This window comes from Bradyrhizobium sp. R2.2-H (genome assembly GCF_004346455.1).
GTDB classification, from domain to species: Bacteria; Pseudomonadota; Alphaproteobacteria; order Rhizobiales; family Xanthobacteraceae; genus Bradyrhizobium; species Bradyrhizobium diversitatis.
Genome location: NZ_SMBR01000027.1, coordinates 1 through 49717 on the forward strand (window position 1 = coordinate 1; position 49717 = coordinate 49717).

Below are 49717 nucleotides of genomic sequence, written 5' to 3' on the forward strand. Positions count from 1 at the left end.
TATCGGTCACCTCGTCCAAGACATCCAGCCTCGCGAATGCGCAAACTACTTCGCAAGCGCCGGTTATGCTTCAATCAAAATGTGAAACGCTCTAGACCTTTTGCTGGGCTACCCCTCTCCCCCGCCCTCCCCCACAAGGGGGGAGGGAGCGCAGCGCCGTTGCGGCGCGCACCCGGGCCCAAGCCAGCAACGGCTCAGCGTGCAAACACCAGCGTGAGATTGTTCGCGGGCATCTCGACGGTATCGACAAGGCGAAGGCCTGCGCCTTTCGCCAGTGTCTCGACATCGCTGATATCGCGTACGCCCCAATCGGGATTGCCCTCGCGCAAGGAGGTGTCGAACACCGCATTGCTGAGCGCGGTGTGCTTGCCGTCGCGCTTGAAGGGGCCGTAGAGGAACAGCTTGCCGTCGGCGCGCAAGTATCGACCGGCGCCGGCGAACAGGCCTTCGGCCACGGCCCAGGGCGCGATGTGAATGACATTGGCGCAGAACACGGCCGCAAGGCTTGTCGGCCCCAGCCCGCTCTTCATCTCCGGACACCAGTCGGGATCGGTGAGATCGATCCGCAGGGGCGAGCGGATGTTCGGCAGGCCCGCATGCACCCGCCAGGCTTCGATGCTCCTGAGATGGCGCTGATTGAGGTCGCTCGGCCACCAGATCAGGTCGGGCGCGTGGCGGGCGAAATGAACCACGTGCTGACCGGTTCCGCTGCCGAGTTCCACCACGTTGCCGGTGCAGCCCGCGAGATACTTTTCCAGCGCGGCCCAGATCGGCTCGTGATTGCGATGAAAGGCCGGCGCATCGAGCCGGCCATCCGGCTCGACCCGTCCGCCATCCCTGCCAAATTCGACGACATATTCAGCCAAGTGACGTCCCCAATAATGTGAAACAGAAAACACGGTTTCAGGGCCAAACGGCCCGAGAATAATTTGCTAATTCCAGTCGATCCGATGAACGAACTATCTCATCGGTTGCAATGTGCGCGGGATATTAACTCCATTTTGCCGCGTGCATAGTGTTGATTGTCAGGCTCTCGCCTTTGTGCTTTTGAACCATTCCGCAAACGACATCATCGACATACCGCTCCGGACGATGCCTTGACCGTCTTTCCTTGCAAGCCCGCCCTGCTGGTTGCGCTGGCCCTTATCGCGGGCGCGGCTGCGGCCCCGGCGCGGGCGCAGTCGACCGTGGCCGCGGGCCAGAAGCTCGCCTTCGACCGCGGCAAGGGCAACTGCCTGACCTGCCACGTCATCAAAGGCGGTGATCTGCCGGGAACGATCGGGCCGGAACTGAAGGACATCAAGGCCAAATACCCCGATCGCAACGAGCTGTTCGCCATCATCTTCGACGAGACCAAGCGCAATCCGCAAACCATGATGCCGCCGTTCGGCCGGAACCGGATTTTGACCGAACAGGAGATCAACGCGATCGTTGATTTCCTGCAGACCCTGTAACGGCCGGCTGCCCCGGAGACTTGATATGACCACGACCACCGGCGCTCATCCGACGCGGCGCCTGATCCTTCAGGGCGCAGCCTCCGTCGCGTTGCTCGGCCTCGGCAATCTGCCGTTCGGCGCCGCTCCCGCGCGCGCCGCGGCCAACGACAAGTATCCGGAAGAGGCGTTCAAGCAGAAGAACGAGGCCGACGCGATCAAGGCCCTCTATGGCAGGACCGCGGAGCCGTCCGACAAGGTCAAGCTCGACGCGCCGGAGATCGCCGAGAACGGCGGCGTGGTGCCGATTTCGGTGACGACGTCGCTCGACAAGGTGACCTCGATCTCGTTCTTCGTGGCCGAGAACCCGAACGCGCTCGCGGCAAGCTACAGGATTCCCGAGGGCACGATCCCTGCCGTCGCCAACCGGCTGAAGATGGCCAAGACCACCAGATTGACCGCGATCGTGGAAGCCGACGGCAAGCTCTACAGCGCGACCAAAGAGGTCAAGGTCACCGTCGGCGGCTGCGGCGGCTAAGCGAGGCATTTCGACATGGCATCCAGCATTCGCGTGCGCGCGACATCCAACGGCGACATCACCGAGGTGCAGACGCTGATCCAGCACCCCATGGACACCGGCCTGGTCAAGGATTCCAAGGGCGAGCCGATTCCGGCGCACTTCATCCAGGAGCTGAAGTTCGAATGGAACGGCAAGGACGTCTTCGTCGCCGATTGGGGCACTGCGGTCTCCAAGGACCCCTACGTCAAGTTCAGCTTCAGGGGCGCCAAGAAGGGCGACGAGCTCAAGATCTCCTGGACCGACAACAAGGGGGCGTCGGATACGACGACCGCGAAGATCGCGTGATGAAACAGCGCGCCACCGTTTTGCTCGGCTCAGCCTTCGTCGCGCTCGCGACGCTCGCTTTCGCCGCAACGCGTGTCGTCGCGGCCGACAAGGTCGATCCCGTCGCCGATGCCAGGGCGTTCCAGAATTTCTTCTTCCAGAAGTTTCCGAACGTGAAGCACGAGGACTTCGTCAACGGTCCTTATTCCATGAACGAGGACATGAAGCGGCAGTGGCAGGAGAAGGAGGAATTCCCGCCCTACGAGTTCGCGCTCGATGCCGGCAAGGAGATGTTCTCGACCCCCTTCAAGAACGGCAAGACCTACGCCGACTGCTTCCCGAACGGCGGCATCGGGATCCGACAGAATTATCCCTATTTCGACGAGAAGGAAGGCAAGGTCGTCACGCTGGAGCTCGCACTCAACCGCTGCCGCGAGACCAATGGCGAAGCGCCCTATTCCTACGTCAAGGACGAGATGGCCTCGCTCACCGCCTACATGGCCTATACCTCGCGCGGCAAGCCGATGGACATCAAGATTCCCGACGATCCCCGTGCGCTGGCGGCGTACGAGAACGGCAAGCGCTATTTCTACACCCGGCGCGGCCAGATGAATTTCTCCTGCGCCAGCTGCCATGTGCAGAGCCCGGGTGAGCGCATCCGTGCCGAGACCCTGGCACCGGCGCTCGGCATCCTCAATGCGATGCCGATCTACCGCTCCGAATGGAGCGGCATGGGCACCACCAGCCGCCGCTTCGTCACCTGCAACAGCCAGACCCGCGCGGTTCCGCTGGAGCCGCAATCGGACGAATATCGCGACGTCGAATATTTCCTGTCCTATGTCGCCAATGGCCTGCCGATCTCGGGACCGGGAGCGCGGCCATGAAGCGGTCACTTGCTCTCGCCATGCTGCTCACGTTGAGCCTTGCGCCGTCCGCGCGCGCGGCGAACGAGGCGGACTACAAGGCGGCCTATGCCGCCGCCGAAGCCGCCTCCAAGGAGGCCGCCGGCATGCGCAATCAATGGACCGTGACCGTATCTGCGCTGGCGGCCGCGAAGAAGGCTGCCGACGGCGGCGATTTCGACCGTGCTGCTGCCGCAGCCAGGGAGGCCGAGGCGCTGGCGAAGGCATCGATCTTCCAGGCCACGTCCGAAAAAGAAGCCTGGAAGGCGATGGAAATCCGCTAGACTGCGCCTGAGTGGAATAGTCCGACGATCACGAGAGGCGCGGAGAATTCTTGGATGGCGATCCGCCGCCGCGATTTCCTGAGAAGTGCAGGCCTTGCCGCCGCGACGCTCGGCCTGCCGCGGCTGGCCCGCGGCACCGAGACCGCTGGCATCTACGACCTCGAGCGGTTCGGCAACGCGCGGATCCTGCACATCACCGACACGCACGCGCAGCTCAATCCGGTCTATTTCCGCGAGCCCAGCGTCAATATCGGCATCGGTGAGATGGCGGGACGGCCGCCGCATCTGGTCGGCCGCGCCTTCCTGGAACGGTTCGGCATCCGGCCCGACAGCGCGGATGCCTATGCCTTCACCTGCTTCGAGTTCGAAAAGTCCGCAGGCCGCTTCGGCAAGCTCGGCGGCTTTGCCCACCTGAAGACGCTGGTCGACCGCTTGCGCGCCGATGTCGGCGAGAGGCGCTCGCTGCTCGTCGACGGCGGCGATCTCTGGCAGGGCACCGGGCTTGCCAACGTCATGAAGGGCCGCGACATGGTCGAAGTCGCCAATCTGCTCGGCATCGAGGCGATGACCGGGCATTGGGAATTCACCTATGGCGAGCAGGCGCTGCGCGACAATCTCGAGCGCTTCAAGGGCGAGTTCCTGGCGCAGAACGTGTTCCTGACCGAGGAAGCCGCGTTCAACGACGCCCCCGCCTTCGACAAGGCCACCGGCCGCGTGTTCAAGCCTTCGATGATCAAGGAGATCGGCGGGCATCGCGTCGCGATCGTCGGCCAAGCCTTCCCTTACGTTCCGATCGCGCATCCGAAACGATTCACACCGGACTGGAGCTTCGGCATCCGCGAGGAGGAGTTGCAGAAGCATGTCGATGCCTTGCGGGGCACCGACAAGGTCGATGCCGTCGTCCTGCTGTCGCACAACGGCATGGATGTGGACCTCAAGCTCGCAAGCCGGGTCACCGGCATCGACGTCATCCTCGGCGGCCACACCCACGATGCCGTACCGCAGCCGATTGCCGTGAAGAATGCGGGCGGCACGACGCTCGTCACCAATGCCGGCTCCAACGGGAAATTCCTGGCCGTGCTCGATCTTGCACTCGACAAGGGCAAGGTCAGCGACGTCCACTATCATCTGCTGCCGGTCTATTCCGAGCTGCTGAAGCCCGACCCTGCCATGGCCGAGCTGATCGGCCGGCTGCGCGCGCCGCATGTGAGCGACTGGTCGGAGAAGATCGCAACGCCGGATCGCCTGCTCTACCGCCGCGACAATTTCTCCGGGCCCGTCGACGAATTGATCTGTACCGCGCTGCGTGCCGAGCTCGACGCCGAGATCGCGCTGTCGCCGGGCTTCCGCTGGGGCGTCACCGCGCTGCCCGGCCAGGCGCTGACCATGGAGGATCTGCTCGCGGAAACCGCGATCACCTATCCCGAGACCTATGTGCAGGACATGACGGGAGCCCAGATCAAGGACGTGCTGGAAGACGTCTGCGACAATCTCTTCAACGCCGATCCCTATTACCAGCAGGGCGGTGACATGGTGCGCGTCGGCGGGCTCAGCTACACCTGCACGCCGACAGCCGCGATCGGCAGCCGCATTTCGGAGCTGAGGCTTGGCAGCGGCAAGACGCTCAGCGCCAGACACCGCTACAAGGTCGCGGGCTGGGCTTCGGTCAACGGCCAGCAGGGCGCGCCGGTGTGGGAGGTCGTCGGCAAATATCTGCGTTCGGGCCGGATGTTGCCGGAGCGGCTAGGCTCCGGCGTGACGCTGAAGGGAGTCGAGGGCAATCCAGGCATTGCAGGACAGGGATGATGCGATCGCAGCTCTTGGCCGCGATGATGCCGGCACTGCTCGTCTGGGCGGCGGCCCCGCCCGCTCTGGCACAACAGGTGCCGCTCCAGGACAAGCCGTTCGCCGAGCACAAAATCGTGCTGCAACTCTCCGACGGCGATGCGAGGAAGCAGGCGCTGGTGCTGAGCGTCGCCAACAACCTGCTGAAGGCCTACGATCCCGACAAGATCGCGATCGAAGTGGTGGTGTTCGGTCCCGGCATCGACCTGCTTCTTGCCGGCAGCGAGCGCCGCAAGCAGGTCGAGAGCCTGATCGCGCAGGGCGTGCGCTTCGACATCTGCCTCAACACCGTCGATACGATCGAGCGGGAAGCCGGCAGGCGGCCGGAGTTCATCCCCGCTGCAACGCCGGTGCAGGTGGGGGTCGGGCAGATCCTGTTCCTGGCGGAGAACGGCTACACATTGGTGCGGCCGTAGGGGCTGCCGCGCGCTCCCCGTCGTCCTGGATAACCGAAGCACCGAACGCGGAATTTCGCGGCACGGCCCCGCAACGCACTTGCTGTCATTCCCCGCCACCGGGTCTCGCCTTCGGCGAGCCCGATGACAGGCTCCAGCGGGGAATCCAGTACGCCGCGGCTTCTCCGCCCCGCTGTCTCTGGAATACTGGATCGCCCGCCTGCGCGGGCGATGACAGCTGAACTTGTAGCCCGGATGAGCGAAGCGACATCCGGGAATGCCGCGGGCGCTGGCCCCGCATATCGCTTCGCTGATGCGGGCTGCGGCAGTAATGCAAGCCGTCATGGCCGGGCTGTCCCGGCCATCCACGTTCTTGACGTGCTTCAAAAACGTGGATGCCCCGGACAGGCCCGGGCATGACGATTGAGAGCGTGGCGCGAGCCCTGGCTCAAGCTCGCGATGACGGCGGAGAGACCGTCTTACCGCATTGGCGGTGCGTACTGCACGCCGCCGGCATTCCACAGCTGGTTCATGCCGCGCGGGATCTTCAGCTTGGACTTCTCGCCGATGTTTCGGTCATACATCTCGCCGTAATTGCCGACGTGGCGGATGATGCGCGCCGCCCAGTCCTTGGTGAGGCCGAGCTGCTCGCCGTAACGGCCTTCGGTGCCGACGAGGCGCATCACTTCCGGCTTCTTCGACTTCAGGGCTTCGTCGATGTTCTCAGAGGTGACGCCGAGCTCTTCGGCGTTGATCATGGCGTACAGCGTCCATTTCACGATCATCATCCAATCGTCGTCGCGCTGACGCACGACGGGGGCGAGCGGCTCCTTGGAGATCATGTCCGGCAGGATCATGTGGTCGCCGGGTTTCGTGAGGTTCAGCCGCAGCGCGTAAAGCTGGGAGACGTCGGCCGAGAGCGTGTCGCACCTGCCGGTGTCGTAGGCCTTCACGACATCGTTGAGGTTATCGAACTTCACCTCTTCATACTTCATGTTGTTGATGCGGAAGTAATCGGCGACGTTGAGTGTGGTCGTGGTTCCGCTCTGCACGCAGACCTTGCTGCCGGTCAGGTCCAGCGAGGTCTCCTTGTTGCGCGTGCGCGGCACCATGAAGCCGACGCCGTCGTAATAGGCCACGGCCGGAAAATACAGGTCGTAGTCGAGCTCGCGCGCCATGCTCCAGGTCGTATTGCGCGAGAGGATGTCGACCTTGCGGCTCTGCAGCTCCTTGAAACGCTCATTGGCGTCGAGCGGAACGAACTTCGCCTTGCCTGGATCGTCGAAGATCGCTGCGGCGACCGCGCGGCAGAAATCGACGTCGAAGCCGGTCCAGTTGCCCTTGTCGTCGGGGATCGAGAAGCCCGGCAGGCCCTTGTTGACGCCGCACAGCACTTCGCCCCGGCGAACGGTGCGCTTCAAGGTGCGGGTGTCGTAGAATTCATAGATGATGGCCAGGACGGCGACCAGCACGGCGACGGCAAGCCCGATCAGCAGGCCGCCACGAAAAGTGCGCATCATGTTGTTCTCTCGAAATACCGGGAAAAGGAATCAGGCGAGGACGGAGAGCATGATCCGGATCCGGAGGGCCGCGTGAGCGCGAAGCGCGAAGCGGCCGTCCGAAAGATCATGCTCGAACCATAAGCTCTAAAGCTCGGGCTTCTGCCGGATGACCACCTTGGTGCCAACAGGAACGCGATCATAGAGATCGGCAACGTCATTGTTGACGAGGCGGAAGCAGCCGGACGACACCTTGGTGCCGATCGTGTCCGGGCGGTTGGTGCCGTGGATGCGGTAGACGGTGGTGCCGAGATACATGGCGCGGGCTCCCAACGGATTGCCGGGGCCGCCGGCCATGAAGCGTGGCAGATAGGGCTGGCGCTGGATCATCTCCGGCGGCGGCGTCCAGTCCGGCCATTCCTTCTTGTTGGTGATGGTCACCAGTCCTTGCCACTGGAAACCGTCGCGGCCGACGCCGATGCCATAGCGGATCGCGCGCCCGCCGGGCTGCACCAGATAGAGGTGCCGCTCTGCGGTCGAGACGATGATCGTTCCCGGCGGCTCGGTGGTGCGGAAGTAGACCACCTGCTTCTGCCATTCCGGATCGAGCTGGTAGCCGTCATCCGCGATCAGGCCCGGCTCGTCACCGCGGTCCGGCTGCTGGGCGAAGGCCTGCGGCGCGGACAGAATCAGGCCCATCGCAGCCACAAACATCCCGGTCAGGCGACGAAAATCCGTCATGTAAAGCTCTCCCCGCTGCCACAGCGCAAATCAATCATGAACCATCAAACCTGAGGGGCAAGTTCATGGCAAGTTGATGGCGCGCCGCCCTGGTATGTCACGAGAATACTTTGGCTTTTTGACGGGCCGGAGCAATGCCACGAACAGGGGATGGCGCGAAAAGCAGTGATCGTCGCGGCGAGGCGGTACCGCGCTCCGCTCCCGCTTGCCTGCGGGAGAGGCTCCGAGAGAGCTTGCGGGGAGATCGACTTCGATAATCGGCGCCGGGTGCAGCTAAATCTTGTTGCTTTCCGCCGCAATTCCGAGGCGCCGAACGATCTCGACCGCCACGGCGCGCGCCTCGGCTCGCGATCCGATGCGGGGGCTGCGAAATCGCCGCCCCGAGTGCAACCGGATCACGACGATGCAGTGCTCGTCCTCGGACCGGCCGCGGCGCTCGACCGTGATCGTCTTCACGTCGCGTCCCTCGATCTGGTCCGCGCGCAGGCTGCCATCGCCCCACAGGCGCTCGATGCGAATGTCGGCCGGCCGGATGATCCAGAAGGCACCGGTGACGAGGTTGGCGTATCTGTAGACGACGAACGCCGCGATCGCGCCGGCGGGCAACAGCGCGATGTCGATCGGGCCCGGCGGCAGGCCTCGCCAGAGCTTGTAGGCATAGGGAACGGCGCTCACAACGACCGCGATCAGTGCAACGATGTAGATGTCCCGCGCCGGAAACGGCTCGATCGGTTCGCCGAGATGCATCTCGGGATTGCTGGCATCGAGCGGATTGCGAGGTGCCTCGACATTGGGAACGCCGAATTGCGTGGCGATCCGGGTCACGGTGTCACGCACATGCGTGACGTCCGAGATCGGCGGGGACGTCAGACGTTCCCCCGAGGCCAGCGTGAAGGCAAGCTGGAAACGCGCTTTCACCCTCTTGTCGCCGGGAACCTGCAATTCCCTGATGTCGTCCTTGGGCACGACCCGCGTGCGGAGCTTTCCGAACGGGCGCTGCTGCCCGATCAGGATCTCGCTCGGTGTGATGATCCACACCACCGCCGGCGCCATCATGATGCCGACGACGAAGCCCGCCCCCACGAGCAGCGCGACCACGGAGATCACGATTTCCAGGATGTCGCGCGTGAACAGGCCCGGCGTGAAGCACAGCGCAACCGCGGCCGCAAAGCCGGACATCACCAGCCGCTGGGCGATCGAGGCGCCTTCACGAAGGCGAATGTCGCTATGGCTGGTCGTGTCGTCCATTGCGGCGGCTGATTGCATCGCCTGCGAAACTCCACGGACGGGTCCGTGGAGTCAAGCAACAAGGGCGACAACCGAGACCTGCCGCGTGCTCGCCGTGCGGCATCAGCTGTCGAGGTTCAGCAGCCTCGCCACCGTGCGGTCGATCTGGTCGTAGCTGCCTTCGCCGGCGTGCTGGAACACGATCTTGCCGCTCCGGTCGATGATGTACTGCGCCGGCCAATATTGGTTGCGATAGGCGTTCCAGGTCTTGGAATCATTGTCCTGCGCCACCGGATAGGTAATGCCGTGGCGCTTCAGCGCGGCCTGCACGTTCGCGGCCGACCGTTCGAACGGGAATTCCGGCGTGTGTACGCCGACCACGACGAGGCCCTTGTCCTTGTACTTGGCATAGAGGCTGGTGACGTGCGGCAGCGTGTTGACGCAGTTGACGCAGCCATAGGTCCAGAAGTCGACCAGCACGACCTTGCCGCGGAGGTCGGCGATGCTGAGCGGTTTCGAGTTGAACCAGTTGTTGATGCCGGTGAAGTCGGGCGCGGTCTGTTGGCTTGCGGCGGCGACGCGGACGGGGCTTGCGCGGGAAACCTCGTCGCAGACGCCGGGGATGACGGCGCCGGTGACGGTGAAGCCGATCAGTGCGGCGGAAGCGGCGAGCAGTTTGAGAGTCATGGAAGCGTCCTCCGGGTGAAATCTTCGACGGTCAGAGGCCGATCTGGCCGGTGGGATAGAAGCGGGTGAGCCACGCCACGATCAGCGTGTCGTATTGGAAATACGCCGCGACGGCGAAGCCGATCACGACGACGCCAAAGCCCTGTTGCAGCCGCGGCGAGATGCGCGCGAGGCTGCGCACGCGCGTGGTGGCGGCCTGTCCGCCATAGGCGATCGCCAGCATCGGAATCGCCGCGCCGATGGCGTAGGCGACCAGCAGCGTGCCGGCCCAGGCAACATCCTTCGAGGTCGCGACCAGCGTCAGGATCGAGCCGAGCACCGGGCCGGCGCAGGGCGTCCAGACCAGGCCCAGCGTGGTGCCGAGCACGAGGCCACCCAGTGCGCCCTCGCGCTGCGCGCCGTTCGAATTGCCGAGATCGAGCCAGCCATTGAGTCGTGCCGACAGCCACTCGAACGGCGCCGGCCACAGCATCAGCAGGCCGAATCCGAGCAGCAGGATCGATGCGGCTTCGCGCAGCACGTTCGGGTCGAAATCGAGCAGCCGCGTGATCGCACCGAGCAGCAGGGCGACTGCGGAGAACGAGACGACGAAGCCGAGCGCGATCATCGCCGGCCGCAGATGTCCGACGCGCCCGATCGAGGCGCCGAGCAGGATCGGCAGCATCGGCAGCGTGCAGGGCGCGGCAATGGTGAGGAGGCCGGCAAGGACGGCGAAGAGGAGGTCGAGCATTGGCCCTCGTGGATGGGGTCACGAAGGCAGTTCGCGCCTGACACGTCGCCCGTTACGCAACGTCACGGGGTCGTGACGGCGCGGCAGTCGCGGAGGTCGTCATGGCCCTCTCAAGGCCGTTTCACCCCCAAATACAAAACGACCCGGACGGGGGCATCGTCCGGGTCGCTGGAGGTCTTGGGAGGTTTAACGAAAACCGTATGTGGGCTTTATAGGAGGGAAGTTTTTCCGCCTGATGTTGCGCGTTGTTTCAATTGTTTCGTCGGCGGTAACACTTCCGTGTCCGGGGGCAGGGCCTGCGATGCGGTCCTACCCCGTTGAATTGATTGGAGTTAGGCGGCGAAACGATCGACGCCGGCACCCTTAAGCAAATCGGCCAGTTGCTTGCGGGCGTAGAACATCCGCGTCTTCACCGTGCTCTGGGGGATGCCGATGATCTGCCCGACCTCCTCCACCGATTTCTCGTGATAGTAGACGAGGTTGATGATCTCCCGATGCGCGGGCGACAGCTTCTGCACGCAGGCGCGCAGGATGGCGCTGGTGTCGCTGCGGTCGAGCGAAGTCTCCGGCGTGTCGGCACCATCGGCAATCTGGCGCACATCTTCCTGGTCGATGTCCTCGAAGCGGCGCTGGCGCATCGCGGTCAGCGCCTTGAAGCGGGCGATCGAAAGCAGCCAGGTCGAGACCTGCGAGCGGCCCTGGAATTGGCCGGCGGTCCGCCACACGTCCAGAAACACCTGGCTGACCAGGTCTTCCGCAGTGGTGGCATCGCGCACGATGCGCAGGATGAAGCGGTACACCCGCACATTGTGCCGGCAATAGAGAATGTGCATGGCCGTCCGGTTGCCGTCGGCAATGCTCTCGAGGAGCATGTCGTCCGAGGTCGCCTGAGCGGCGATGATGCTCTGGCTGGCTTGGGCGTTGATGGCGATGACGTTCGGCATTGACTTTGCTCCCCGTAGCGCCGCAACCGAGCGGCGTTTCCTTGGGTCGAAGTGTTAATCAGCCAACGTTTCGGGATGTCTGCACGAAAAGGCGAAAATGGTTTCGTGCGCCGTCAAATTGTTTCGTCGCAGCGGCCGCGACGAAACAATCGGGACAAAAAGGCGTGGAATTTCAATGTACGGGAAATACGGGGAGGGAGATTTCGAGGCGGACCGGGACGCGGCGGAACGAATCCCGGCGATTTGCGTTCGGTCGCGCCACACGCACCCCTGTCGTCCCGGGGCGCGAAGCGAACCCGGGACCCATAACCCCAGGAAGAAGTCGTGGCGGGAGCTGCCAACTCCGAGTCTTCGCCAAACCGCGCCCTGTGGCTATGGGTCCCGGATCGGCGCGCGCTTGAGGCGCGCTTGTCCGGGACGACAGCTGTGGGTGCCGCGTGCCCTACGCCTTTTCGCCGGCCGGCGAAAACAGATAGCCGCCGCCGCGGATGGTGCGGATCACGGCCGGCTTGGCCGGGTCGGGCTCGATCTTGCGGCGGATGCGCATGATGCGGAGATCGACCGCGCGATCGAAGGCCTCGGCGTCGCGCGCATTGGCCAATTCCAGCAGGCGCTCGCGCGACAGCACGCGTTTCGGATTGGCCGCGAACACCTTGAGGAGCCCGAACTCGGAGGCCGTCAGCGGATGCTCGTTGCCCTCGTCGTCGCGCAACGCCTGCGCCTCGAGATCGAGCCATTTGGTGCCGAAGCGCACCAGCTGCTCCTTGTCCGATTTCGCCGCCGCCTCGGGCACTGCGGCCCTGGCCGGCACGCTCCGCCGCAGCACCGAGCGGATGCGCGCCATCAGCTCGCGCAGCTCGCAGGGCTTGGCCACGTAATCGTCGGCGCCGAGCTCGAGTCCGACGACGCGATCGATCGGGCTCGCGGTCGCCGTGAGCATGATCACCGGTACGTTGATGCGGCTCTTGAGGTCGCGAATGATCGAGAGCCCGTCTTCCTCGGGCATGTTGAGATCGAGCACGACGAGGTCGGGCATGCTGCCCTGGATCGCGGCGCGCAGGCTCTTGCCGCCGTCGCACAGCGTCACGGTGAAGCCGTGCATCTTGAGGTAGTCGCCGACCATCTCCCGGGCCGGGGCCTCGTCGTCGACGATCATGATGTGCTGGCTTTGGGTCATGGGCTCTGCATCACGGCGTTTCAGTCGCGGGGAGGGTGATGGTGAAGGTCGATCCCTTGCCGGGGCCGTCGCTGTCGGCGGTTACCTCGCCGCCATGCATGTCGATGATACGCTTGACGATGGAGAGCCCAAGCCCCGTCGAGCTCTCGCCGGCGGTCGGCTTTGCCGACAGCCGCTGGAACCGGCCGAACAGGCGGCCGAGATCCTCCGGCGACAGGCCGGCGCCCTCGTCGCTGACGCGGACGATGGTGTCGCTGCCCTCATGGCTGACGGCCACGTCGATCTTGCCGCCGATCGGAGAATATTTGATGGCGTTGCTGATGAGATTGTCGATCGCCTCTCGGATGCGGTCGGTGTCGCACATGGTGACGATGTTGGGCGGCGCGGTGACGCTGATCGCCTGCTGCTTGTTGACCGCGAGCGGCTGGTTGGCGTCGGCAACCTCCTTGGCCAGCGCGGCGACGTCGACCGGCTCGCGGCGGATGGTGATGTCGAAGGCATCGGCCATCGCATCCGAGATCAGGTGATCGACCATCGTGGTCAGGCGCTTGGTGGCGTCGCGAATGTGGTCGACCTGGGCGGCCACGCCGCTTTCCGAGGCGCCGGTCGAGATCAGCTCCTTCAGCATCTCGGTGCGGCCGAGAATGACCCCGAGCGGATTCTTCAGGTCGTGCGCGACGGTGCCCAGAATCTCGTTCTTGAAGCCGTTGGCGCGCTGCAGCCGCAGCCATTGCGCCGAGAGCCGGCGATTGGCCTGCATCAGCGCGCGGGTGCGCTGGGCGACGCGGTCCTCGAGCTGGGTGTTGGCGTCCTGCAGCTGCTGGTAGAGGATCACGTTGTCGAAGGCGATCGAGAGCCTGGAGGAGAAGATCTCGACCAGCGAGCGGTCGGTCTCCGACAGCTCGCGCTCGGCCTGGAGCAGCACCACGACCTCGCGGCCGCTTCCGGTGCGCAGATAGATCACGCTGCGGTGGTCGGCGAATTCGTTCTTGCGGCGCTGGAACGCGGCCTCGACCATCTCGCGCAGGTCGGGATCGAGCGCCTTCGACGTGGTGGTGCCGATGAAGCGGCTGTAGCAGCCGCTGCCGGCGAGCACCGAGAGCTCGGGGTCGACGCCGCCATTGTCGCGCAGGACCAGGATGCCGGCGCAATCGACGTTGAGCAGCGAGGCGAGCTGGGTCAGCACGCCCTCGGCGAGCCGCTGCATCGACTTGAAGTCGTACAGCGTCGAGGCGGCGTCGATGATGATCTCCAGCCCGCGCCGCGTCTGCACCATGCGCTCGAGCTGCTGATAGGAGCGCAGCGCCGCGGTCAGGGAGGTGAACAGCTTGTCGGCGGTGAGCTCGGTCTTGGCCTTGTAGTCGTTGATGTCGTACTGCACGATCACGCGCCGCTCCGGCGCCTGGCCGGGCTGGCCGGTGCGCAGGATGATGCGCACGGTCTCGTTCCGGATCTCGTTGCGGATGAACTCGACCAGTTCGAGGCCGGCGACGTCGGTCTCCATGATGACGTCGAGCAGTACGGCGGCGATGTCATTGTGCTCGGCCATCAGCTTGCGGCCTTCCGCTGCGGAATAGGCCGAGAGGATCTCCAGGCTCTGGCCGTTGAGGCTGTAGTCGGACAGCGCGAAACGGGTGCCGTCATGCACGGCCGGATCGTCGTCGATGACGGCGATCTTCCACTTCCGGGCGTTGCTATCCTCCGACGTGGTACCGGTATCGTCGATCAGGTGGAGGACATCGTCCTGTTCGGCCATTGCGAAGATCCGTCACTTTCTGTGCTTTGCGTGCCGCCCTTGGCGACCCGGGGCATGATAATGCGAAAAGTAGTGCCTTGTCCCAGCTTGGATTCCAGCACCATGCGGCCGCCGAGCTGCTGGGTGACGAGGTTATAGACGATATGCAGGCCAAGTCCCGTGCCGCCTTCATTGCGCCGGGTGGTAAAGAAAGGGTCAAAGGCCTGGCGCTGCACGTCGGGGGTCATGCCGGCGCCGTCGTCGGCGAAGCTGATTTCGATGTCGTCGCTCCCGCGCGGCCGCGCCGAGATCGCGATCGTGCCGGCGCGCCCGTCGGCGAAGGCATGGTTGGCGGCGTTGAGAAACAGGTTGGTCAGGATCTGGCCGTAGGAGCCGGGATAGCCGTCGAGCAGCAGCCCCTCGGGCACGTCGACCTGAAGCGTTATCGGCGACCGCTTCAACACCGGGCGCAGGCTGGCGATGATCTGCTCGGTGGCTTCGCTGAGCGAGAATTGCCGCCGCTCGATATGCGAGCGATCCACCGCAACCTGCTTGAAAGACTGGATCAGCTCGCCGGCGCGCTGGAGGTTGGCGACGAGCTGCTGCGAGGCGTCGCGTGAGGACTGCACGAATTCCTCCAGCTGTGACCGGCGCAGGCCGCCCTCGCCCTTGAGCTGGGCCTCGAAGATCTCGGTGCGCCGGGCCAGGCTGGAGGCCACCGTGAGGCTGATGCCGATCGGGTTGTTGACCTCGTGCGCGACGCCGGCAACCAGGCCGCCGAGCGCCGCCAGCCGTTCGGCATCGATCAAATTCTGCTGCGCGGTATTGAGCTCGAGCAGCGCGCTCTCGGCCTTCTCCTTGGACGCGCGCAGCTCGTCCTCGGTCTCGCGCTTGGCGATCGCGTTCTCGCGGAACACCTCCACCGCGCGTGCCATGGCGCCGACCTCGTCGCGCGCCTTGGTGCCCTGCACCTCGCGATCGAGGTCGCCGAGCGTGATCGCACGCATCGCGGTCATGATCTGCTGCAGCGGCAGGCGGATCGACAGTGCGATCAGCACGCCGGCGCTGAGGATGATGCCGAGGAAGATGACTGCGATGGACAGCACCCGGCGGGAAATGTCGGCGAGCGTGCGGTCGAAGGTCTCCTGCGCCTTCTGCTCGCGTTGGCGCATCTTGCTCGAGAGGTCGTCGATGGCGCCGATCGCCTCGGCCTGGCTGGCGTCGATGGTGCTGCGGAGCAGCTCGGTGCGGCTCGCGAGCCGCTCGGAGAGCTTGGCAAAGCCCTCGCGCAGCGCCATCGTGCGGGCCGCAAGCCGCCGCAGAGCCATCTTCTGGAGGTCGTTGTCGGCGAGATCGATCATGACCGGGATGGTCTTCTCGATCGTCTCGGTGTTGCGGCGCGCGTCGTCGGCGGCGCCCGATGATTGCGACAGGTAGTAGGAATTGGCCGCCACCAGCATCGCGGTGAAGGCCTCGCGGGACTTGCCGAGCGAGGGCCAGATCAGCGCGTCGCGATGGCCAGTGGCGCCCTCGATGATGGAGTAGAGGCCGGCCATGTCCCTGGCCGGGCCCTGCACCTGCTCCTCGTAGGTCTTGGCGATCGTCGCCTGCACGCTGCGCAGTTCGCCGAAGCCGTTGAGGAAGCGATCGGTGGTGCGCTCCAGCTCCTCGACCGAGCCCGACAGCATCGGGTCCTTGGCAGCGCGGTTGGTCAGCGTGCCCAGCACCGCCTCGCGCAGCAGGAGGATCTCGGCGAACAGGTCGGGGCTCGGCTGGTTGATATAGCGGTGGATCAGGTTCTGGAGGCGTCCGGTCTCGCTTTCGAGCAGCGCCAGGATCCGGTCGGACTCGCGCACCTGGCGCACGTCGTGCCAGGCCGAGCCCAGCACCTGCGCGCCGTTCCAAATCATCGCCACCAGCACCACGACCACGGCGGAGTTCAGCGCGGCGATCGACAGGATGCGCCAGCGGATCGGCACCGCCCGCAGCACCCCGACGAGCCGCGCGCGCAGCTGCCCGATCGGGCCGGGCGGCCTGTCCGCGTGTTCGTGATGTCCAAGTGCAGCCAACAGGCCTCACTCCACCTTGCGAATGCGTTCGATCAGCGCGGCCGCCGCAGGATCGCGTCCGGCCTTGGCGTAGATTGCGGCCATCGCCTCCTCGAACGGCTTGCGGTCGATGTCCTTGATGATGGTCACGCCCGCGTCCTGCGCCTTGCGCTGCGACTGCTCCTCGAGGTCGCGCCACTTCTCGCGCATGAAGCGGCTCGAGCGCTGCGCGGCCTCCCTGAAGATGATCCGGTCGTCCGGCGACAGGCTCTGCCAGGCCTTCAGCGAGATCACCAGCACCTCCGGGCTCATCGTGTGCTCGGTGAGCGTGTAGTGGCCGGCATGCTTGTAATGGTCCGTCGTCACGAAGGATGGCCAGTTGTTCTCGGCGCCGTCGATCAGGTGGTTGGCAAGCCCGGTGAGCACCTGCCCGTAGGGCAGCTCGACCGGTTCGGCGCCGAGCGCGCGCATCATCTGGTTCATCAACTCCGACTGCTGCACCCGGATCCGCAATCCCCGGAGATCTGCGACGCTTCGGACCGGGCGGACGCCATTGTAGATCGACCGCGCGCCCGAATCGTAGAAGCAGAGTCCCACGAAGCCGTAGGGCTCGAAACTGTTCAAGATCTCGCTGCCGATCGGCCCGTCCAGCACGTTCTGCATGTGCTCGATGGACCGGAACAGGAACGGCATCGCGAGCACGTTCATCGCCGGGACGAAATTGCCGATCAGCGCCACGTTGGTCCGGTTGAGGTCGATCGCGCCGGCCCGGGTTTGCTCGATGGTCTCCTTTTCCTCGCCGAGCTGACGGGAGTGGAACACCTTGATCTCGTGCCGGCCGCCGCTGCGCTCGGCGATCAGGGCGCCCATGTAGCGCAGCGCCTGGACGGTCGGGTAATTCTCGGCCTGAGTGTCGGCGGCGCGAAATTCGCGCGCAACGGCGCCCGTCGTCCAGACGGTAAGCAGAAGCGCGACGAAGATCACCCCGGTCCGCGAAGATTCGGCACGGTTCAGCACTGGCACACTCGACCCCTCAGTGGTGGAGTCTATGGTAGAAGGAAAAGGTTCAATGCAATCTAACAGATGGTCATGGGAAAGCCATTCCGCCGGTTCCGCAGGGCAGAATTGTGCGGCGCGGCCGGCGCTCATTCCCGGTTGAAACCGCCAATGCCGCGCCTTAAGCAAGGCAGCCGTCTTCCGGCGTGCGGCAAGGGAAGAGCCACCGTGATGTCAGCACTGCGCCTTTTGCAGCTCGTCGCCGCCCTTGCGGCGCTCTCATTGGCCGCGCCTGCGCGTGCCGCCACGGACATCGCGCTGTGGCACGCCATGTCCGGCGAGCTCGGCCGGCAGCTCGACAAGCTCGCCTCCGACTTCAACGCCTCGCAGTCCGACTACCGGATCGTGCCCGCTTACAAGGGCAGCTACACCGAGACGGTGACGGCCGCGATCTTCGCCTTCCGCTCCCGCAGCCAGCCGGCGATCGTCCAGGTCAACGAGGTCGCCACCGCCACCATGACTGCGGCCAAGGGCGCGATCTATCCGGTGTTCAGCCTGATGCGGGACCAGGGCGAGCCGTTCTCGCTGGGCAATTACCTGCCCGCGGTCTCCGGCTACTACACCGATGCGGCCGGCAATCTGCTGTCCTTCCCGTTCAATTCCTCGACCCCGATCCTCTATTACAACAAGACCATGTTCCGTGAGGCGGGCCTCGATCCGGAGGCGGCGCCGAAGTCCTGGCCGGAATTGGGGGCGGCCGCAAAGCGCCTGCGCGACCGCGGTGCTCCTTGCGGCTTCACCACGTCCTGGCCGTCCTGGATCCATGTCGAGAATTTCTCCGCCTTCCACAATCTGGCCCTGGCGACACGGGCGAACGGCTTTGCCGGGCTTGATGCCGAATTGACCATCAACAATCCGCTCCTCGTCAAGCACATTGCCCAGCTCGCGGAGTGGCAGAAGACCGGGCTGTTCGACTACAGCGGCCGCGGGCAATCAGCCGAGCCGCGCTTCCAGAAAGGCGAATGCGGCATCTTCATTGGCTCCTCGGCGACGCGCGCCGACATCAAGGCGAATTCGAAATTCGAGATCGGCTACGGCATGATGCCGTACTGGCCCGACGTGAAGGACGCGCCGCAGAACTCGATCATCGGCGGCGCCACGCTCTGGGTGCTGCGCGACCGTCCCCGCCAGGAATACAAGGGCGTCGCGCGGTTCTTTGCCTATCTGTCGCAACCCGCCGTGCAGGCTGCTTGGCACCAGAACACCGGCTATCTGCCTGTGACCCGCGCCGCCTTCGAGCTGACGCGGTCGCAGGGCTTCTACGAGCGCAATCCGGGCTCGGCGATCTCGTTCGAGCAGATCACGCTGCATCCGCCGACGGAGAACTCCAAGGGCATCCGGCTCGGCTCCTTCATCCTGATCCGCGGCGCCATCGAGGACGAGCTGGAGCAGGCCTTTGCCGGCCAGAAGAGCGCGCAAGCCGCACTGGATTCCGCCGTCGAGCGCGGCAACAAGCTGCTGCGCCAGTTCGAGCGCGCAAGCCCGGACAGGTAGAAGCAGGATAGAAGCTTGGCGTTGACCGGCGCGCGAGACCTTTCCACAGCGTCATGGCCGGGCTTGTCCCGGCCATCCACGACTTGCCACGCAGCACGAAGAACGTGGATGCCCGGGACAAGCCCGGGCATGACGAGCGCAAACCTACTGTGCGCGTGATGTCGATGACGCTTCCTCACCTCACCGATGCGGAAAGCTTTCGCGCCTTCCGCTCGGCGTCCTCGCAATGGCTGCCGATCGCGCTCGACATCGCGCGCGGACACGGTCTCGATGTCGGCGCGCCGCTTGTGTTTGCGACAGGTACCAATCTCGTCGTCGGCCTCGGTGACAATCTGATCCTGAAGATCTTCCCGCTGCTTTTGCGCGCGCAATTCGTCTCCGAGCGCGCCTCGCTGTCGCAGCTTGCCGGCCGCTTGCATTTGCCGATTCCCGAGATCGTTGCAGAAGGTGAGCGCGACGGCTGGCCTTATCTGATCATCACGCGCCTTGCCGGCACGCTCGGCTCGGAGGTCTGGCCGCATCTGCCGGAAGACCAGAAGGAGCGCGTGCTGCGCCAGATCGGCGAGACCATCGCGATGGTTCAGCGCGTCCCGCTTGGCCCGCTCTCTGCGATTGAGCCGCGCTGGGACGAATTCATGCGCCGGCAGATGCAGGGCTGCCGCGCGCGGCACACACGTCTGGGCCTTGCGCCGAAATTCCTCGCCGGTCTCGACGATCTCCTGCGCGATGCGGCTCAGCTGATTCCGATGGATGCGCCGCCGGTGATCCTGATCGGCGAATACATTCCGGAAAACTTCCTGCTCGCCTCCGATGACGGCCAATGGTCGCTCAAGGGCCTGTTCGACTTTGGCGACGTGCTCGCGGGATGGCGCGACTACGATTTGCTCGGCCCCAGCGCCTTCATGGCGGCGGGCCGGCCGGGCCGGGTGAAGAGCCTGCTCGAAGGCTTTGGCTATACGAAGCTCGATTTCGCGCTCAAGCGCCGCTTGATGGCCTTGATGCTGCTGCACCGCGCCAGCGACCTCAACGGCCACATCTGCATCGAAGGCTGGCAGGAGAGGGCGGCGGACCTGGTCGAACTTCAGGATCTGATCTGGCCCGGCTGAGTACGCCACGCCTCCCTGTGATTCCGGGGCGCCGCGGCGCGGCGAGCCCGGAATCCATGCGCCGCGCGTTCTGCCGCCCGATGGATTCCGGGCTCGATGCTGCGCATCGCCCCGGAATGACGGCGGAGATCGTACCGTTACGCCGTGGCTTGAAGGATTTTCGCCGCCGCCTTCCGAATGGGCTCCTCCATTTGTTGGCCTATATTTTAAGCAATTGCCTCTCTTTGTATGCAATACGAGGCGTGATCGCCCTCTCCAACTTCCGCCAGAAATGGCAGAATATGATTGGAATCAGCATGTTAATCCGCGGGTAATGCCTCGTTAAGCTCTGGCACAAACCTTGCGAAGTCAGTTCCAACCAAAACGTTGTGTTGGAGCCATTTCATGAAACGCCGCGATTTCCTCAAATCCGTTTCCGGGTTGGCCGCCGGAGCGGCGCTTCCGGCCATGCCGTCCGTGATCTCCTCCGCCAAGGCCGATGCCCGCTCGGAGACGCTGCTGATCGTCTCGGAGGGCGGCCCCAACAATCTCGACATCCATGGCGTCGGCACCAACGTGCCCGGCTACGAGGTGTCCTGGAATTGCTACGACCGCCTGATCAGCCACGAGATGAAGAGCGGCCCCGGTGGCGTGCCCTATTACGATCGCGACAAGTTCAAGGGCGAGCTCGCCGAGGACTTCAAGATCGACGACATGTCGGTGACCTTCAAGCTCAAGAAGAATGCCAAATTCCACGACGGCGCGCCTGTTACCGCCAAGGACGTCAAGTGGTCGCTGGACCGCGCCGTCAGCGTCGGCGGCTTCCCGACCTTCCAGATGAGCGCGGGTTCGCTGACCAAGCCGGAGCAGTTCGTCGTGATCGACGATCATACGGTACGCGTCGACTTCCTGAAGAAGGACAGGCTCACGATCCCCGATCTTGCCGTCATCGTGCCCTGCATCGTCAATTCCGAGCTGGTGAAGAAGAACGCCAGCGAGAAGGATCCCTGGGGTCTCGAGTTCACCAAGCAGCAGACCGCCGGCTCCGGCGCCTACAAGGTGGTGAAATGGACCGCCGGCACCGAAGTGGTGATGGAGCGCAACGACGACTGGGTCGGCGGTCCCCTGCCGAAGATCAAGCGGGTGATCTGGCGCATGGTGCCGCAGGCCGGCAACCGCCGCGCGCTGCTCGAGCGCGGCGACGCCGACATCTCCTATGAGCTGCCGTTCAAGGATTTCCAGGAGATGAAGGCGAACGGCAAGCTCAACGTGGTGTCGCTGCCGTTCTCGAACGGCATCCAGTATATCGGCATGAACGTGACCAAGCCGCCGTTCGACAATCCGAAGGTGCGGCAGGCGATCGCCTATGCGATGCCGTACCAGAAGATCATGGACGCTGTGCTGTTCGGCCTTGGCAATCCCATGTTCGGCGCGCCCAAGGACAAGCCGACCGAAGTCGCCTGGCCGCAGCCGCACAAGTTCAACACCGACATGGAGAAGGCGAAAGCGCTGCTCGCCGAGGCCGGCTACGCCAACGGCTTCGAGACCACGATCTCGTTCGACCTCAACTTCGCGGGCGTCAACGAGCCGCTCTGCGTGCTGGTGCAGGAATCGCTCGCCCAGCTCGGCATCAAGACCACCATCAACAAGGTGCCCGGCGCCAACTGGCGCACCGAGTTGAACAAGAAGGAGATGCCGCTCTTCACCAACGTGTTCTCGGGCTGGCTCGATTATCCCGAATACTTCTTCTATTGGTGCTATCACGGCAACAATTCCGTCTTCAACACCATGAGCTACAAGTCGGCGGAGATGGACAAGCTGATCGATGGCGCGCGCACCGCTGCTTCAATCGGCGACACGGCGACCTACGACAAGGACGTGAAGGGCTTCGTCGATCTCGCCTTCACCGACATGCCGCGCATCCCGCTGTACCAGCCCTTCGTCAACGTCGCGATGCAGAAGAACATCAGCGGCTATCAATACTGGTTCCACCGCAGGCTCGATTACCGCGCGATGGCGAAGGGGTGAGAGGATATGCTGATCGTCGGCGACGCATCGGCATCGATTGATCGTTTCGGCTGGAGTGAGGTGGGCACTGCTCTCTCATTCCCTCCCCCCTTGTGGGGGAGGGGAAGGGAGGGGGGTAGCCACGAACTCCGACCTCTCCCGGGGCCACCCCCCTCCCTGGCCCTCCCCCACAAGGGGGGAGGGAACGCAGCGGAGCGCGCGACAAGCAGCGTACGCAACACGCGCAGGAGCTCCCCATGCTGACCATGATCGGCAAGCGCCTGATGTTCGCGATTCCCTCGCTGATCGGCGTCGTCATCGTCACCTTCCTGCTGACGCGCGCATTGCCGGGCGACCCTGCGGCGTACTTCGCCGGCCCTGCCGCTTCGAAAGAAGCCGTCGAGCAGATCCGCAAGAAGCTCGGCCTCGACAAACCGCTGATCGAGCAGTTCTTCCGCTACACCAACGATCTCGCCCATGGCGATTTCGGCAACTCGCTCACGACCGGCCAGCCCGTCGCCGCCGAAATCCGCAATCGCCTGCCGGCCTCGGCCGAGCTGACGCTGCTCGGCCTCATCGTCTCGGTCGTGATCGCCATCCCGCTTGGTGTGCTCGCGGCGACGCGCCCGGGCTCCTGGATCGACCATCTCTGCCGGCTGACGACGACGGCCGGCGTGTCGCTCCCCGTGTTCTTCACCGGCCTCGTGCTGGTCTACGTGTTCTATTTCCGGCTCGGCTGGTCGCCCGCGCCGCTCGGCCGTCTCGACGTGTTCTACAGCGCGCCGCCGACGGTGACCGGCTTTTACCTGATCGACACTCTGCTCGCGCGCGACGTCGAGGCATTCCGCTCGGCGCTGAGCCAGCTGATCCTGCCGGCGACGACGCTCGCGATCTTCTCGCTGGCGCCGATCGCGCGCATGACCCGCGCCTCGATGCTGGCGGTGCTGGCATCCGAATTCGTCCGCACCGCGCGCGCCAGCGGCCTGTCGCCGGCGACCGTGATCGTCACCTACGCCTTCCGCAATGCGATGCTGCCCGTCATCACCACGCTGAGCATGGTGTTCTCGTTCCTGCTGGGGGCCAACGTGCTGGTCGAGAAGGTGTTCGCCTGGCCCGGCATCGGCTCCTACGCGGTGGAGGCGCTGATCTCCTCGGACTTCGCGCCGGTGCAGGGCTTCGTGCTGACCATGGCGGTGATGTACGTGCTGCTCAACCTCGTGATCGACATCTTGTATGGCGTGATCGATCCGCGCGTCAGACTTGAAGGCTAGGGGGACCACATGAGCTCCGTTGCGCCTGCTGTCGAACCTGCCGGTCCCGCCCGCACCTCCGGCCTCGTCGCGATCCTCGAGCAGACCCGCTACGTGCTCGGCGAGAACAAGGTCACGGGCTTCGCCTTCGCGCTGCTGATCGTGATCCTCGTCGCGGCTATCTTCGGCCCTTACGTGGTGCCGTACGATCCGCTCGCCTCCGACACCGCCGCAGCGCTAAAACCTCCTTCCGCCGCGCACTGGTTCGGCACCGACCAGCTCGGGCGCGACATCTTCAGCCGCGTCATCGTCGCCACGCGCCTCGACGTCTTCATCGCGGTCGCCTCGGTTGCGCTGGTGTTCCTGATGGGTGGGCTCGCAGGCATCGCCGCCGGTTACTTCGGCGGCTGGACCGATCGCATCGTCGGCCGCATCGCCGACACCATCATGGCGTTCCCGCTGTTCGTGCTCGCTATGGGCATCGTCGCCGCGCTCGGCAACACCGTGCAGAACATTATCCTGGCCACCGCGATCGTGAACTTTCCGCTCTATGCCCGCGTTGCGCGCGCCGAGGCCAATGTCCGCCGCAATGCCGGCTTCGTGCAGGCCGCACGCCTGTCGGGCAACGGCGAATTCCGCATCCTGCTGGTGCACATCCTGCCGAACATCATGCCGATCATGATCGTGCAGATGTCGCTGACCATGGGCTACGCCATCCTCAACGCCGCGGGCCTGTCCTTCATCGGCCTCGGCGTCCGTCCGCCCACGGCTGAATGGGGCATCATGGTCGCGGAGGGCGCCGGCTTCATGGTGTCAGGCGAATGGTGGATCGCGCTATTCCCCGGCCTCGCCCTGATGATCGCCGTGTTCTGCTTCAACCTCCTCGGCGACGGCCTGCGCGACATCGTCGATCCCCAGCGGAGGACGTGATGGTTGGTCTTCAGTCGGTGGCGAGCGAAGCGAGACTCACAGGTGAGGAGGGCGCCGTCCTCTCGCTCCCTCCCCCCTTGTGGGGGAGGGTTGGGGAGGGGGGTAGCCCAGGAAAAGGTGTCTGTGGGACGGATGTTGCGGCGCTCGCATGCGGAGAGAGTCCCCTTGTGGCACCCCCCTCCCTGCCCCTCCCCCACAAGGGGGGAGGGAATGAGAGGGCGGCGGCCGCCTCACGCGCAAATTTCCGGCCGAAATTCTCCAATGATTTCAGTCGCCATTCTACTGTGCATGGGGTTGTTTTCGAATGTTTGAGTGACGGGAGCCGTCCATGACCGCCCAGCCGCTGCTCGACGTTCAGGACCTCACGGTCGAATTCACCACCCGCCGCGGCATCGTCAAAGCCGTGCAGCACGTCAACATCTCCGTCGCCAAGGGCGAGACGCTCGCCATCGTCGGCGAGTCCGGCTCCGGCAAGTCGGTGACGTCCTATGCGGTGATGCGCATCCTCGACCGCGCCGGGCGGATCGCCGAGGGTTCGGTGATGTTCTCCGGCATCGACGTGAAGGCCGCGACCGAAGACCAGATGCGCGACCTGCGTGGCCGCGAAGTCTCGATGATCTTCCAGAATCCGCGCGCGGCGCTCAACCCGATCCGCAAAGTCGGCGACCAGATCGAGGACGTGCTGCGCACCCATGTGCAGCAGGCCCAGGTGGCCGATCACGGCGAGAAGGCGATCGAGGCGCTGGAGCAGGTCAAGATCGCCCGCCCGCGCGAGCGCTACCACGCCTATCCGTTCGAGCTCTCCGGCGGCATGTGCCAGCGCGTCGTCATCGCACTCGCGCTCGCCTGTAATCCGCAGCTCCTGATCGCGGACGAGCCGACCACCGGCCTCGACGTCACCACGCAGAAGGCGGTGATGGACCTGATCGTCGAGCTGACCAGGCGCCGCGCGATGTCGACCATCCTGATCACGCACGATCTGGGCCTGGCTGCCGCCTATTGCGACCGCGTCGTCGTCATGGAGAAGGGCCGGGTCGTCGAGACCGCGAAAGCCGCCGACATCTTCGCCAATCCGCAGCACCCCTACACCAAGAAGCTGATGCGCGCGACGCCGCGGCTCGGCGTGAGCTTGCGGGATTTGCTGCCGGAAGAGGAGGGCGCCGCCTTCGCCTCTCCCCGCACGCGGGGAGAGGCCGACACGCTCGGGAGCGCAATTGCGCCCCAGAGCGTGGCGGGTGAGGGGGACTCTCCCAGCACCGTGCTCGCGGAAATAGCCCCTCACCCCAACCCTCTCCCCGTGAAGAACGGGGAGAGGGAGCAGAGCAGTGCAAGCGCGGAGAAGACCCCCCTCCTCCTCGTGGACAAGCTCGTCAAGGAATATCCCCGCCAGGGCGCGACCGCCACGCTCGGAAAACTGTTTCGCCGCAAGCCGCCGGTGGAGCCGGACGTGTTCCGCGCCGTCGACGGCATCAGCTTCTCGATCGGCCATGGCGAGAGCGTCGGCCTCGTCGGCGAATCCGGCTGCGGCAAATCGACGACCTCGATGATGGTCATGCGCCTGCTCGACCAGACCTCCGGCCTGATCCAGTTCGACGGCGAGGACATCGGCGCCATCCAGCCGGCGTCCTTTGCCCGCCTGCCGCAGCGCAGCCGTATCCAGATGGTGTTCCAGGATCCGACCGACAGCCTCAACCCCCGCTTCACCGCCGTGCGCGCCATCGCCGACCCGATCATGCAATTGGGTGACATCAAGGGGCGCGACGCGCTCCGCGCCCGCTGCGAGGAACTGGCCACCATGGTCGGCCTGCCGCACAACCTGCTCGACCGCTTCCCGCACCAATTGTCCGGCGGCCAGAAGGCCCGCGTCGGCATCGCCCGGGCGATTGCCCTCCATCCGAAGCTGGTCATCCTGGACGAGCCGACGGCGGCGCTGGACGTCTCGGTGCAGGCCGTGGTGCTCAATCTGCTGCAGGATCTCAAGGCGCGGCTAGGTATGAGTTATCTGTTCGTCTCGCATGATTTGAATGTGGTGCGCTTGCTGTGCGATCGTGTCATTGTGATGCGGACGGGACGGATCGTCGAGGAAGGCTTTTCCGAGCAGGTCCTCAGCGATCCCAAGGACGACTACACCAAGGAGCTGCTGACGGCGATCCCGCATCCGCCGCTGCAGGTGCACTGAGATCAGTTTGAGAGCGTGATGGCCGAACCCCTGGACGACTATATCGATGCCGTATCGAAGGCGCTGGCGCTGCCGATCGAGGAGGCCTGGCGGCCTGCCGTGCGCGCCAACCTCGAGGTCTCGCTGCGGCTCGGCCGTCTCGTCGACGAATTCGCGCTGCCGGACGAGACCGAGCCGGCGCCCGTCTTTACGGCCTGATGCTGTCATGACCGCCAAGCCAGAGATGACGGCCTCCGAGATCGCGAGTGCGGTTGCGGGCGGCAAGATGTCCGCGCTCGATGCCACCGAAGCCGCGCTCGCGCGCATCAAGCAGCATGACGGCATCCTCAACGCCTTTACCGACGTCACCGCCGAGCGTGCCCGCGCGAAAGCACGCGCGATCGACGCTGATATCGCGGCGGGAAAGAAAGTCGGCCCGCTCGCCGGCGTGCCGTTCGCGGTGAAGAACCTGTTCGACGTCGCGGGCCTGCCCACCCGCGCGGGCTCGAAGATCAACCGCGACCTCGCACCCGCCAAGCGCGATGCGGCGCTGATCGAGCGGATGGAAGCGTCCGGGGCGGTCCTCGTCGGCGCGCTCAACATGGGCGAATACGCCTACGACTTCACCGGCGAGAACGTCCACGACGGCCCCTCGCGCAATCCGCACGACACGACGCGGATGAGCGGCGGCTCGTCGGGCGGCTCGGGCAGCGCCGTCGGCGGCGCGCTGGTTCCGATTGCGCTCGGCTCGGACACCAACGGCTCGATCCGCGTGCCGTCCTCGTTCTGCGGCATCTTCGGCCTCAAGCCGACCTATGGCCGGCTGTCGCGCGCGCGCTCGTTTCCGTTCGTCGCGAGCCTCGATCATCTCGGCCCATTCGCGCGCTCCGTCGCCGACCTCACGCTCGCCTATGACGTGATGCAGGGGCCGGATGCGGACGACGCCGCCTGCACCACGCGTGGGCTGGAACCGACGCTGCCGCTGCTCGCCAATCCGGTCTCGGATCTGCGCATCGCCATCGCCGGCGGTCACTTCCAGAAGAACGTGTTTCCGGAAGCGGTCGAAGCCGTCAGCCGCGTTGCCAAGGCGCTTGGCGCAACGCGGGTGGTCGAGGTGCCCGAAGCTTCGCGCGCCCGCGCCGCAGCCTATGTCATCACCACCACCGAAGGCGCCTCGCTGCATCTCGATCGCCTGCGCAAGCGCCCGAACGACTTCGATCCGGCCGTGCGCGACCGGCTGATCGCGGGCGCCATGGTGCCGGCGCCGCTGGTCGATCGCGCGCAGAAATTCCGCCGCTGGTATCGCGCGCAGCTTGCCGAGATCTTCAAATCGGTCGACGTGCTGCTGGCGCCGGCGACGCCCTGCACCGCGCCGAAGCTCGGCCAGGTGAATTTCAACCTCGACGGCGTCGAGCTGCCGGTGCGCGCCAATATCGGCATCCACACCCAGCCGATCTCGTTCATCGGCCTGCCGGTCGTGGCAGTGCCGGTGCCGCTCGAACCGCTGCCGATCGGCGTGCAGATCATCTGTGCGCCCTGGCGCGAGGACATCGCGCTGCGCGTCGCGCACGCGTTGGAGAAGATGGGCGTCGTCGCTGCGCCCACGCCAAGAGGATTTTGAGATGGAGATCGATCTCCCCGAGGTGATCGCGGAAGTCAAAGCCGCGTTCGAGCGCTATGAGCAGGCCCTCGTCAGCAACGACGTCGCCGCGCTCGGCGAACTCTTTCGCGACGATCCCCGTACGCTGCGCTACGGCATCGGCGAGAACCTCTACGGCTATGAGGCCATCTCTGGCTTCCGCGCCGCCCGCTCGCCGGTCGGGCTTAACCGGCGTACCGCAAGGACGGTGATCACCAGCTACGGTCGCGACACGGCCGTGGCCTCCACCCTGTTCTATCGCGACACGGCGCCCGGCAAGGTCGGCCGGCAGATGCAGACGTGGATTCGCTTCCCGGAGGGCTGGCGCGTCGTCGCGGCTCATGTCAGCATCATCGACGAGCCGAAAGAGACCTGACCGAATGACGCTTGACGATCTTCCGCCCGGGACATTGCCGGCCGAGCCGGTAGTGCCTCGCGTCGACCGGGCACTTCCGTCGCTGCAGAAAGTCACGCGCGCCGAGGAACTGCGGCTTCAGCTTGCCGACGAGATCGTGCGCGGGATGCTGGCGCCGGGCGCGCCGCTGGACGAGACCGACATCGCGCGGCGCTTCAACGTCTCGCGTACCCCGGTCCGCGAGGCGCTGCGCCAGCTGGTGGCGAGCGGGCTGGTCGAAGCGCGGCCTCATCGCGGCGCGGTGGTGGCGCGGCCATCCGTCGAGCGGCTGAAAGGCATGTTCGAGGCGATGGCGGAGCTCGAGGCGTTGTGCGCAGGCCTTGCCGCCGAACGCATGTCGGCGGCCGAGCGTCACGGCCTGGAAGCCATCCACGAGGAGCTGCGGGTGCTGAGCTACACCGGCAATCCCGAGCGCTTCCACGAGGTCAACGAGCGCTTCCACAACGCGATCTATACCGGTTCGCAGAACGGCTACATCGCCGAGATCACGCTCGCCACCCGCGTCCGCGTGCAGCCGTTCCGCCGCGCCCAGTTCCGCAATCTCGGCCGCCTCGCCAAGTCGCACGCCGAGCACGACCGCGTCGTCGTCGCCATCATGCGCGGCGACAAGCAAGGTGCCGCAGCGGCGATGCGCGCGCATATCGAATTGGTGCGCGGCGAGTACGAGATCTACGCGGTGTCGGTGTAGCCGCACACGCGGTGCCGTAGGGTGGGCAAAGGCGCAAAGCGCCGTGCCCACGTGTTTCCTCATTGATGAAGATGGTGGGCACGCTTCGCTTTGCCCACCCTACGGCTGCGCCCGGGACACGAGGCCGATCACCCCGTCGCGGCTTCTGCCATGAACTTCCGCCAGCCGCCATACGCCGTGATGTCTCGCGCTTCGCCCAGCACCTCCGGCTCGACGAGAAACCCCTTCACGCTGCGGCCATCCGCAAGCCTGATCGTGCCGATCGCCATGGGTGCGGGGATCGCGTTGACGAACCTGCCGAAGGCGGATGACGACAGCGACCAGATCTCGAGCTCGATCGCGGCGCCCTTGCCGGCTGCGACACGCAGCATGCCCGGCTTGGCCGGCGTGGTCGGCAGCGCGTAGAGCTTGTAGTCCGGCGCGGTTTTGGTGACCTCGATCAGGCGCCCGTCGAGCGCCGTCAGTTCGCCGTTCAGCGCCATGCCGGACAGGTGCGCGCCGACGACCGCGATGGGGATCTCGTCGCTGCTGCCGGTGGCGAGCGCTGCGAGCGGCGGCTGCGCCACCCCTCTCGCGCCGACGGTCAGCTTCGTATCGGCATGAAACACCCGCCCGATGCTGGCGAGCAGCGCATCGCGTCCTGCGGGCGCGAGCAGCGTGATGCCGAACGGAATGCCGTCGTTGCGCATCGATGCGGGTACGGCGAGGCCGCAGAGGTCGAGCAGGTTGACGAAATTGGTGTAGGTGCCGAGACGGCTGTTGAGCTCGATCGGGTTGGCGAGCACCTGTGCGGTCGTGTAGGCGGTCGGTGCGGTCGGCAGCACCAGCGCGTCGATATTGGCGAACGTGCGCTCGGCGGTCTTGCGCAGCCCTTGCAGGCGATAGAGCGCCGAGAAGGTCTCTGACGCGGTCAGCCGCGCGCCGGCGGTGGTGATCTCGCGCGTCACGGGATGGATCGTGTCGGGCGCGGAGGCGAGCAGGTCCTTGATCACGAGATAACGCTCGGCGACCCAGGGACCCTCATAGAGCAGGCGCGCCGTCTCGTAGAACGGCTCGAGGTCGAACTCAACCAATGTGGCGCCAAGCGCAGTCCATCGCTTCAGTGCATCGCCGTAAGTGGCTTCCGCGTTCTTGTCGCCGAAGAAGATCAGCTGCCCCTTGCGCGGCACGCCCAGGCGCAGGTTTGGCGGCATCGGCGTGATCGCGCCGAGCGGCCGGTCGCGCGAGAACGGATCGGCCTGGTCCGGCCCCGCCATCACCGATAGCGCGAGGGCGGCGTCGTCCACCGTCAGCGCAAACACCGAGATACAGTCGAGCGTGCGGCAGGCCGGCACGAGGCCTGCCGTCGAGATCATGCCGAGGCTCGGCTTCAGCCCGACGATGTTGTTGAGCATCGCCGGCACGCGGCCGGAGCCGGCGGTGTCGGTGCCGAGCGACAGCGGCACGAGCCCGGCGCCGACCGCGACCGCCGAGCCCGAGCTCGAGCCGCCGGGAATGAGATCCTCGCGGATCGAGTTTTTCGGAATGCCGTAGGGCGACCGGACGCCGACGAGGCCGGTTGCGAACTGGTCGAGATTGGTCTTGCCGATGATGATGGCGCCGGCGGCGCGCAGGCGCTCCACGGCGGTCGAATCGTGGGCCGGCGTGTACGAGAAGGCCGGGCAGGCGGCCGTGGTCGGAAAGCCCAGCGCGTCGATATTGTCCTTCACCGCGACCGGCACGCCATAGAGCGGCAGGCTGGCAGCATCCACGCGGGCGGCAAGCTTCTCGGCCTCCGCGATCGCGTCCGTCTCGTCGCGCAGGCTGATGAACACGGCGGGGTCATTGTGGTCGCGGATGCGCTGATAGGTCCGCGCGACCGTCTGCGCCGGCGAAAGCCGGCCCGCGCGGTGCGCGGCCACAATCGCGGCGATCGTTTCAGGCTGCTCAGCCCCCATGGCGACAAAACTCCGGCAACATGTCCTCACCAGGAGTGAAGCAAGCGATGTGCCATTGTGTACATTATCCGGGCAGGACGATGGCTCTGAATATTATCGTGTGATCAGTGGGTTGGGGGATGTTTCGGCAGGGGCATGAGCGGGCGCGTCGGCGACCCGTGACGTGCATCTGCTTAAATCATGGGCAGGTCGGGATCAGGTGAAGCCGGCGAGGATCCGGAGCAGCTGCGCCCTGTTCTCCCTGCCGATCTTCGCCTCGACGTGCCGCTCGTGCTCGGCCGCGAGCCGCTTGAACTTCGCCAGCGCGGTCTCGCCCTGCGCCGTGAGGTGCAAGGCATGGGAGCGCCGGTCCTCCTTCGACTTGATCCGCTTCACCAGCTTGCGCTGTTCGAGGCTGTCGAGCAGATGCACCAGCCGGGCGCGCTCGATGCCGAGGCGCTTGGCCACCGCCATCTGCGACAGGCCCGGATTGGCGCCGATCACCGTCAGCACCGAATATTGCGTCGGCCGGATGTCGACCTCGCCGAGCGTCTTGATGAAGTCCTGGAAGATCCAGATCTGGAAACGCCGCACCGCATAGCCGGCATGGCCGGCCAGTGCGTCGAGGCCGACATCGTCGGCGACATCGCGAGATGCGTCGCCGTTGCCGGCGCGCTTGCGTGGGGAGGGGCGGCCGTCGGCCCGGGCTGCGCTGGCTGTCACGTCGGTGTCTCCTGTCGCGCGACCCTAGCGCCTCGCGGCCTCGAGAGAAAGATTGTTGTTGACGACAACAATTGCCGTGCCCAACATTATGTCCAAGCGGCCCGGACGAGGCTGCGGCCGATCCCATATCCGGGCGGAGGAGGAAACACATGACAGTCGCCCCAGGTGGTGACGTTGCAGGCCTGTTCGCAACACCAAGGACGATCGCAGAGCAACGCGCCGACGGCAGCATCGTGCTGCGATCGCCCGATCCGTTGCGCGACGGCGCGCGTTGCGTCGGCGACTGGCTGGAGCAATGGGCGCGGCGAACGCCGGATGCGATCTTCCTGGCCAAACGGGGCAATGTCGAAGCGCCCTGGACCACCGTCACCTATGCCCAGGCGTTGCGGAAGGTGCGCGCCGCCGCGTCCTGGATCCTGGCGCAGGGCCTCTCCGCAGAGCACCCGCTCGCGATCCTCTCGGACAACAGTATCGATCACGCGCTGCTCGCGCTTGCCGCCCAGCATGTGGGCGTGCCATCGGCCGCGATCTCGCCCGCCTATTCGCTGATGTCGAAAGACTTCGACAAGCTCAAGAGCATGATTGCGCTGCTCGAGCCGGGCGCGATCTACGTCTCCGCGACCAAGCCATTCGCAGCAGCGCTGGCAGCTATCGAGCCGCTGCACCAGGCGCTGATCATCAGTGGCAATGCCGATGACGATGGCGCACTCGCCTTCCGCAGCGTTGCGGCAACGCCCGAGACGCCCGACGTCGCAAGGGCCTTTGCCGCGCTCACGCCGGATACGGTCGCGAAACTCCTGTTCACGTCAGGTTCGACCGGCACGCCCAAGGCGGTCATCAACACCCAGCGCATGCTGACATCCAGTCAGCAAGCCAAGGCGCAGACCTGGACTTTCCTCGAAGAGAGCCGCGGCAATCTCGTCATCCTCGACTGGCTGCCCTGGAGTCACACCTTCGGCGCCAACCACAATTTCAACCTCGTGCTGCGCAATGGCGGCTCGCTCTATATCGACGGCGGCAAGCCTGCCCCTGGCCTGTTCGCGACGTCGCTCGCCAATCTGAAAAGCGTGATGCCGACGGTCTATTTCAATGTGCCGCGCGGCTTCGACATGCTGATCGCGGCACTGCGTAGCGACGAGGAATTGCGCTGCCGCTTCTTCGGCGAGGTGAAGTTCGCCTTCTATGCCGGCGCCGCGCTGCCGCAGAATCTGTGGGACGCCTTGGCAGAGCTTTCGTCCAAGACCGTAGGTCGCACCCTGCCGATGGTCTCGGCCTGGGGCTCGACGGAAACCTCACCGCTCGCCACCGATTGTCATTTCCTCGCCGAGCGCTCCGGCAACATCGGCGTGCCCATTCCCGGCACCGAACTGAAGCTCGTCACCTCCGGCGACAAGCTGGAGGTGCGGGTGCGCGGCCCCAACGTCACGCCGGGCTACTGGAAGGCGCCGGAACTGACCAGGCAGGCGTTCGACGAAGAGGGCTTCTACCTGATCGGCGACGCGGTGAAGCTTGCTGACAGCGCGCGGCCGGAGCGCGGCCTGTTCTTCGATGGCCGGGTCGCGGAAGACTTCAAGCTCAATTCCGGCACATGGGTCAACGTCGGCACGCTGCGTGTTGCAGGGATCGCCGCGCTCGCGCCGCTGGCGCAGGACATCGTCGTTGCCGGTCACGGCGGGGACGAGGTGCGCTTCCTGGTGTTCCCAAATATCGCAGCCTGTCGTGCCCATGCCGGGCTGCCCGAGACGGCCGCTGTGAACGGCGTGCTGACGCATGACCTGGTCAGAGCCGCGATCGCGCAGGGCCTGGCGAGGCTGAAACAGCAGAGCGGCAACTCCTCCGGCCACGCCACGCGCGCGCTGCTGCTCGCCGACCCGCCGTCCGTCGACGGCGGCGAGATCACCGACAAGGGCTACATCAATCAGCGCGCCGTGCTGACGCGCCGTGCCGATGCGGTGGCGCGGCTGAATGACGATGCGTCGCGCGAGTGGATCGGGTTGGAGCGAGCGAGCTAGCGAAGCCGCATTCCGCCGTCATTCCGGGGCGCGCGCAGCGCGAACCCGGAATCCATTTCTCCGCATAGTCCGTTGTGCGATGGATTCCGGGTTCGCGCTACGCGCGCCCCGGAATGACGAGCGGAGGGCGATGCAACTGTTGAGCAAACCGAGGCAGCAACCCTGTCGGGATATCCTGCCGATTCTTTTGTTGCCTAAGCAACTAATTTGTGCGAACCGTTCCGGGAAGCGATGACGGCGGGGAAAACTGCCGCGTCCGATCCTGGAGGAAACGATGCTCGGCACGAATGGTGCCGCCGGCAAACGCCGGCGCATGCCTGGAACTGTCGGAGGGCGCCGCCTGACGCGCGGCCGGTCAGGCCCCGGTGCCGCCGGTGACCGCGCCGAGATTTTCGTGCAGCCGGCGCAGCAGTTCGATCAGCACCTCGCGCTCGTCCTTGCTGAGGCAGGACAGCAGTCGCCGCTCACGTTCGAACGCAGCGACGATCACCTTGTCGTGGGTGGCGCGCCCCTTCGCCGTCAGCGAGATCGAATGGGTGCGGCCGTCGTTCGGATCGGTGCGGATCGAGACCAGCCCGCGTTTCTCCAGTCCTGCCAGTGTCCGGCTCACCGGTCCCTTGTCGAAGCCGATGACGTGGCAGATTCGCGACGCCGGAATGCCGGGTTCGATCGCCAGCAGCGACATGATTCGCCATTCCGTGACGTTGACGCCGAACTGCTTCTGATAGAACGCGGTCGCGCTGTTCGAGAGCTTGTTGGCGATGAAGGTGATGAACGCCGGGACGTAACGGTCGAGATCGAGCGTCGGTCCCACATCCGTGGGCGCGGGCTTCTGGCGGACTCTGGTCGAAGACGGCGGCATATCGGGTTTCTGAATCGCGGCGGGCCCGCTGACCTAAGGGCATGCGCTCCCCTTTCACAAGATCAAAATGAGGGAGGTCTTCCATGACCGTATCCGGCCCAGCTGGATCAGGCATTCCGCATCTCGACGTCGATCCCTTCGACATGAAGTTTTTTGCCGACCCCTACCCCACGCATGAGCTGCTGCGGGAAGCCGGCCCCGTGGTCTATCTCGACAGATGGAACGTGTACGCCGTCGCGCGCTACGCCGAGGTCCACGCCGTTCTCAACGATCCCATGACCTTCTGCTCGAGCCGCGGCGTCGGGTTGTCCGACTTCAAGAAGGAAACACCGTGGCGGCCGCCGAGCCTGATCCTCGAGGCCGATCCGCCCGCGCACACCCGCACCCGCGCCGTGCTGTCGAAGGTGCTGTCGCCCACCGTGATGAAGCAGGTCCGCGATCGCTTTGCCGCAGTGGCCGAGGCGCGGGTCGATGCGCTGCTGGAGAAGCGCAGCTTCGATGCGATCACGGATCTTGCGGAAGCCTATCCGCTCTCGATCTTTCCGGATGCGCTCGGCCTGAAGCCGGAGGGGCGGGAGCATCTGATTCCCTATGCCAGCGTGGTGTTCAACGCCTTCGGTCCGCCCAACCAGCTGCGCCAGGAAGCGATCGAACGCTCGGCACCGCACCAGGCCTATGTCGCCGAGCAATGTCAGCGCGAGAACCTGGCGCCCGGCGGCTTTGGGGCCTGCATTCATGCACAGGTCGACGAAGGCGCCATCACGGCAACCGAAGCACCGCTCCTGGTGCGCTCGCTGCTGTCGGCCGGTCTCGACACCACCGTCAACGGCATCGCGGCCGCGGTCTATTGCCTCGCCCGCTTCCCGGATCAATGGCAGCGCCTGCGCCAGGATCTTACGCTCGCGCGTGGCGCCTTCGAGGAGGCCGTGCGCTTCGAAAGTCCGGTGCAGACCTTCTTCCGCACCACCACGCGCGAGGTCGAGTTGTCGGGCGCGCGGATCGGCGAGGGCGAGAAGGTGCTGATGTTCCTCGCCGCCGCCAATCGCGATCCCCGCCGCTGGGACGAGCCCGACAGCTACGACATCACCCGCCGCACCTCCGGCCATGTCGGCTTCGGCTCCGGCATCCACATGTGCGTCGGCCAGCTCGTCGCCCGCCTCGAAGGCGAGGTGATGCTGACGGCGCTGGCCCGGCGGATCGCCAAGATCGAGATCACGGGCGAGCCGAGGCGCCGCTTCAACAACACGCTGCGCGGGCTCGACAGCCTGCCTGTCACCATCACCCCGGCCTGACGAGGAGCTCATGCCCGCCATCAACTTCATCCATCCTGACGGCAAGTCCGACCGCGTCGAGGCCGGCGACGGCGAGAGCGCCATGCAGGCCGCGACCCGCCACGGGCTCGACGGCATCCTGGCCGAATGCGGCGGCAACGCCATGTGCGCCACTTGCCACGTGTATGTCGACGACGGCTCGCTCGCACTCCTGCCCGCGATGGCGGATGACGAAGACGCGCTGCTCGACGGTACCGCGAGCGAGCGGCGGCCGAACAGCCGGCTGTCCTGCCAGATCAAGATCACGCCCGCACTCGATGGGCTGGTGCTGAGACTGCCCGAACGGCAGGTCTGACTTTTCAAACGCGTCGGCAGAGACCGGCGCGCCAATCGACCAAACAGGGGAGGGAAATGATGAAACGTCTGAAGTGGACGCTCGCGCTGGCCGCGAGCCTGGTAACCGGCGCGGCGAATGCCGAGATATCGGACAACGTCGTGCGCATCGGCGTGCTCAACGACATCTCCGGCATCTTCCAGGACACCAACGGCATGGGTTCGGTGGAAGCCGCGCGCATGGCAGCGGAGGATTTCAACGGCGGCGGCAAGGGCCTCAAGGTCGAGATCGTCTATGCCGATCACCAGAACAAGGCCGATGTCGGCAACGCGATCGCCCGCAAATGGCTCGACGTCGAGGGCGTCGATGCCATCGTCGACGTACCGAACTCGGCGGTCGGCCTCTCCATCAATGCCCTGCTGCGCGACAGCCGCATGACGTTCCTGGCGTCGTCGACCGCAAGTTCGGATCTCACCGGCAAGGCCTGCTCGCCCAACACCATCCAATGGGTCAATGACGCCTGGGCAACCGGCAACACCACGGCGGCCGCGATGATGTCGCGCGGCGGCAAGGACTGGTATTTCCTCACGGTGGACTACGCGCTCGGCAAGGGCATCGAGGCGGAGGCGCAGAAATACATCGAAGGGCACGGCGGCAAGGTGCTGGGATCCTCGAAACATCCGCTCGGCACTTCCGACTTCGCGTCCTTCCTGTTGCAGGCGCAGAGCTCCAAGGCGCAGGTGATCGGGCTCGCCAATGCCGGCGGCGACACCATCAACGCGGTGAAGCAGGCGGCCGAGTTCGGTATCCAGCAGAGCGGCCAGAAGCTCGTCGCCTTCCTGCTCTTCATCAACGACATCCACGGCATGGGCATCAAGGTCGCCCAAGGGCTCCAGCTCATGGAGGCCTTCTATTGGGACATGAACGACGACACTCGCGCCTTCGCCAAGCGCTTCGCAGCCCGGCCCGGCATGAACGGCAAGATGCCGAGCGGCAACCAGGCCGGCGTTTATGCCTCCACGCTCGCCTATTTCAATGCGGTCGCAGCCACAGGCAGCGACAATGCCAGGAACGTCGTGCCCGAGATGAAGAAGTTCCAGGGCAAGGACAAGCTCTTCGGCGACACCACGATCCGCCAGGACGGCCGCGTCGTGCATCCGATGTACCTGTTCGAGGTGAAGAAACCGGAGGAATCGAAATATCCATATGATTACTACAAGCTGGTCTCGACGATCCCGGCGGCGCAGGCGTTCCGTCCGCTGGCGGAAGGCGGATGTGAGTTGGTGAAGTAGGAAATGATGGTCTCGTGCCCCGGACGCGGTGCAGCGCGAAGCATTGCGCCGCAGAGCCGGGGCCCACCGCCTCTGGGTCCCGGCTCTGCGTCGCGTCATTTCATGCCGCGCCGCGTCCGGGACACGAGACCAGTCTCACCCCACCACCTTGCTGCTTCCCTGCGTGATCAACCGCGCGGCGCGCTGGTCGCGGGCGTAGATCCAGAGCCAGCTCAGTGCGACGCTCAGCCTGTGGCGGAGGCCGATCAGGAAGTAGATGTGGGCGATGCCCCATATCCACCATGCGATGGCGCCGCGCAGCTTGATGCGGCCGAAATCGATCACCGCCAGGCGCTTGCCGATCTGCGCAAGGCTGCCGGCATGCTTGTAGCGGAACGGGCCCGTCGCGGCGCCGCGCAGGCGCGCTCTTATGGTTTCGGCGACGTGGCGGCCCTGCTGCTTGGCGGCCGGTGCGATGCCGGGCACCGGCTTGCCGTTCCAGGCGTTGATGCTGACGGTGTCGCCGATCGCAAAGATCTCGGGATGGCCGGGAATGGTGAGGTCGGCTTCGACCTGCACGCGCCCGGCGCGGTCGCTGGGGGCGCCCAGCCATTCGGCCGCGGGCGAAGCGCGCACGCCGGCGGCCCAGATTCGGGTCTTCGCCTCGAGCAGCCTGCCGCCGAACACGACGCCCTCGCGATTGATCTCGGTGACGGCCTGGCCGAGCACGACCTCGACGCCGATCTTTTCCAGCGACGCCTGGGCATAGGCCGAGAGGTCGTCGGGAAATCCTGCGAGCACGCGCGGGCCCGCCTCGATCAGCACCACGCGCGCCTTGTGCGTGTCGATGTTGCGGAAATCGCCGGGCAGGGTGTGATGCGCCATCTCGGCGATGGTGCCGGCGAGCTCGACGCCGGTCGGGCCGGCTCCGACGATGACGAAGGTCAGCCGCGCCGCGCGCTTCTCCGGATCGGTCTCGCGCTCGGCGCGTTCGAACGCCACCAGGATGTGCCGGCGCAGCGTGGTCGCATCCTCCAGCGTTTTCAGGCCGGGCGCGAACTGCTCCCACTCGTCGTGGCCGAAATAGGCGTGCCGCGCGCCGGTGGCGAGCACCAGCGTGTCGTAGGGCACCTCGCTGCCGTCGTCGATCAGCACGCAGCGACGTGCCGTGTCGACGCCGCTCACGGTGGCAAACAGCGTCGTCACCTCGCGGCGATCACGCATGAGATGGCGGATCGGCCAGGCGATCTCGCTGGTTGCGAGCGAGGCGGTCGCGACCTGGTAGAGCAGCGGCTGGAACAGATGATGATTGCGGCGGTCGATCAGCGTGATCTCGACGGGAGCGCCCGCAAGCCGGTAGGTCGCTTCCAGCCCGCCGAAGCCGGCGCCGACGATGACGACGCGATGGGGATTTGCGGCCATGATGCACCTTCGAATCTCGCTGCTGCTGCTCACCTTCATTTAAGTGCGGATTGGGCGCCGCGGTCCAATAGCCGTCATCAATCGCTGCATAGGCCTGATGTATCGATCTGGCGCGAAAAAGCGCCGCAGCCTTGACCAAGCCTTGGCCGAAGTGAGTAGAATTATATTTCTTGCCATCGCCGATTGAGGCGAAATATGGTGCAGGGCGGGCGCTGAGCCATTGGCGGCTCGACAGATTTTGCGTTCAATAGAAACAGGCTTGGAGCGGCGATCACCCCGTTTCCGGGACCGATAAGATAATATGGAGGGAGTGGTTATGAGGACGGCATTTTGGCTGGCGGGCGCAGCGGCGCTGGTGCTGGCAAATCAGGCATTCGCCGGCGACACGATCAAGATCGGTTTCGTCTCGACCTTCAGCGGCCCGACCGCCGTGATCGGCAACGACATGCGCAATTCCTTCGAGCTCGCGCTCGATCATCTCGGCCGCAAGATGGGCGGCAAGCCGGTGGAGGTGCTCTACGAGGACGACGGGCAGAAGCCCGATGTCGGCAAGCAGAAGACCGAGAAACTGGTGCAGTCGGACAAGGTCGACTTCATCGTCGGCTATATCTGGTCGAACGTGCTGCTCGCCTCGCTCAAGACCGCGGTCGATTCGAAGACCTTCCTGATCTCGGCCAATGCCGGTCCGTCGCAGCTCGCGGGCGAGTTGTGCTCGCCTTACGTGTTCTCGACCTCGTGGCAGAACGACCAGACCCCGCAGGCCGTCGGCACGTATATGAACCAGAAGGGCGTCAAGTCGGTGTTCCTGATCGGCCCGAACTACGCCGCCGGCAAGGACATGCTGGCCGGCGTCAAGAGCACCTTCAAGGGGCAAGTCGTGGGCGAGGAATACACGGTGTGGCCGAGCCAGCTCGACTTCTCCGCCGAGCTCTCCAAGGCGCGCGCCTCCGGCGCCGAGTCGATCTTCGTGTTCTACCCTGGTGCCGCCGGCGTGCAGTTCCTCAATCAATATGCGCAGGCCGGACTGAAGAGCACGATGCCGCTCTACACCGCCTTCACCATCGACGAGCTCTCGCTGCCGCTCCAGAAGGAGAACGCGCTCGGGGTGCCCGGCGCGCAGCAATGGGTCAACGACCTTCCCAACGAGCAGAACAAGCGCTTCGTCGCCGACTACCGCAAGAAGTACACCGGCCTGCGCCCGACCTTCTACGGTGCGCAGTCCTATGACGCCGCGAACCTGATCAACAGCGCTGTCGTCGCCGTGAAGGGCGACACCTCCAAGAAGGACGAGATGAAGGCCGAGATGGAGAAGGCCAACTTCAAGTCGGTGCGCGGCGCGTTCAAGTTCGGCAACAACCACATCCCGATCCAGAACTTCTACCTGCAAGACGTGGTCAAGGATTCCGAAGGCCAGCTCGCGCTGAAGACCGTCGCCACCATCGTCGAGAACGACCAGGATCGCTTCCACGACAAGTGCAAGATGAAGTGAGGTTGGTGCTCCCAGCTGCCTCTTCCCCTCTCCCCGCTTGCGGGGAGAGGGACAGGGTGAGGGGGGAGTTTCCGCGGGGGCGGTAGACGTTGAGTTCGCAACTACTCACCACATCGTCATTGCGAGCGCAGCGAAGCAATCCAGTCTCTTTCCGCGGAAGGATTCTGGATTGCTTCGCTGCGCTCGCAATGACGAGTTGAGGGAGCGTTGCTCTTGATTGTAATGTGACTCGCTGAGAGTCACCCTCACCCGGAATTTACTCTCGCAAATTCCGGCTTCTCTCCGCATCCGCATCCGCATCCGCATCCGCCTTCGCCAAAGCTTCGGCGGACAAGCGCGGGGGAGGCGAAGAACTACACCCGCGGCATGCTCATCGGCCTCACCTCGCGCGACTGCGCTGCGAGCCTGATGCCGGCGTTGGCCGCACCAAAACCCTGATAATTCCTGCGCTCGACGATCTCGAAGAAGAACCGCTCGTCGAAGATGTGGGTGTAGACCTGGAAGAATTCGCCGTCGCCCTCGCGGTCGTAGAGGATGTGGTTGGCGCGCAGCTGCGCCATCAGTTCGGGTGCGAGGTCGTATTTGGCTTCGATATCGTCGTAGTAGTTCTCGGGGATATCCAGGAAGTCCGCACCGCGCTTGCGCATCTCAGCAACGGTCGCAAAGATATTCCGGCATGCGAACGCGATGTGCTGCACGCCCGAGCCGAAGAACTCGGAGATGAAGCGCGCCGGCAGCGTCCGGTTGGCGGAGGAGCCGTTGAGCACGAAACGCAGGCTTTCGTCGCCGTTGACGATGGCCTGGCTCTGCACGAGGCCTCTGGGGTCGACGATCTCCATCTGCGGCAGTCGCTTCAGATCGAGGATGCCGGTGTAGAACAACAGCCAGGACAGCATCTCGTCATAGGGCATCGACTGCGCGATGTGGTCGACGGCGAGCAGCGCGTCCGTGCTTGCGTCGCTCGTGACGGGTTCGAAATCGGTGTCCCAGTTCTTGCCGGCCTGATCCAGGAAATAGAGCAGGCTGCCGCCGACGCCGTGGATCGCGGGAATTTCCAGCTCGCCCGGCCCGACCGGCTGGTAGAAGGTCCGCGCCTTCAGCGTCTCGGCGCGCTGCATGGCGAGGCCGGCATTGTCGACGTCGAGCGCAATCGCGCAGACGCCGGGACCGTGGGTGACGTAGTGCGAATGGGCAAAGCCGTCGGTCTCGCAATTGATGACGAGCTCGACCTTGCCCTGCGACCAGCGCTCGACCGCCTTGCTGCGGTGCCGGCCGGTCTTGCGGAAACCGAGCTGCGAAAACAGGCGGCCGAGTTCGCTCGCCTTGGTCTCGTTGACGGCGAACTCGATGAAGCCGGTGCCGCGACTTCTGGCTTTCGGTGCCAGCGGCTCGCCGGCAAGCTTCGGCCAGTCCGGTGCGAGCTGGTCCTCCAGCAGGATCAGCGAGCGCAGCCCGTCAATCGCAGTCTGCGCCGCCGAGCCGGCGCGGAACTGGTCGTTGAAGATCTCCAGCGACAGCGGCCCGGCGTAGCCGGTCGCCGCAATCGCGGCCATGAACGCGGCGACCGGCAGGTCGCCCTGGCCGGGAAAGGAGCGGAAATGCCGGCTCCAGGAGAGAATGTCGAGCTCGAGCCTCGGCGCGTCCGCCAGCTGCACCAGAAAGATCTTGTCGCCGGGGATCGAAGCGATCACACGGGTCGGAAAGCCCGGCGCCAGGGCGTGAAAACTGTCGAGGATGATTCCGATCGCGGGATGATCGGCGCGGCGCACGATCTCCCAAGCGTCGCGATAATCGTTGACATGGCGGCCCCAGGCCAGCGCTTCGTAGCCGACGCGCAAGCCGCGCCTGGCGGCCCGCTCGCCGAGCTCGCGAAAATCGTCCGCGGCGCGGTCGATGCCGCCGAGCGCGGCGGGCGACACGTTGGAACAGATCAGCAAGAGGTCGGTGCCGAGCTCCTGCATCAGATCGAACTTCCGCTCCGCGCGGCCGAAGTTGCGCGCGCGCTGGGGCTCCGGCATGCCTTCGAAATCACGGAACGGCTGGAACGCGCAGATCTCGACATTGAGATCGCGGCAGAGCTTTGCGATGTCGCGCGGGCCTGCGCCGAACGACAGCAGGTCGTTCTCAAAAATCTCGACCGCGTCGAAACCTGCGGCCGCGATGGCGCGGAGCTTCTCGTCGAGGGCGCCAGAGAGGGAAACGGTGGCGATCGAGCGCTTGTTCATGCCGCACTTTCCTCCATGACACCGCCGAGGAAGAGCTGGCCGATGCGGGGATCGTTCAGGATACGCCTGGCATCGTCGACCATGCGGGTCTGGCCGAGCTCGAGTACGATGCCGATGTCGGAGATCTCCAGCGCCGAGCGCGCGTTCTGCTCGATCATCAGGATGGTGACGCCGCGGTCGCGCAGGGATTTCAGGATGTCGAAGGTCTGCTGCACCATCAGCGGCGACAGGCCGATCGAGGGCTCGTCGACCAGCACGAGTTTCGGCTCGAGCAGCAGCGAGCGGGCAATCTCGAGCTGCTTCTGCTCGCCGCCCGACAGCGTCGAGGCCTGCTGCGTAGACTTGCGGCGCAGCGCGGGGAAGAGGTCGAGCGCCGCCTCGATCCGCCTGGGCAGGTCGAGGCCCTTGTCGGCAGCAACGCCGCCGAGTTCGATATTGTGACGCACCGACAGCTCGGGAAAGATGTTGCGCCCCTGCGGCACGTAGCAGATGCCGGCGTTGAGCAGCGCGCGCTGGCTCCAATTCGTGACATCGCGACCCGCGAAGTTGATCTTGCCCTCGCGCAGCCTGAGCAGGCCGAAGATCGCCTTGAACACGGTCGACTTGCCGGCGCCGTTCGGGCCGATGATGGTGGTGATGGTCGCCTGCGGCACGGCGAAGGTCGTGCCGTTCAGGATCGTCATCTTGCCGTAGCCGCCGACGAGATTGTGAACCGAGAGGATCGGATCGCTCATGGCTCGCTCTCCTAATGTCCGAGATAGGCGTCGATCACGGCGGGGTTCTTGCGCACCTCGTCCGGCCGGCCCATCGCCAGCACCTTGCCCTCCGCCATGACCATCACGCGCGAGCACAGCGACATCACGAACTCCATGTTGTGCTCGATCACGACGAAGGTGGCGTTCTTCTCGCGGTTGATCGCGACCAGCCGCTCCTTCAGGTCAGCCAGCATCGACGGGTTGACGCCGCCGGCGGGCTCGTCGAGCAGCACCAGGCGTGGTCCGCCCATGAAGGCCATGGCGGCATCGAGCAGCTTCTGCTGGCCATAGGAGAGACCACCGGCCGGTTCGTCGGCGAGATGGTCGAGCTTGAAGAAGCCGATCATCTGGTTGGCGGCGTCGGTCAGGCCGGCATCGGAGCGGCCGACCAGGCGCGAGGCCATGTTGCCCTGGTGCTCCTGCCCGGCGAGGATCAGGTTCTCGCGCACCGAGAGCTTTGGGAACACCTGCAGCAGCTGGAAGGTGCGGCTGACCCCGAGCCTGTTGAGCTCGGACGGACGCAGGCCGGTGACGAGGCGCCCGTCAAGCCTCACTTCGCCGCCGCTCGGGGTGAGCTGGCCGAGGATGCAGTTGAACAGGGTCGACTTGCCGCAGCCGTTCGGGCCGATCAGGCCGAGGATCTCGCCCTCGCGCACGTCGAACGAGACGCCGCCGACGGCGCTGATGCCGCCGAAATTCTTCTTGATGTCGGTGACTTCGAGGACCGCACTCATTGCGCCGTCTCCAGGCGGGATTTCGCGACGGCGCGCAGAGCGGAAGCCGCCTTGGTACGGCGTTCGGCGAGATAGCGGTCGAGGATTCCCAGAATGCCCGTTGGCGACCAGATCAGCAGCAGCATCACGGCGACGGCGTAGAGCATCAGATAATAGCCTTCGGTGAAGCGCAGCCATTCCGGCAGCAGCACCGCGATCATGGCGCCGAGGAAGGGACCCAAATAGAAGCCGGCGCCGCCGACGATTACCATCATCAGCAGGTCGAGCGAGAGCGACAGGTTGAAGGGAACAGGGTCGATATATTGCGTCAGCGGCGCATATAGCGCGCCGGCGACGCCGCCGAGTGCCGAGCCGATCGCGAACGCCATCAGCGTGTAGCGCCGTGTGTCGATGCCGAGCGATTGCGCGCGCAACGGATTCTCGCGCAGTGCCATGAAGGCGCGGCCCCACGGCGAGCGAATCAGCCACCACATCGCGAGCGACACGATCGCAAGCGAGGCGAGACACACATAATAGAAGGGCAGCGGCTTGTTGGTCGCCAGCCCGAAGACGTGCGGACGCGGGATGTTGGAGATGCCGTAGATGCCGCCGGTGAGCCAGCTCTCGTTGCGGAATACCAGGAAGGCCAAGGTCGAGAAGGCGAGCGTGACGAAGGCGAGGTAGTGGTGCTGCACGCGCAGCGCGGGATAGCCGAGCACCCAGCCGACGGCGAAGCTCAGGACGATCGCGACCACGATCGCCGCCGGCAGGGGCCAACCATGCGTCGTCATGATCGCCGCCGCATAAGCGCCGATGCCGACAAAGGCGCCCTGCGCCAGCGAGACCTGGCCGGCATAGCCGAGCGTGAGATTGAGGCCCATCGCGGCGATGCTCATCACCGCCCATTGGCTGAGGATGAACAGGCCGTAGCGGTTGAAGTTCATGGGGACGATGATCAGCGCGGCGATGACGGCAAGGCCGAGCGCGATCTTCAACGGTTTGGCGAAGCCGCTCATACGGTGCGCTCCTCGGCACGGCCAAGCAAGCCCTGCGGCCGGAACAGGATGACGGCGATCAGGAAGATCATCGGCACGGCGGCGCGGTACTGCGTCGAGACATAGGCGGCCGCGAGATTATCGAGCACGCCGATCAACAGGCCCCCGGCGATCGCGCCGCGCAACTGGTTGAAGCCGCCGACGATTGCGGCGATGAAGGCGGCTTGCCCGAGCACCTCGCCGGAGGAGAATTTGGCGAGGTAAATCGGCGTGATCAGCAGCGAAGCCAGCGCCACCAGGAACGCGTTGATCAGGAAGGTCAGCAGGATCATGCGCTCGACCGGGACGCCGATGATGCGCGCCACCGTCGGGTTCTGCGCCGCGGCCTGCATCTGGTGGCCGAGCGAGGTGCGGTTGAGCAGCGTCGTCAGTCCAAGAACGGCGAGGATGGCGACGACGAGCACGCCGATGCTCTGCAGCGAGACGGCGTGGCCGAGGATGGAAATGTCGCCGGTCGGCACGATCGAGGGGAAGGGCGAGGCTTCCGCGCTGTAGAACTGCTTGACGGCCTCCTTGATGCCGATCGCGAGCGCCATCGTCGCAATCGCCAGCGGCAGCACGCCATGGCGCATCATCGGGTCGACCAGAAGCAGCTTGAAGGCGAGGCCGAGCAGGACCATCGAGAGCAGGATCCCGAGGATGATGGCGAGCCAGAACGGCGCGCCCACATGCATCGCCGCCAACATGAGGAACGCCGGCAGCATCACGAACTCGCCTTGGGCGAAATTGATGGTCTGCGAGGTCTGCCACAGCAGCGTGAAGCCGACCGCGACCAGCGCGTAGATCGCGCCAGTGGCAAGTCCCGCGACCAGAAGATCGAACAGGTTGGACATTTTCCCCTCTTTATCTCACTCCGCTCTATCGTCTCCCTCTCCCCGTTCTTACGGGGAGAGGGCGGGGTGAGGGGCTGTCTCCGCGAGCTCAACTGTCACCGTGACTGCGGAAACAGCCCCTCACCCCAACCCTCTCCCCGCAAAGAGCGGGGCGAGGGAGAAGAAGGGCGAGAGCGCCTCACTTCACTTTCGGCAGCACCTGCTTCACGACCTGCTTGCCTTCGACGACCTCGACCAGAAAGCTCTGACGGTCGATGTCGCCGGTATCGCTGAAGGTGACGTCCATCAGGATGCCCGGCTCGTCGGCGGCCTTGATGGTCAGGCCGTGCAGCGTGTCGGCGAACTTCTTGGGGTCGACCTTGCCCATCTTCTCGGTGGTGGCCTTCACCATATAGACGGCGAGATAGCCCTTCAGGCCGTTGTGGTCCGGCACGTAATTGTACTTCTTGGAGAACTTCTCGCGGAACGCCTTGATCAGATCGACCGGGGCATCCGTGGTGAGGCCGACATGACCGCGGGCGCCGTTGGCGGCATCGCCGGCGAGCTCGATCACCTTCTGGCCGATCAGCGTGGTCTCGCCCATCAGCGGCACAGTGACGCCCTGCCGCTTCAGCTCCTTGAGGATACGCGCGCTCTCTTCTTCGTTGAGATACACGAACACGGCGTCGGGGTTGGCGGCCTTGATCTTGCCGACGTCGGCCGCGAAATCGGCTTGGCCCGCCTCGGTCGAGAGATCGGCGACCACCTTCGAGCCGAGCCGGTCGAGCTCCTTGATGACGACGTCGCGGCCGCCGCGGCCGAAATCGTTGTTGACCCAGACCACGGCCACCGACTTCGCCTTCATCTCGTCGTGGATGTATTTCGCGACCTTCGGCATCGAGGATTGCTGGCCGAACGAGGTGCGGAACAGGTACTTGTTGCCTTGTTGCGTCAGCTCGGCGGCCTCGCCACCCATGATCTGCGCGATGCCGGCCTCGGCGGCGAGCGGCGCGGTGACCTTCACCGAGCCGGAATAGCCGGGCCCGAGCAGCACATAGGGCTCGGCGTCGAGCGCCTTCTGCACCTGCGCGCGGGCGACGCCGGGGTTGGACTGCGAGTCGGCGTGGGTGACCTCCAGCTTGCGGCCGAGCACGCCGCCCTTGGCGTTGATCTCCTCGATCGCGAGGTCGATGCCGTTCTTCCAGTTGGTGCCGACGGTGGCGCCGCCGCCTGACAGCTCGGCGACGTCGGCGAGCTTGATCGCCTGGGCGTAGGCGCTCGTTGCGGTCATGATGGTGAACAGCGCGCCCACCAATAGCGTTGGTTTCATCGTCCTCTCCTCCCGTTTCGAATCTTGCAAGCGGCCTTGTGTCCGGCCGCTTTGCCTCAAGCTGCCTGATAGGCGGCACTGCGCGCAGCCATCACGGCATCAAAAGCCTCTCCCATGATCTCGGTCGATGGGGCAAGGCCGGTGAACAGTTCGAAGGCGTCCGCGGCCTGGTAGATCGCGAGCTCGCGTCCGGTCATGATCCGGGCGCCTTTCTCTCGCGCTGCGGCAAGCAGCGGCGTGATCAGCGGCGAATAGACGGCGTCGGCGACCCACAGGTCCGCCCTGAGCAGCGCCGCCGGTACCGGCGTGTCACGGCTCGGCAGCATGCCGACTGGCGTGCCGTTGACGAGGCCGGTCGCGCCAACGAGCGCGTCCTCGACGCTTCCAGCCACTCTCGCGCCGCCTTGCCCGGCGAGCAGCCCAGCGAGTTTCTCGGCGCGCGCCGGCTCGCTGTCGAAGATGCGGATGTCGGCGACTTTCAGGCTCGCCAGCGCGAACGCGATGGCCTTGCCAACGCCGCCGGCGCCAATCACCGCGACGGTATTGCCGGACGGCGCAAGCAGTGGCGCCACCGCCCGCGCGAAACCCGTGGTGTCGGTGTTGTGGCCGGTCAGCCGGCCATCCCTGACCACGACGGTGTTGACCGCGCCCATGCTGGCTGCGCCCGGCGCCAGCGCGTCGAGCAGCGGGACCACGGCCTCCTTGTAGGGGTAGGTGACATTGACGCCGGCGAAGCCGAGCCGCCGCACGCCTTCGAGCATCATGCGGAGCCCGGCCGCGTCGGCGCCGGCGACCTCGATGAGCTGGTAGTGACCGCGCAGGCCAAGCGCCTCGGCGGCGCGCTCATGCATGGCGGGGGACGCGGAATGCGCGATCGGCGCGCCGATCAGGCCGGTGAGAAGCTTCTTGCTGGCGGCGTATCCGCGCTTCGACATGGTTCGCCATCGTCTCGTTGGGAGCATCCGGTCCCGGCCATCAGCGGGGAAAACCGCCCAATTCCAGCTGCGACGATAGCCTTTCCTCCGCCTAACACAATTACCCTTTTATCCGGCAAACCTAACATCATGTTATTTCTTCCGGCCCCGTGCCGAAACGGACTTGCCGTTGCCGCGGGACGGCTCGACCGCGCGCATCTCGGTGCGCAGGGACTCGATGAAATACTCGGCATGCAGCGACAGCGGCGCGCCGCGCTTCACTGCGACATAGGTGTCGAACCGTGTCGGCTCGGTGATCTTCAACAGCTCGATTCCCGGATAGCCGCCATGGGCCACCGTGAACTGGTCGATGATGGCGATGCCGAGCCCCGCCTTCACCAGCGCGCAGACCGTGGTGCCGAAGCGCGCGCGGATGGTGATGTTGTAGTCGAGCCGGTTGCGCGCAAAGATCTCGGCCATGATCCGCCCATAGGGATCGTTCGGGTCGATGCCGATCAGCGGATAGCGGGTGATCTCGGCGGCCGAGACCTGCTTGCGCCCGGCGAGCTCGTGACCCGGCGGCACGATGCAATAGAGCTCGCCCGAGGCGAGCGGCATGAAGTCGAGCCCGGAATGCTCCAGCCGGTAGCTCATCGCGACGCACTCGCCGCGGCCGAGCAGGAGATAGTCGATGGCCTCCTCGAGCTTGAGGATGTTGATGTCGATGCCGAGATCGGGATAGCGGCGGCGGACGCGCTCGATCGCGCGCGGCACCATCACCTGCGAGATGCTGGGCACCGAGCCGATGCGCAGCTCCGACAAGCCGCCGCGGCCGATCTTGGAGATGATCTCGGAGAGATCGTCGACCTTCTTGTAGACCCCGTTGATCTGCTCGAAGATGTTCTCGGCTTCCGGCGTCGGGAAGTAGCGCCCGTTCTGGCGCTGGAAGAAGCGGATGCCGAGCGAGCGTTCGGTGTATTTGACCAGACGGCTGATCCCCGGCGCCGACACGTTGAGCAGCTTCGCCGCACCGCCGATGGTGCCCGTCACCATCACGGCACGGATCACTTCAACCTGGCGCAGCGTCATCATGGCCTTGAAATGTCCTTGGCATCCGAAACACGATCGTGGTGGCGATCATCTCACGAGAGCCGTGATGTCATCCAGCGGCAAGTGGGGTGTCGATGTGGACGGAGGCGGCAGACTCTGCCCTCTCCCCTTGTGGGAGTGGCTCGCCGCGTAGCGGCGAGACGGGTGAGGGGTCTCTCTCCGCGACTTCAAATGGGAGTTGGATTCGCGGAGAGAACCCCTCATCCGGCGCTTCGCTGTCCAGCGGATGGATGGGTAACAAACCAGACCGGATGGATAGGTAACAGTCGTTCATGGTTCGGTCCGCTGCG

At 65.3% G+C, this 49717-nt stretch carries 46 protein-coding genes; 23 read left to right on the forward strand and 23 right to left on the reverse strand.

Annotated features, from left to right (window positions below):
- Positions 1-194 precede the first annotated feature (194 nt).
- Positions 195-866 carry a DUF938 domain-containing protein gene (locus EDE08_RS37350; RefSeq protein WP_131874714.1) on the reverse strand — a complete coding sequence of 224 codons (672 nt, stop codon included), beginning with the start codon at positions 864-866 and terminating at the stop codon, positions 195-197.
- Positions 867-1097: 231 nt separating this feature from the next.
- On the opposite strand from EDE08_RS37350, the gene soxX reads away from it, so the two are divergent.
- The 7 genes from soxX to EDE08_RS37385 are packed head-to-tail and all read left to right on the forward strand — an operon-like array spanning position 1098 to position 5724.
- A complete protein-coding gene (gene soxX / locus EDE08_RS37355; protein WP_131874713.1) occupies positions 1098-1454 on the forward strand; it encodes a sulfur oxidation c-type cytochrome SoxX in 357 nt (118 codons plus the stop codon).
- A 25-nt stretch (positions 1455-1479) separates the two neighbouring features.
- Entirely contained in the window at positions 1480-1971 is a 492-nt protein-coding gene (soxY, locus tag EDE08_RS37360) for a thiosulfate oxidation carrier protein SoxY (protein WP_061879754.1), read from the forward strand.
- A 15-nt stretch (positions 1972-1986) separates the two neighbouring features.
- Complete coding sequence (soxZ, locus tag EDE08_RS37365) at positions 1987-2298, forward strand: thiosulfate oxidation carrier complex protein SoxZ (RefSeq protein ID WP_131874712.1); 312 nt, start codon at positions 1987-1989, stop codon at positions 2296-2298.
- Positions 2298-3161, forward strand: coding sequence for a sulfur oxidation c-type cytochrome SoxA (gene soxA / locus EDE08_RS37370; RefSeq protein WP_165936409.1), 864 nt, complete (start codon positions 2298-2300; stop codon positions 3159-3161). Before soxZ ends, soxA begins: the two co-directional genes overlap by 1 nt.
- Entirely contained in the window at positions 3158-3463 is a 306-nt protein-coding gene (locus tag EDE08_RS37375) for a hypothetical protein (protein ID WP_131874710.1), read from the forward strand. The genes soxA and EDE08_RS37375 overlap by 4 nt, the downstream gene beginning before the upstream one ends.
- Positions 3464-3517: 54 nt before the next feature.
- A complete protein-coding gene (soxB, locus tag EDE08_RS37380) occupies positions 3518-5269 on the forward strand; it encodes a thiosulfohydrolase SoxB (RefSeq protein WP_131874709.1) in 1752 nt (583 codons plus the stop codon).
- Entirely contained in the window at positions 5266-5724 is a 459-nt protein-coding gene (locus tag EDE08_RS37385; RefSeq protein WP_131874708.1) for a DsrE family protein, read from the forward strand. The genes soxB and EDE08_RS37385 overlap by 4 nt, the downstream gene beginning before the upstream one ends.
- A gap of 458 nt (positions 5725-6182) precedes the next feature.
- Here EDE08_RS37385 and EDE08_RS37390 read toward each other — a convergent pair whose 3' ends face one another.
- The 10 genes from EDE08_RS37390 to EDE08_RS37435 all read right to left on the reverse strand — a co-directional run bounded on the left by EDE08_RS37390 (position 6183) and on the right by EDE08_RS37435 (position 17514).
- Complete coding sequence (locus tag EDE08_RS37390; protein ID WP_061880242.1) at positions 6183-7220, reverse strand: amino acid ABC transporter substrate-binding protein; 1038 nt, start codon at positions 7218-7220, stop codon at positions 6183-6185.
- Positions 7221-7349: 129 nt separating this feature from the next.
- Positions 7350-7943, reverse strand: coding sequence for a L,D-transpeptidase (locus EDE08_RS37395; RefSeq protein ID WP_131874707.1), 594 nt, complete (start codon positions 7941-7943; stop codon positions 7350-7352).
- Positions 7944-8216: 273 nt separating this feature from the next.
- Positions 8217-9191 carry a hypothetical protein gene (locus tag EDE08_RS37400; protein WP_131874719.1) on the reverse strand — a complete coding sequence of 325 codons (975 nt, stop codon included), beginning with the start codon at positions 9189-9191 and terminating at the stop codon, positions 8217-8219.
- Positions 9192-9293: 102 nt separating this feature from the next.
- Positions 9294-9857 (reverse strand): thioredoxin family protein, encoded by a 564-nt coding sequence (locus EDE08_RS37405; protein WP_131874706.1) that lies wholly within the window; start codon positions 9855-9857, stop codon positions 9294-9296.
- A 31-nt stretch (positions 9858-9888) separates the two neighbouring features.
- Positions 9889-10587, reverse strand: a complete 699-nt coding sequence (locus EDE08_RS37410) for a cytochrome c biogenesis CcdA family protein (RefSeq protein WP_131874705.1) — start codon at positions 10585-10587, stop codon at positions 9889-9891.
- 332 nt (positions 10588-10919) lie between these two features.
- Complete coding sequence (locus tag EDE08_RS37415; protein WP_035674686.1) at positions 10920-11531, reverse strand: sigma-70 family RNA polymerase sigma factor; 612 nt, start codon at positions 11529-11531, stop codon at positions 10920-10922.
- Positions 11532-11973: 442 nt separating this feature from the next.
- On the reverse strand, positions 11974-12708 hold the full coding sequence (locus EDE08_RS37420; RefSeq protein WP_061879740.1) for a response regulator: 735 nt from the start codon (positions 12706-12708) through the stop codon (positions 11974-11976).
- 10 nt (positions 12709-12718) lie between these two features.
- Positions 12719-14464 carry an ATP-binding response regulator gene (locus EDE08_RS37425; RefSeq protein WP_131874704.1) on the reverse strand — a complete coding sequence of 582 codons (1746 nt, stop codon included), beginning with the start codon at positions 14462-14464 and terminating at the stop codon, positions 12719-12721.
- A complete protein-coding gene (locus tag EDE08_RS37430; protein ID WP_245524998.1) occupies positions 14434-16512 on the reverse strand; it encodes a sensor histidine kinase in 2079 nt (692 codons plus the stop codon). The genes EDE08_RS37425 and EDE08_RS37430 overlap by 31 nt, the downstream gene beginning before the upstream one ends.
- 6 nt (positions 16513-16518) lie before the next feature.
- Positions 16519-17514, reverse strand: a complete 996-nt coding sequence (locus tag EDE08_RS37435; protein ID WP_131874703.1) for a TRAP transporter substrate-binding protein — start codon at positions 17512-17514, stop codon at positions 16519-16521.
- Positions 17515-17718: 204 nt separating this feature from the next.
- Between EDE08_RS37435 and ugpB the strand changes: the two genes are divergently transcribed.
- From ugpB to EDE08_RS37495, 11 genes are all read left to right on the forward strand, one after another.
- On the forward strand, positions 17719-19041 hold the full coding sequence (gene ugpB / locus EDE08_RS37440) for a sn-glycerol-3-phosphate ABC transporter substrate-binding protein UgpB (protein WP_165936410.1): 1323 nt from the start codon (positions 17719-17721) through the stop codon (positions 19039-19041).
- Positions 19042-19094: 53 nt separating this feature from the next.
- A complete protein-coding gene (locus EDE08_RS37445; RefSeq protein WP_245525000.1) occupies positions 19095-20147 on the forward strand; it encodes an aminoglycoside phosphotransferase family protein in 1053 nt (350 codons plus the stop codon).
- A gap of 56 nt (positions 20148-20203) precedes the next feature.
- Positions 20204-20461, forward strand: a complete 258-nt coding sequence (locus tag EDE08_RS37450) for a hypothetical protein (RefSeq protein WP_131874701.1) — start codon at positions 20204-20206, stop codon at positions 20459-20461.
- A 70-nt stretch (positions 20462-20531) separates the two neighbouring features.
- Positions 20532-22154: an ABC transporter substrate-binding protein gene (locus EDE08_RS37455; protein ID WP_131874700.1), complete on the forward strand. Its 1623-nt coding sequence runs from the start codon at positions 20532-20534 to the stop codon at positions 22152-22154.
- A gap of 236 nt (positions 22155-22390) precedes the next feature.
- The gene (locus EDE08_RS37465; RefSeq protein WP_131874699.1) at positions 22391-23404 is read left to right on the forward strand and encodes an ABC transporter permease; all 1014 of its coding nucleotides are present in this window, start codon (positions 22391-22393) and stop codon (positions 23402-23404) included.
- A 9-nt stretch (positions 23405-23413) separates the two neighbouring features.
- On the forward strand, positions 23414-24313 hold the full coding sequence (locus EDE08_RS37470; protein WP_131874698.1) for an ABC transporter permease: 900 nt from the start codon (positions 23414-23416) through the stop codon (positions 24311-24313).
- Between the two features lie 328 nt (positions 24314-24641).
- Positions 24642-26492, forward strand: a complete 1851-nt coding sequence (locus EDE08_RS37475; protein WP_131874697.1) for a dipeptide ABC transporter ATP-binding protein — start codon at positions 24642-24644, stop codon at positions 26490-26492.
- Between the two features lie 18 nt (positions 26493-26510).
- Entirely contained in the window at positions 26511-26690 is a 180-nt protein-coding gene (locus EDE08_RS37480) for a DUF4089 domain-containing protein (protein ID WP_165936411.1), read from the forward strand.
- 7 nt (positions 26691-26697) lie between these two features.
- Positions 26698-28092, forward strand: coding sequence for an AtzE family amidohydrolase (locus EDE08_RS37485; RefSeq protein ID WP_165936412.1), 1395 nt, complete (start codon positions 26698-26700; stop codon positions 28090-28092).
- Between the two features lies 1 nt (position 28093).
- Positions 28094-28486, forward strand: coding sequence for an oxalurate catabolism protein HpxZ (hpxZ, locus tag EDE08_RS37490; RefSeq protein WP_131874695.1), 393 nt, complete (start codon positions 28094-28096; stop codon positions 28484-28486).
- Positions 28487-28490: 4 nt separating this feature from the next.
- Positions 28491-29213: a GntR family transcriptional regulator gene (locus tag EDE08_RS37495; RefSeq protein WP_165936413.1), complete on the forward strand. Its 723-nt coding sequence runs from the start codon at positions 28491-28493 to the stop codon at positions 29211-29213.
- A gap of 128 nt (positions 29214-29341) precedes the next feature.
- Here EDE08_RS37495 and atzF read toward each other — a convergent pair whose 3' ends face one another.
- Positions 29342-31150: an allophanate hydrolase gene (gene atzF, locus EDE08_RS37500; protein WP_131874693.1), complete on the reverse strand. Its 1809-nt coding sequence runs from the start codon at positions 31148-31150 to the stop codon at positions 29342-29344.
- A gap of 195 nt (positions 31151-31345) precedes the next feature.
- Positions 31346-31852: a MarR family winged helix-turn-helix transcriptional regulator gene (locus tag EDE08_RS37505; protein ID WP_131874692.1), complete on the reverse strand. Its 507-nt coding sequence runs from the start codon at positions 31850-31852 to the stop codon at positions 31346-31348.
- Between the two features lie 149 nt (positions 31853-32001).
- Between EDE08_RS37505 and EDE08_RS37510 the strand changes: the two genes are divergently transcribed.
- Positions 32002-33864: a feruloyl-CoA synthase gene (locus EDE08_RS37510; protein WP_131874691.1), complete on the forward strand. Its 1863-nt coding sequence runs from the start codon at positions 32002-32004 to the stop codon at positions 33862-33864.
- A gap of 355 nt (positions 33865-34219) precedes the next feature.
- Here EDE08_RS37510 and EDE08_RS37520 read toward each other — a convergent pair whose 3' ends face one another.
- The gene (locus EDE08_RS37520; protein WP_131874690.1) at positions 34220-34726 is read right to left on the reverse strand and encodes a MarR family winged helix-turn-helix transcriptional regulator; all 507 of its coding nucleotides are present in this window, start codon (positions 34724-34726) and stop codon (positions 34220-34222) included.
- Between the two features lie 83 nt (positions 34727-34809).
- Here EDE08_RS37520 and EDE08_RS37525 point away from each other — a divergent pair, with 83 nt between their 5' ends.
- From EDE08_RS37525 to EDE08_RS37535, 3 genes are read left to right on the forward strand one after another with little or no spacing between them, the layout of a single operon-like run.
- Positions 34810-36018: a cytochrome P450 gene (locus EDE08_RS37525; RefSeq protein WP_131874689.1), complete on the forward strand. Its 1209-nt coding sequence runs from the start codon at positions 34810-34812 to the stop codon at positions 36016-36018.
- Positions 36019-36028: 10 nt separating this feature from the next.
- A complete protein-coding gene (locus EDE08_RS37530) occupies positions 36029-36352 on the forward strand; it encodes a 2Fe-2S iron-sulfur cluster-binding protein (protein ID WP_131874688.1) in 324 nt (107 codons plus the stop codon).
- A 59-nt stretch (positions 36353-36411) separates the two neighbouring features.
- Entirely contained in the window at positions 36412-37623 is a 1212-nt protein-coding gene (locus EDE08_RS37535; RefSeq protein WP_131874715.1) for an ABC transporter substrate-binding protein, read from the forward strand.
- A 135-nt stretch (positions 37624-37758) separates the two neighbouring features.
- Here EDE08_RS37535 and EDE08_RS37540 read toward each other — a convergent pair whose 3' ends face one another.
- A complete protein-coding gene (locus EDE08_RS37540) occupies positions 37759-39024 on the reverse strand; it encodes an NAD(P)/FAD-dependent oxidoreductase (protein WP_131874687.1) in 1266 nt (421 codons plus the stop codon).
- Between the two features lie 316 nt (positions 39025-39340).
- Here EDE08_RS37540 and EDE08_RS37545 point away from each other — a divergent pair, with 316 nt between their 5' ends.
- Positions 39341-40513, forward strand: coding sequence for an ABC transporter substrate-binding protein (locus EDE08_RS37545; protein ID WP_131874686.1), 1173 nt, complete (start codon positions 39341-39343; stop codon positions 40511-40513).
- Positions 40514-40866: 353 nt separating this feature from the next.
- Here the strand turns inward: EDE08_RS37545 and EDE08_RS37550 are convergent, their stop codons facing one another.
- The 8 genes from EDE08_RS37550 to EDE08_RS37585 form a co-directional block, all read right to left on the reverse strand.
- Positions 40867-42738 carry a bifunctional sugar phosphate isomerase/epimerase/4-hydroxyphenylpyruvate dioxygenase family protein gene (locus EDE08_RS37550; protein WP_131874685.1) on the reverse strand — a complete coding sequence of 624 codons (1872 nt, stop codon included), beginning with the start codon at positions 42736-42738 and terminating at the stop codon, positions 40867-40869.
- Complete coding sequence (locus EDE08_RS37555) at positions 42735-43472, reverse strand: ABC transporter ATP-binding protein (protein ID WP_131874684.1); 738 nt, start codon at positions 43470-43472, stop codon at positions 42735-42737. The genes EDE08_RS37550 and EDE08_RS37555 overlap by 4 nt, the downstream gene beginning before the upstream one ends.
- An 11-nt stretch (positions 43473-43483) precedes the next feature.
- Entirely contained in the window at positions 43484-44227 is a 744-nt protein-coding gene (locus EDE08_RS37560) for an ABC transporter ATP-binding protein (RefSeq protein WP_131874683.1), read from the reverse strand.
- Positions 44224-45222 (reverse strand): branched-chain amino acid ABC transporter permease, encoded by a 999-nt coding sequence (locus EDE08_RS37565; RefSeq protein ID WP_131874682.1) that lies wholly within the window; start codon positions 45220-45222, stop codon positions 44224-44226. The genes EDE08_RS37560 and EDE08_RS37565 overlap by 4 nt, the downstream gene beginning before the upstream one ends.
- On the reverse strand, positions 45219-46094 hold the full coding sequence (locus EDE08_RS37570) for a branched-chain amino acid ABC transporter permease (RefSeq protein ID WP_131874681.1): 876 nt from the start codon (positions 46092-46094) through the stop codon (positions 45219-45221). Before EDE08_RS37570 ends, EDE08_RS37565 begins: the two co-directional genes overlap by 4 nt.
- Positions 46095-46272: 178 nt before the next feature.
- Entirely contained in the window at positions 46273-47403 is a 1131-nt protein-coding gene (locus tag EDE08_RS37575) for an ABC transporter substrate-binding protein (RefSeq protein WP_131874680.1), read from the reverse strand.
- Between the two features lie 56 nt (positions 47404-47459).
- Positions 47460-48338 carry a shikimate dehydrogenase gene (locus EDE08_RS37580; protein WP_131874679.1) on the reverse strand — a complete coding sequence of 293 codons (879 nt, stop codon included), beginning with the start codon at positions 48336-48338 and terminating at the stop codon, positions 47460-47462.
- A gap of 132 nt (positions 48339-48470) precedes the next feature.
- Positions 48471-49409, reverse strand: coding sequence for a LysR family transcriptional regulator (locus EDE08_RS37585; RefSeq protein WP_131874678.1), 939 nt, complete (start codon positions 49407-49409; stop codon positions 48471-48473).
- Positions 49410-49717: the final 308 nt, after the last annotated feature.

Coding starts and splice junctions, on each gene's coding strand:
- soxY (WP_061879754.1), top strand. CDS start 1,480: ATGACCACGACCACCGGCGCTCATCCGACGCGGCGCCTGATCCTTCAG.
- soxZ (WP_131874712.1), top strand. CDS start 1,987: ATGGCATCCAGCATTCGCGTGCGCGCGACATCCAACGGCGACATCACC.
- soxA (WP_165936409.1), top strand. CDS start 2,298: ATGAAACAGCGCGCCACCGTTTTGCTCGGCTCAGCCTTCGTCGCGCTC.
- EDE08_RS37375 (WP_131874710.1), top strand. CDS start 3,158: ATGAAGCGGTCACTTGCTCTCGCCATGCTGCTCACGTTGAGCCTTGCG.
- soxB (WP_131874709.1), top strand. CDS start 3,518: ATGGCGATCCGCCGCCGCGATTTCCTGAGAAGTGCAGGCCTTGCCGCC.
- EDE08_RS37385 (WP_131874708.1), top strand. CDS start 5,266: ATGATGCGATCGCAGCTCTTGGCCGCGATGATGCCGGCACTGCTCGTC.
- EDE08_RS37390 (WP_061880242.1), bottom strand. CDS start 7,220: ATGCGCACTTTTCGTGGCGGCCTGCTGATCGGGCTTGCCGTCGCCGTG.
- EDE08_RS37395 (WP_131874707.1), bottom strand. CDS start 7,943: ATGACGGATTTTCGTCGCCTGACCGGGATGTTTGTGGCTGCGATGGGC.
- EDE08_RS37400 (WP_131874719.1), bottom strand. CDS start 9,191: ATGGACGACACGACCAGCCATAGCGACATTCGCCTTCGTGAAGGCGCC.
- EDE08_RS37405 (WP_131874706.1), bottom strand. CDS start 9,857: ATGACTCTCAAACTGCTCGCCGCTTCCGCCGCACTGATCGGCTTCACC.
- EDE08_RS37410 (WP_131874705.1), bottom strand. CDS start 10,587: ATGCTCGACCTCCTCTTCGCCGTCCTTGCCGGCCTCCTCACCATTGCC.
- EDE08_RS37415 (WP_035674686.1), bottom strand. CDS start 11,531: ATGCCGAACGTCATCGCCATCAACGCCCAAGCCAGCCAGAGCATCATC.
- EDE08_RS37420 (WP_061879740.1), bottom strand. CDS start 12,708: ATGACCCAAAGCCAGCACATCATGATCGTCGACGACGAGGCCCCGGCC.
- EDE08_RS37425 (WP_131874704.1), bottom strand. CDS start 14,464: ATGGCCGAACAGGACGATGTCCTCCACCTGATCGACGATACCGGTACC.
- ugpB (WP_165936410.1), top strand. CDS start 17,719: ATGTCAGCACTGCGCCTTTTGCAGCTCGTCGCCGCCCTTGCGGCGCTC.
- EDE08_RS37445 (WP_245525000.1), top strand. CDS start 19,095: ATGGCCGGGCTTGTCCCGGCCATCCACGACTTGCCACGCAGCACGAAG.
- EDE08_RS37450 (WP_131874701.1), top strand. CDS start 20,204: ATGCGCCGCGCGTTCTGCCGCCCGATGGATTCCGGGCTCGATGCTGCG.
- EDE08_RS37455 (WP_131874700.1), top strand. CDS start 20,532: ATGAAACGCCGCGATTTCCTCAAATCCGTTTCCGGGTTGGCCGCCGGA.
- EDE08_RS37465 (WP_131874699.1), top strand. CDS start 22,391: ATGCTGACCATGATCGGCAAGCGCCTGATGTTCGCGATTCCCTCGCTG.
- EDE08_RS37470 (WP_131874698.1), top strand. CDS start 23,414: ATGAGCTCCGTTGCGCCTGCTGTCGAACCTGCCGGTCCCGCCCGCACC.
- EDE08_RS37475 (WP_131874697.1), top strand. CDS start 24,642: ATGACCGCCCAGCCGCTGCTCGACGTTCAGGACCTCACGGTCGAATTC.
- EDE08_RS37480 (WP_165936411.1), top strand. CDS start 26,511: ATGGCCGAACCCCTGGACGACTATATCGATGCCGTATCGAAGGCGCTG.
- EDE08_RS37485 (WP_165936412.1), top strand. CDS start 26,698: ATGACCGCCAAGCCAGAGATGACGGCCTCCGAGATCGCGAGTGCGGTT.
- hpxZ (WP_131874695.1), top strand. CDS start 28,094: ATGGAGATCGATCTCCCCGAGGTGATCGCGGAAGTCAAAGCCGCGTTC.
- EDE08_RS37495 (WP_165936413.1), top strand. CDS start 28,491: ATGACGCTTGACGATCTTCCGCCCGGGACATTGCCGGCCGAGCCGGTA.
- atzF (WP_131874693.1), bottom strand. CDS start 31,150: ATGGGGGCTGAGCAGCCTGAAACGATCGCCGCGATTGTGGCCGCGCAC.
- EDE08_RS37510 (WP_131874691.1), top strand. CDS start 32,002: ATGACAGTCGCCCCAGGTGGTGACGTTGCAGGCCTGTTCGCAACACCA.
- EDE08_RS37520 (WP_131874690.1), bottom strand. CDS start 34,726: ATGCCGCCGTCTTCGACCAGAGTCCGCCAGAAGCCCGCGCCCACGGAT.
- EDE08_RS37525 (WP_131874689.1), top strand. CDS start 34,810: ATGACCGTATCCGGCCCAGCTGGATCAGGCATTCCGCATCTCGACGTC.
- EDE08_RS37530 (WP_131874688.1), top strand. CDS start 36,029: ATGCCCGCCATCAACTTCATCCATCCTGACGGCAAGTCCGACCGCGTC.
- EDE08_RS37535 (WP_131874715.1), top strand. CDS start 36,412: ATGAAACGTCTGAAGTGGACGCTCGCGCTGGCCGCGAGCCTGGTAACC.
- EDE08_RS37540 (WP_131874687.1), bottom strand. CDS start 39,024: ATGGCCGCAAATCCCCATCGCGTCGTCATCGTCGGCGCCGGCTTCGGC.
- EDE08_RS37545 (WP_131874686.1), top strand. CDS start 39,341: ATGAGGACGGCATTTTGGCTGGCGGGCGCAGCGGCGCTGGTGCTGGCA.
- EDE08_RS37550 (WP_131874685.1), bottom strand. CDS start 42,738: ATGAACAAGCGCTCGATCGCCACCGTTTCCCTCTCTGGCGCCCTCGAC.
- EDE08_RS37555 (WP_131874684.1), bottom strand. CDS start 43,472: ATGAGCGATCCGATCCTCTCGGTTCACAATCTCGTCGGCGGCTACGGC.
- EDE08_RS37560 (WP_131874683.1), bottom strand. CDS start 44,227: ATGAGTGCGGTCCTCGAAGTCACCGACATCAAGAAGAATTTCGGCGGC.
- EDE08_RS37565 (WP_131874682.1), bottom strand. CDS start 45,222: ATGAGCGGCTTCGCCAAACCGTTGAAGATCGCGCTCGGCCTTGCCGTC.
- EDE08_RS37570 (WP_131874681.1), bottom strand. CDS start 46,094: ATGTCCAACCTGTTCGATCTTCTGGTCGCGGGACTTGCCACTGGCGCG.
- EDE08_RS37575 (WP_131874680.1), bottom strand. CDS start 47,403: ATGAAACCAACGCTATTGGTGGGCGCGCTGTTCACCATCATGACCGCA.
- EDE08_RS37580 (WP_131874679.1), bottom strand. CDS start 48,338: ATGTCGAAGCGCGGATACGCCGCCAGCAAGAAGCTTCTCACCGGCCTG.
- EDE08_RS37585 (WP_131874678.1), bottom strand. CDS start 49,409: ATGATGACGCTGCGCCAGGTTGAAGTGATCCGTGCCGTGATGGTGACG.